We start from the raw sequence: 56609 nt of genomic DNA on the forward strand, positions 1-56609 counted from the left end.
CTCTGAGAGTGCTCCTTTTCCAGAGAATATTGATGTCGTCGCAAACATCATTATCCCTGGTCAGGAGCACTTTTCTTCTCTCTGTCCGGGACCTGGACGCCCCTAATCATGAAATCCCGAGGCTAGGGTGGAGGCGGCCGCATTTTCGACCCTCGGATTTCGACCCTCGGAGAGGACCAACGATGACCACCAGCAATCACCACGCGCGCACACGCAGGGAGACGGACCCGCAGTCTCCGACCTCGGTCTGGTACTTCATCGGCGCCGTCTTCGCCTTCACCCTCCCGAACATGCTCTTCGATGACTTCGGCGGTTGGCCGCGCATCCTGTTCCTCACCCTGGGCCTCATCGTCATGGTCGCCGGCTTCGTCCAGCTGCGGCGGGAGTTTCGCGCGAAGAGCCGGAGGGCTGAATCCCCTCGCCGAGGCGGCTGACCACCGGGGGCGAAACCACCGCCTCCCCCTGTGACGGAGGACACTCTGTTTCGTTTTGCATTCCGCGAATCGGGTGGGATAAGCTTAACGTCGTTGCCCACGGGGAATCCGAGGACAAACTAGGCCCCCATCGTCTAGAGGCCTAGGACACCGCCCTTTCACGGCGGCGACACGGGTTCGAATCCCGTTGGGGGTACGGTGTAGGATTGGAAAGTCCGACACCACAACAGATACACTGGTCACATCAGTTTGGCCCTGTAGCGCAGTTGGTTAGCGCGCCGCCCTGTCACGGCGGAGGTCGCCGGTTCGAGTCCGGTCAGGGTCGCGGAGCACAAAGGCTCTTCTTCGGAAGAGCCTTTGTTTCTCTCGACATACTTTGCGCATGTCGGCAATTCGGCTCTGTAGCTCAGTTGGTAGAGCGTTCGACTGAAAATCGAAAGGTCACCGGATCGACGCCGGTCGGAGCCACCAAGCAAAACCCCTGCTGCGGCGGGGGTTTTCGCGTATCCGAAACGCGACTCACGCTGCTCGCCACTTCTGATCGGCAACAGACCTTGTCTGATAGCGTGGCCCGGCGTGAGCCACGAACAGTCGCACCCGCCCCCGGACACGCACACCGACCGGACGCAGCAATCCGGCCCGGCTGACCGCATCGTCTCGATCGACGTCATCCGCGGCATCGCCATCGCAGGAATTCTGCTCATCAACATCCGCTACTTCCTGTCTCAGGCCGGTCAGGCAGACGAACCGGTCGGCACCGATGCGACGATCTGGCAGGTCGTCGATGATGTCGCCCTGGGCAAGTTCCATTTCGTCTTCGCCTTCCTCTTCGGCACCGGTGTCCACATATTCCTCACGCGGCTGCGAGCGAAGGGCCGATCGACGTGGGTCTACGTGCGCCGGATGCTCATCCTCATCATCGCCGGGGTGATCAACTCTGCCCTCGGCGGCATCGACGTGCTGGCTTCCTACGGGGTCCTCGCCCTCATTCTTCTGCCGCTGACCCTGCTGCCGAGGTGGTCCTTCGTGACTCTCGGCGTGGTGACCGCGATCGTCCCCGACGTGCTGCAGCTGGTCTCGAGTGCGGGCGGAGTCGATCTCCACCTTCCGCCCCTGCTGCTGCCGCTGCTGTCCTTTGCTCGGACCTTCGGACACATGGTGCTCGGATTCTGGCTGGCGGGTCTCGGCCTGTTCTCCTCACCGCCCCGAGCCTATGTCACCGGCATCTTCGCCCTCGGCCTCATCGGTTCGATTCCGCTCTGGATCTGGACCGGCAACACCGGCGTCGGATCCTCCGATGCTCACGAGATCGCCTTCCGCACCGCGATGGTCCCCGGCTTCATGTACGTCACCGGTCTGATCCTTCTCCTGCACACCCGCCTCGGCGCGAAAGGCCTGAGCTTTCTGCGCCTGTACGGACGGATGGCGTTTTCGAACTATCTGGGTCAGACCGTGATCTGCGTGCTCGTCCTCCCGCCGCTGACCTCACTCGGATACATCTCCGCCCCGGCAGGTCTCGGGATCTGGGCGGTCATCATCATCGCCCAGTGTGCGCTCTCCACCCTCTGGCTGCGTCATTTCCGCTACGGTCCCCTGGAGTGGGTGTGGCGGTGCGGCACCTACTGGGAGACCACGCCGCTGCGGTGGCCCGACGCTTCCCGACTCTGATCCCCCGTCACACGGCCCCCTTGATTTCACCGCCAACTGGAGTACGTTGAAAACACGTTCGCATCCGCGAATCACGACGCAGTGAAGCTTCGCGAAAGGAGCAGCCGATGGCCACCAACCCGAGCATCGAAGAGCTGAGCTACGAGGGGCGGAGATTCGATCCGCCGGCCGAATTCGCAGCACAGGCGAATGTCGGAGCCGAAGAGTACGACAAGGCGGCCGCCGATCGCCTCGGCTACTGGGCCGAACAGGCGAAGCGGATCACCTGGGACACCCCCTTCGACACGGTCCTCGACTGGTCGGACAAACCCTTCGCCAAGTGGTTCGTCGGCGGCAGGCTCAATGCCGCCTACAACTGCGTGGACCGCCATGTGGAGAACGGGCTCGGCGATCGCGTCGCCTACTACTTCGAAGGCGAGTCCGGAGACACCCGCACGATCACCTACTCGGATCTGCTCCGCGAAGTCTCGAAGGCCGCCAATGCGCTGACCGAGCTCGGTGTGAAGACCGGGGACCGGGTCGCCATCTATATGCCGATGATCCCCGAAACGGTGTTCGCGATGCTCGCGTGCGCCCGCCTCGGCGCCCCGCACACCGTGATCTTCGGCGGCTTCTCCTCCTCGGCGATCGCCGACCGCGTCAAGGACTGCGGCGTCGAATTCGTCATCACCTCCGACGGCGGGTATCGCAAGGGCAAGCCCTCGGCACTCAAGTCCGTCGTCGACGAGGCGATGGAGGACTGCCCCGAAGTGCGCAACGTCCTCGTCGTCCGGCGCACCGGCCAGGACGTGGCCTGGAACGACGACCGGGATCTGTGGTGGCACGAGGTCGTCGACCGGCAGTCGGAGACCCACACGCCCGAGGCCTTCGACTCCGAGCATCCGCTCTACGTCATGTACTCCTCGGGCACGACCGGTAAGCCCAAGGGAATCCTGCACACCACGGGCGGGTACCTCGTCGGAACCTCGTTCACCCATTGGGCGGTCTTCGACATCAAACCGGAATCCGACGTCTATTGGACGGCCGCGGACATCGGCTGGGTGACCGGCCATTCGTACATCGTCTACGGACCGCTGGCGAATGGGGCCACCTCGGTGCTCTATGAAGGCACCCCGGACACGCCCCATCGCGGGCGCTGGTGGGAGATCGTCGAGAAGTACAAGGTCTCCATCCTCTACTGCGCGCCGACGGCGATCCGCTCATTCATGAAGTGGGGACGCGACATCCCCGCGAAGTTCGACCTCACCAGCCTGCGGCTGCTCGGCAGCGTCGGCGAACCGATCAACCCCGAAGCCTGGATGTGGTACCGCGAGCACATCGGCGGCGACCGATGCCCGGTCGTCGACACCTGGTGGCAGACGGAGAACGGCAGCATCCTCATCAGTCCCCTGCCGGGAGTCACCGCGACGAAGCCGGGTGCAGCCATGCGTCCGCTGCCGGGCATCGTCGCCGATGTCTTCGACGATGCGGGCAATTCGGTCGAGCCCGGAAACGGCGGCTACCTCGTCATCAAGGAGCCGTGGCCGTCGATGCTGCGCACCCTGTGGGGAGACGAGGAGCGGTTCAAGAAGACCTACTGGTCGCAGTACCCGGACGTCTATTTCGCCGGCGACGGTGCGAAGATCGACCGCGACGGCGACTACTGGGTGCTCGGCCGGGTCGACGACGTCCTCAATGTCTCCGGGCACCGGATGTCGACCGCGGAGATCGAATCCGCGCTCGTCGCCCATCCGAAGGTCGCCGAGGCGGCCGTGGTCGGGGCGAGCGACGAGATGACGGGGCAGGCGATCGAAGCGTTCGTCATCCTCCGCGAGAGCGCCTCCGACGGCGGGGACGACATCGTCGCCGAGCTGCGCGGCCACGTGCGGTCCTCGATCGGTCCGATCGCGACACCGCGGTCGATCATGCTCGTGCCCGATCTGCCGAAGACCCGTTCGGGCAAGATCATGCGCCGCCTGCTCAAGGATGTGGCCGAGAAGCGTGAGGTCGGTGATGTCACCACGCTCGCGGACTCCTCGGTCATGGATCTCATCCAGAAGGGCGTCGCGGAGAGCTGAGCGTCGCCCGGCGATCGGAGATTCGACTCCCCGGACCCTTGCGGTGACCCACGTCTCACTGATTTACTGATAAGTAATATCGGGTGGGTCACCGCGGGGTCGCGGGTCCGCACCCGGAGCCGAAGAGATCGACATCGACTGCAAGGACGCACAGACATGACGCACGGAACACAGATCGCCGGAAGCCGTATCCTCATCACCGGAGCCGGCAGCGGAATCGGCAGACTCATGGCCCTCGACGCCGCCGCCCGCGGCGCCGCCGAAGTCATCATCTGGGACCTGTCGGCCGAGCACGGCGAGACCGTCCGGCAGGAGATCGAGGCGAAGGGCACCCGGGCCCGCGCCTTCACCATCAACGTCGGCGACTCCGCGCAGGTCGCCGCCACGGCCGAAGAAGTCGGACCGATCGACATCCTCATCAACTGCGCAGGCGTCGTCACCGGCAAGAGGCTGCTCGACGCCGATGCCGAGGCGATCCGGCGCACCTTCGACGTCAACACCCTGGCACTGTACTGGACGACGAAGGCATTCCTCCCCGGAATCCAGGAGCGCGACCACGGTTCCATCGTCAACATCGCCAGCGCCGCCGGCTGGACCGGCGTGGCCAAACAGACCGACTACTCGGCAAGCAAATGGGCCGCGGTCGGCTTCACCGAATCGCTGCGCGGCGAGCTGCGCGCCGAGGGCAGCCGGGTCAACACCCTCGTCGTCTGCCCCTTCTACATCAACACCGGCATGTTCGCCGGAGTCCAGACGAAGTTCCCCCGTCTGCTGCCGATCCTCGAAGAGAACACCGTCTCCACACAGGTCATCGACGCGATCGAATCCGGTCGCGAACAGCTGGTCATGCCGTCGCTCGTGCGCCTCGTCCCCGGTGTGCGACTGCTGCCGACCCGGGCCTTCGACAAGGTCATGGACTTCCTCGGCGTGAACCAGACCATGGACCACTTCACCGGCAGGAACGGTGTGAACGGACGCGACCGGCAGCGTCGATCGGCCCGGAAGCGCCAGACTGCCGGAGCCCGCTGAATCCACCGCAGATCCCCTGGCAGTTCCCGCCGCCGCGTCGCGTCCGGTCCACAATAGAGACAGTGAGGCGCGGAGAGGAGCAGCCATGGCCACGACCGATCTGGTCCTCGAAGGCGGAGGGGCGAAGCTGCCCGGGCTCGTCGGGGCCGTCGAATCGCTGGCAGATGCCGGCTACGGATTCCACCGCATCGCCGGCACCTCGGCCGGAGCGATCGTCGGTGCCCTGACCGCGGCAGGGCTGCCCCCTGACACTCTCAGACAGCGAGTCCTCGAGCAGGACTTCACCGCTTTCGAGGACATCTCCCCCGCTTTCCGACTGCTGCCCTGGCTCGGCAAGGTGCAGGGGCTGCTGCTGCACAAGGGCATGTATCTCGGTGATGCGCTCCATGATTTCCTCGCCGAGGCACTCGCCGCTCAGGGCGTGCGCACCTGGAGCGACCTGCGACTGGACGACCCGGACGGTGCGATCCCGCCCGAGCGGTCCTATCGCCTCGTCGTCATCGTCTCCGATGTCTCACGCGGTCGCATGCTGCGCCTGCCCTGGGACTACCGGGACGCGCTCGGCGTCGATGCGGACTCCCAATCCGTCGCCGAGGCGGTGTGCGCCTCGGCAGCCAGTCCGTTCTTCTTCCGCCCCCGGTCGCTGTGCGCACGGGAGGACGTGGCCGGCGGAACATCGGTGCTCGGCGCCGACGGCGGTCTGCTCTCGAACTTCCCCGTCGACGTCTTCGACCGCAAGGACTCACGCCCGGCGCGATGGCCGACCTTCGGCGTCATGCTCTCCGCCCGGCACACCGCCGCGACCCAATGGCAGCCGAACGCCACGACCTACCAGTACGCGAAGTCGCTGCTGACAACGATGCTCAATGCTCACGACCGCAGACACATCGATGACCCGTCGGTGACCGAGCGGACGGTGTTCGTCGACACCTCCGGCCACAGCACCACGGACTTCGCCCTGTCTGAGGCCGCCAAGATCGATCTCATCTCCTCGGGACGCCAGGCCGGGGAGAAGTTTCTGGCCCGGTGGGACTGGAAACGGTGGAAAGAACGTTTCGACAGGGTTTAGTGTGGAAGACCCGCATCCGGCGAAGGAGACATCATGACGGAGAACCCCGACGACGATTACATCGAGCCCGGCGCCGAAGGCCCCGTGGGTTCCGGGATCGAAGGTGCCGACGACGCCCTCATCGACGAAGCCGGCTGGGACGATGAGGCCGATGCACCAGGGCTCGACCGAGAATTCGATACGGATCCGGTCACGGCCGCCGAACAGGGCAACCGGACAGGCGATGAGATGGTCTCCGACGGCGATGACGATTTCGAGGTCGACGAACTCACCGGTGACCGGCTCGATGTCGACGCACTGGCCGATGACGGCGTCGACTCCGTCGAGGTCATCGACGATGACTTCGACGAGGACTGACCTCTCCTCTCCCCAGACCCCTGTGCGCACGAGGCATCGGGATCCGGTCAGGCACTGAGTCAGCCCAGTTCGGTGAACGCCCTGTAGGGCAGGACGGTTTCCGTGTCGGCCTGGAGGTCGTCGTTGAGGCCATCGAGCGAGCGCAGGGCCGCCGAAATCGCCGCCCGGTAGAGCAGCGATCCGGTGCTGATCCGGCTCACTCCCGCCTCGGCGAGGGCCGTGCGTGAGTGCCGCGCACTGGCGAGCACGTTGACCGGAAGCCGGCTGTAGCCGGTGATCGTCTCGATCGTGGGCAGATCGAGGTCCCCCGGAACGAAGATCCCGTCCGCTCCGGCGTCGGTGTAGGCATCGATGCGGTCGAGGACCTCGCCGAGGCGGTCCTGCCCGATCCAGAATGTGTCGATCCGTGCGTTGACGAACAGGTCCGGGAACGCGTCCCTGACGGCGCTGACCTTGGCCGCCAGGATCGCGGGTTCGCTCATGAGCCCGTGCCGCGAGTCCTGGATGTTGATGCCATCGACGATGAGCCCGGCCCCGGTCGTGCCGGCGACGGCGAAGCTGTCGCCCAGCACATCGACGACGCGTTCGGGACTGTCCCCGTAGCCGTCTTCGAAATCGCAGGTCACGAACTGATCGGGCAATGCCCGTCGGATGGCGGCGATGAGTTTCACGGTCGCATCCAGGGTCGCACGGTCCTCATCGGCGGCGCCGATTCCGGCGGCGACGCCGAGACTCGTGGTGCCGATGGCTCGGTGGCCCGCCTCGGCGAAGAGCTGCGCGCTGGCCACGTCCCAAGCGCACGGCAGGATGAACGGATCCCCGGGCCGGTGCAGGTGTTGGAAAGCCGTCGTGGCATCGTCGTGGTCAGTCATTGCTGTGCTCCGTTCTTCGACACGTCGTCACGCGCATGTCGTCGGCGTTCGCCGCTGAGATTGCGGCGATGTCGGGCGCGGTGGCCGGTGATCTGCGGGTGTTGTCTCCATCGTAGGACCGCGGCACTTCGGCATGGTCCGAAGAGTCCCGACGGCGAAGTCGAACGCAGGCTCCCTCATCCTCTGCCCATGCCCTAGGGTGGACTGCGGAGAAGTCCATACGAGACAAGGGGGAATTCGTGGCGGATATGACAGCGAGCACCGAGGCAGCCGACCGACTCGAATCCGCGCTCACGGGCCGGATCGATCCCCGAAGTCTCGATGAGATCGCCGCTCTCGCCCGGCAGGTGCCGCGTGCCGAGATCGGACGTCTCGTCCACACGTCCACGCCGCTGCAGTCGGCGATGCTCTTCCGGGTGCTGACGAAGGAGGAGGCGCTCGACGTCTTCGAGGACCTGCCTCCTGCCTACCAGGCCGAACTCATCGGCAATCTCCGTGAACCCGAGGTCGCCGACATCGTCGACGGCCTCGACCCCGATGACCGTGCCGAACTCTTCGGTGAACTGCCTGCGGGGGTCGCCAGCCGCCTGATGAAGGGGCTGACGGCGACGGAACGGGCGATGACCTCGGCGGTCCTCGGCTACCCGAAATCCGCGATCGGTCGGTACATGTCCCCCGAGGTGCTCGGCATCCACGAGGACTGGACCGCTGCCGAGGCGATGGAGGTCGTGCGCGCTCGCATCGACGGTCCCGAAACCGTCTACCTGCTGCCCGTCGTCGGCCCCGGTCGGGTGCTGCGCGGAGTGGTGTCGCTGCGCAACCTCATCGCCGCCGACGAGGACACCGTCATCGAGGACATCGTCCGCGATTCGCTGAGCACTCATGCGCTGACCGACCGTGAGGAAGCCGCTCGTGAGTTCCTCTCCCACCGGCTCATCGCAATGCCGGTGACCGACCAGGAGGACCGCCTCGTCGGCATCCTCACCATGGATGACGTCCTTGACATCATCGACGAGGAAGACGCTGAGGACTTCGCCCGCGGGTCCGGTACCGAACCGCTCGACCGCTCCTACCTGTCTTCGACGATCATGCGCCTGGTGCGCAGCCGCATCGTCTGGCTGCTCGTCCTCGCCGTGTCCGCGATCCTCACCGTCCAGGTCCTCGAGGTCTATGAGGACCGCCTCGATCAGGTCGTCGTCCTCGCCCTCTTCATCCCGCTGCTGACCGGAACCGGCGGCAACACCGGCAACCAGGCCGCGACCACGGTCACCCGCGCTTTGGCCGTCGGCGAGGTGCGCATCCGCGATCTCGGCAGGGTCATCTGGAGGGAGCTGCGGGTCGGTGCGCTGCTGGGATCGGTGCTCGGTGCACTGGGCTTCATCATCGCCGGGCTCGTCTACTGGTGGGCGATCGGTCTGGTCATCGGGCTGACGCTGCTGTCGGTGTGCATGATGGCCGCGACCGTGGGAGGTCTCATGCCGATCATCGCGAAGAAGGTCGGGGCCGACCCTGCGGTCTTCTCCAATCCCTTCATCTCCACGTTCTGCGACGCCACCGGCCTCATCATCTACTTCACGATCGCCACGACGGTCCTCGGGCTGCGCTGAGGCCCGGCGGTCCGCGCGCTCAGGCCGACCAGGCTGCCCACAGCTCGGCGTAGCGACCGCCGGCGGCGACGAGTTCGTCGTGGGAGCCCTCTTCGATGACCCGTCCGTGCTCCATGACGAGCACGCGGTCCGCGGTCTCTGCCTGGCTGAGGCGGTGAGCCACGACGAGTGCCCCGCGTGAGGCCAGCGCCGCCCGCGCCGACTGCTCGAGAACATGGGCACCGGCGGATCCGGCCTCGGCTGTCGCCTCGTCGAGGATGGCGAAATCGGGGTCCGCGAGCGCGAGTCGCGCCAACGCGATCGTCTGCTCCTGCACCGCCGTCAGCCGGGTTCCGCCGTCCCCGATCTCGGTGTCGAGGCCCGCGGGCAGTGTGCCCACCCAGCCGGCACCGACCTCCTCGAGCGCCGAGCGCACCTGGTCATCACCGGCCTCGGGCACGGGCAGAGCCACATTGTCGCGCAGGGTTCCGCTGAACGTGTGCACCTCTTGAGCGACCATTGCGATGTGCTCGCGCAGCACCGTCTCCGGCAGTGCGGTCAGGTCCGGCGAAGGCTTCCCCGCCGAGGCGACTCCGCCGAAGACGAGTGCGGCCCGTCCGCGGGTGGGAGCGGACAGTCCCGCCGCGATCCGCGCCAAGGTCGACTTCCCGGCGCCTGTCGTGCCGACCACGGCGACGACCTCTCCGGGGTCGATGCGCAGGCTCACGCCCGTAAGCACGTGGTTGCTCGAGTTCGGGTCCTCGTCGTAGGTGAACCACAGATCCTCGAGCACAAGCGCCGGGTCAGCGGTTCCGGGGTCGATGGGCCGCCTCGTCGAGGTCGTGGCTTCGTCGATGACGCCGACCATGCGGGTCAGCGAGGCACCGGCGGATTGGATCTGGTCGAAGAGTCCGACGAGAGCTCCGATGGGGTTGAACAGGCGGTGGAAGACCAGGGCCGCGGTCGTCACGGCGCCGGCGGTGGACTCGCCGAACCAGACGAGGACGAATCCGGTGATGAGGAGCAGCGAGAGCACGACGGCCTCGGCGCGGTTGTTGCGGCCGAAGGCCCGTGTGAGGAAGCGGAAGACATCGATCGACAGGTCGCGGGCCTCCCCGGAGGCGGAGTCGATGCGGCGCAGCTCCCCGGCCTCGGCACGGTAGGCACGCAGGGTCTTCGCCCCGGTGAGTCCGCCGAGGAGGCGGCCGGCACGTCGGCCGAATGCGGCACGTTCCTGCTTGTAGATGGGTTCCGATCGGGGCAGGTACCAGCGCAGGGTGAGCCAATACATGGGCAGAGCTGCGAGGCCGACAATGCCCAGGCGCCAGTCGATGGCGGCCAGGCCGGCTGCGGAGACGATGACGACGAGGAGGGATTCGACGACCAGCGGCAGCACCTGGGCGGCGGCCTCGCTGATCTTGCGGGAGTCGTCGGCGACGCGGGAGACGAGGTCGCCGGTGCCGGTCTTCTCGACCCGCTGGGATTCGAGGCTCAGAGCGGATTCGACGACCTGGGTGCGCAGTTCGGCGACGACCGGCATGGCGACGTGGGCCAGAGCCCAGGCGCCGATCCAGGTGCCCACGGCCATGACGATGCCGGCGATCGCGACGGCGATCGCGCTGGTCCAGACCACGTCGGTCCCCGCTCCGGCGGGGAGTTCGTCGACGAGGCGGCCGATCGCCCACGGTCCGACGAGTCCGGCTCCGGCGTTGGCCACGCCCGCAACGAAGAGCAGGACGATCCAGCCGCCGCGTCGGCGCAGCAGCGGGGCGAGGTGAGCGAAGGAGCGACGGCGCGTGGCGATCGACAGGGTGGTCTGCGTCGGTGCGGTCATCGGGTGACCGCCTGACGGTAGGCCTCAGCGCTGGCACCTTCGGCAGTGAGGAGGTCGGCATGGTGGCCGATGAGCACCGGTCCTGCGGCGGGTGCGAACACCACGGTGTCGGCTGCGGCGAGGAACGCCGGGGAGCTCGTGATGATGATCGTCGCTGCCGCCTCGTCCTCTCGGCGCAGCCGGGACACTCCCGCGCAGATGCGGGCCTCGGTGACGGCATCGACGGCGGTGGTCGGTTCGTGGAGGACGAGGACGCGGGGGTCGGCGTCGAGTGCCCGGGCCAGGGCCACACGCTGGCGCTGGCCGCCGGAGAGGTTTCCGCCGAGTTCCTGGATCCGGTGGTCCAGTCCCCCGTCGACGAAGCCGAGGAGCTCATCCGTCCCCGAGGCGGTGAGCACCTCCTCGGTGACCGGGTGGTCGGTCGTGCCGACGATCATCGTGATGTTCGAGCGGATCGTTCCCTCGAACAGGTCGACGGTGTGGGGCGAGACGATCATCCGATCCGGTCCGGCACCGCGGGCGTGGCCGGCCAGGGCCGCGAGGAGTTCGGACTCTGCCCGAGCATCGGGGGTGACGATGCAGGTCAGCGATCCGAACTCGGTGGTGAAGTCGATGCTGCGGCCCTCGCCGACCGCCCACCCGCTGACGCTGATCGCGGTGTCGTCGACGGTGACCGACGGGGACGGTGTGGGGGCTTCGGAGGGGTGGGCCGCCTCGGCGGAGGGATCGTCTTCGGCGAAGGGGTCCGCCTCGGTGTCGATGTCATTGAGCAGCCGGGCGATGCGGTGGGCGGCGCCGTGGGATTGAGCGAAGAGGCCGACGATGTCGGCGAGCGCGCGCATCGGTTCGGTGAGGAAGGCCGTCATTCCGAGGATGCCGATGAGTGCCCCGACGCTCATCTGTCCGTCGATGAGGCGCAGCCCTGCGACGACGAGGACGATGGCGAGCACCGTCGACATCACGAGGGCCCCGAGTCCGGCCAGGCGTCCGGTCCTCTCCCCCGTGGCGATGCCGGCAGCCGCGGCGTCATCGGAGGTCCTCCGATAGCGGCGCACCGCCCAGTCCTCCCCGCCCATGGCTTTGATCACGCGCAGGCCGTGCATGAGGTCGGAGGCCGATCGGCCCGCCCGGGCGACGGCTTCGAGCTGTGCCGCGGCCTTCGAGGACACCGATCGGCCCGGGAGGGCGACGATGAGGAGGCCGATGGGCACGGCGATGAGCACGACGAGGCCGGTCACCGGGTCGGCGATGAGGAGGAAGATGCAGGCGGTGACCATGCCGAGCACGGAGGCGATGCCGCGGCCGGCCTGGGCGAAGGATTGGGCGGCGGTGTCCGCGTCGGCCGAGGCGATGGACAGGACCTCACCGGAGGCACGGTCGGCCGGCAGCGTCGCCGAGGTGAGGGCGGCGTGCGTGATCTCGACGCGCAGTGCGTGTGCTTCGTGTTCGCGGGCGGCGTTGCAGAAGCGGGATCCGAAGCGGTAGCCGAGGCTGAGGATCGTGAAGAGCAGTCCGAGGCCGATGATTGAGAGGATGAGCGCCGGAATCGACAGGGGAATGATCGCACGGTCGACGATGATTCCGATGGCGACGGGAACGAGCGCTTCGCAGACCTGCCACATGGACAGAGTGATGGCTCCTGACACAAGCAGTCTGAGGCGGCGCCGGGCGGCTCTGCGGAGGAGGATCGAACCTGTTGAGGGAGTCTTCGGCACGAAGGCAAGCCTAACATTTTCCACCTTCACGCGGCTCGCTGAATGCGATCGGATGGCGGCGGGAGCGGACGGGCGCGGACGGGAGCGGGCGGGAGCGGGCGAGCACCATCAGACGCCGTTGGGAGCATGCGGGCCCGAACGAGCACCGTCTACGATGGCGTATATGCCGACGCCTCTCGAATACACCATCCCTTCGATGGCCGGACGCACCGTCGTCATCACCGGAGCGAACAGCGGACTCGGCAATGCCGCCGCACTCGTATTGGCGGGGATGGACGCCCGAGTCGTGCTGGCCGTGCGCAGCCTCGAGAAGGGGCGGGCGGCGGCGGAAGCCCTGGAGGGCGAGGTCGAGGTCCGAGAGCTCGACCTCGCCGATCTCGGCTCCGTGCGGTCGTTCGCAGAAGCTTTCACTGATCCGATCGACATCCTCATCAACAACGCCGGGATCATGATTCCGCCGTTCAGACGCACCGCCGACGGCTTCGAATCGCAGCTGGGGACGAACCATCTCGGTCACTTCGCGCTCACGAACCTGCTGCTTCCGCAGATCCGCGATCGCGTGGTCACGCTCTCGTCCCTGGCCCATCGGTCAGGCACGATCGATTTCGATGACCTCAATTGGGAGCGCAGACGGTACCGGCCGATGCCTGCCTATGCGCAGTCCAAACTGGCGAACCTGCTCTTCACCTCCGAACTCGACAGGCGTCTGAAGGAGAGCTCCTCTCCTCTCATCGCCGTTGCCGCCCATCCGGGTCTGGCGCGGACGAATCTGTTCGCGGCCCCGGGAAATGGGCTGCGCGGCGCGATCAGCAATGCGTTCATCGGGATGGTCGCGCAGAGTGGACAGTACGGTGTGCTGCCGACGCTCGCCGCGGCCGTCGCGGACGTCCCGGGCAACAGCTACGTGGGTCCGGGCGGCCTCTTCGGTGCTCGCGGTGCACCGTCGCTCGTCGAACGCTCCATCCAGGCCAAGAACGCCGAGGCGGCCGAACGACTGTGGACGGTGTCCGAAGAGCTGACCGGGGTCGGGTTTCCCAACCAGCTCGGAAAGAATCCGTAGCCGTGCACTGCCTCCCGCACTCAACCGGTGCATGCGGCGATGAGCAGGATCATGCGCAGTCGCCTCAGACTGCTTCTGCTCCCTCGGTCCGATGCACGCCCGAGTCGGTGACAGCTGCGAGAAATTCTCGAGCAAGTTCTTCGGCCCCGCCGAGTCCTGATGCGCCGCCGAAGACATAGGCGTCAGGGCGAATGAGAACAGCGCTGACGACCAGACCGTCGAACCAGTCGCCATAGGTTCCGGCCGAGTCTGCAAACCGAAGGACGCCTTCGGTGGTTTCGAGCTGCGGATCGAAGCACGTCACGGCGATCCCCACCTCCTGCAGGCCGTCGATGAGTTCACTGTCCAAGGATCGCACCGCCTCGGCGTCCCGAACCATGAGAGTCCCCGCGCCGAAGATATCGTCGAAACGAGTCTCCCCGTACTCTTCCGCGGCGACCCAGCCCTGGAGCGACAGAAACCCACCGAGCTCACCGCGGTGGACTCCTGCTCCGAGTCTGGGACGCGGGGGCGCTTCCGGCTCGATTTCGGATTCCATTTCGGTCTTCATCGTTCGATCCCGTTCGGCCGCCTCTTCCTCGTCGAGGATGCAGATGATGCGTCCCAAGGAGATCGAGAAGTCGATGAAGTCGGAGACATGTGCCTGCCGTTCGGGGCCGAACGAATCGAGGAGAGAGTCGGGCGCCCTGCCCTCGAGCACCAAGTCGAGCTTCCATGACAGATTCATACAGTCTCGGATTCCTGCGGCCAGCCCCTGACCGGCGAATGGCGGCATCTGGTGGGCCGCATCTCCGATGAGCATGATCCGCCCGTCACGGAATCGGGATGCCCACCCCGAAGAGAAGGTGTAGACGACTCCGCGTTCGATCGTGGCGTTGTCGGGCCGGACACCGTAGGGTTCCAGCAGCTGCCAGATGCGTTCGGGCGCGGTGAGTTCTTCGGCCGTCTCACCCTCGAGGCGCATGAATTCCCATCGCCGGCGTCCGGGGCCGCCCGGGACGACGGTCGTCGGTCTGTGCGGATCAGCGACCTGTTTCGCCAGAGTCAGAGGCTCCATGTTCTCCTGCGGCAGGATGTCGACGACGAGCCAATCGTGGAAGTAGCCCAAGTCCGTCCACGGAATCTCCAGCTGCTTCCGGACTCCGCTCTTGGCTCCATCGGCGGCCAGAAGGTACTGGGCGCGAATCGTCTCGTCACCGAAGCCGACCGTGACTCCCCTGTCATCCTGGCCCTCGACAACTGCGGTCTGACCGCGTCTGAGTTCGACGCCAGGCAGTTCGAGAAGCCGCTGTTCGAGGTGGCGTTCGAGGCCGGGCTGGTTGTAGAAGTAGGCGTTGTTCCAGCCGGAGGAGTCGTAGCCGCGCCAGTCGACGAGGTGGAGGGTTTCATCCGCACCATTGACCCACACGTAGAGGTCGTCATAGGGCTCGATGGTGTCGTCCATCGAAGTCACCGGCATGTCGATGTTCTGCAGGATGCGGGCGATCTCAGCATCGTGGGCGACCGCCCGCGGCAGAGGGCAGTTGTGGTCTTTGCGTTCGAGGACCGTGACTCGGTGCCCTTTGCGTCCGAGCATCACAGCGGCCATCTTTCCGACCGGTCCTCCGCCGATGATGGCGACGTCGACATCGGTGGCGGTTGCGTTCGTGGGTCTCATGTCTTCCTCGTCTTTCGGTTCCAGGAATCACCGCTTGCCTCGGTGATTCCTGGAGCATGGACCAGCTGCTCACTCAGCTGGTGAATACCTGGCGGATGGTGCCGATGCCTTCGATCGTCGACTCGAGTGTCTGGCCCGGCTGGATGAGCCATTCGGGCTCACGGGTGAATCCCACACCTGAGGGGGTGCCGGAGTAGATCGCGTCTCCGGGCTCAAGCGTGAGGATTTGGGAGAGCTTCTCGACCAGGGCCGGGACATCGAAGATCATCTGGCTTGTCCGACCGTTCTGGACCTCTTCGCCGTCGAGCGTGCAGGAGATCGCGAGGTCATCGCGATTGATGAACTCATCGGGGGTCACCAGCCACGGCCCCTGAGGCGAGTAGCCGGGGAAGGATTTACCCAGTCCGAACTGCGGGGCGGGCCCGTCGAGCTGCGTTGCCCGCTCGGAGAGGTCCTGTCCAACGGTGACTCCGGCGACATGGTCCCAACCGGTGCCTTGAGCAATGTGGTGTGCGCTGCGGCCGATGACGATGACGAGTTCGACCTCCCAGTCGTTCCTTCCGCCCTCGACGAGCTTGACCGTTTCGTAAGGACCCGAGATCGACGACTGGAATTTGGGGAAGACCGGAGGCAGCTTCTCCGGGCGACCGAAGCCGCTCTCTGTGACGTGTTCGTCGTAGTTGAGTCCGATGCCCAGAGACTGCAGAGGGCGTGGCGTCAAGGGTCCCAGCTTCCCTTCGTCGATCTCGAAGCTGTCTCCGGAAGCCTCGGCTGCCCAGACGAGGAATTCGTCCCAATCGTCGTAGACAGCGTGGATGTCAGGGCCGAATCGGCCGTTGCTGGCCTCGGCCACGTCGATCCCGTGTTTCTCATCGACGAGGATGACGGTGCGTGATTCGTAGTTGGCGATTCTCATGTGGTTCTCTCACTCTCGTTCTTCAGTTGCAGATGGTGTCGTCGGAGGCGTGGTTCAGACCGTGATCAGCGCTTGACCGGTGCGACTCCGTGGTCGAGGATTCCTGCGGGAACATGTCCGTCCCACTGGTTGATCCAGTACAGGTCCTCGGGATCCCAATACCGTTCCGGCCGTTCCTTGTCGCGGATCGTCTCCATGTCGCAGTAGTACTCGATGACGGTGCCGTTGGGCTCGAGGTAATAGACGGCGACATTGTCACCGGCACCGTGCCGGACCGGCCCCCATGCCAGTCGAGCCCCGCGACGGGCCAGACGATCACCGAGGCGGACGAGGTCGATGACATTGTTCGCCTGCCATGCGTGATGATGGATTGCGGTCTTGTCGGCTCCGAAGACGGCGATGCCGTGATGGTCGTTGTTGCAGCGCATGAAGAAGTTCTGGTTGCCGATGTTGTCGGAGACGACGAAGCCGAAGATTTCGTGAAGGAAGTCGCGCTGTGCCTGAGGGTCGAGTACCTGGATGTTCGTATGGCCGAGACGGTCGGGCTGGCAGCTTCCCGTCCTGATCATGCTGTAATCGAGCTTCTCGGTATAGACCTGCCATGTGAAGCCTTCGGGACCGACGAAGGCGAAACCTTCCTCGATGTGATCTTCGATGGGCTGTTCCGACACGATCGTGTATCCGCCGCGATCGACCTTTGCGCGGATGGCGTCGAGCTCATCGGAGTTCTCGACGACGAGGCCGGTGTGGTCGAGGGCGTCTTCGTCGGACTGGGTGTAGACGAGCTCGTGGTGCTTTCCCTGCGCCGCGAAGAAAGCCTTCTTCCCGTTCGATTCCGTCTCATTGAGGCCGAAGACGTCGACGGCGTTGCCGATCGACGCTGTCAGGTCTCGAGTGCGCAGAGACACATACCCGATCTCTGTGACCATCCCCTGTGCTGCCATGGCTGTCTCCTTTGTCGTCCATGTCGATCTCGATGCGAATGACCGCTGCACAGCATGCCTCCCCATCGAGCTAACCAGATATAATGATTATGATGAATTACGATAGCAGGTAATCTGGGAAGATCAAGACCCGTGGAAAGACAAGGTGGACATGGACCGGCCCAACGCTCTGACAGAGCCCGCTCCCTCGGCGAGGGGCGGGTCGCAGAGTCGCACTGAGATCGCGACTGCCGCCATCATCGCGATCGCGCAGCGCCATCCCGCCGGCACGCGGCTGGGAACGAAGGAGGCACTCCGTCGCGAATGCGGCGTCTCCGTCGGCACCTTCAACGAGGCACTGGCCCTGGCCCAGTCGCGCGGATACGTATCGATGAAGCCCGGCCCCGGTGGGGGCATATTCGTCAACGAGCAGTCCGCCTTCGCTCGTCTCGGGAATTCGATGCTCGCGCTCGACACCGCCGAACCGTCCGTCACAGATGCCATCCGCATCCGTGATGCTCTCGATCCCCTGCTCATCGATGACGCGATCGACTCGGCCAGCGCAGCCGACATCGCCGCAATGCGCGAACGGCTGGCGGGAATGAAGCAGGCGATCGAGCAGGCAGAATACCTTGAGTTCGTCCGCAACAATTGGGCGCTGCACCGCGTGATCGCAGAGGCCTCGCCGAGCTGGATTCTAAGATCAATGTACCTGGGAGTCCTCGGGATGCTCGAAAATCACGCCGTCAGTGTGGCTTCACGCGACACCGAATTGCCGGACTACATTCAGTCGCGCTTCGAACTGCACGAACAGATCGTCGACGCTCTCGACACCCGGGATCGAGAGCTGGCACGCGACCTCATCATCCGCCACAACCTCAATGGGTGATTGGAGAAGCGCGTCGGCACGGACGACGGACCATTGGCGGACCGGCCCCCAACGCGGGAGAGCTGTGGCCCATCTCTTTCGGGTCCTTTGATTCACGAGCGTACGCTGATACACCGAACGCCTCGACGAGTATCGAGTACACCGAGGGGCGACCCATCAAACAGCGTCAGCGGTTGTCATCGAATCACAATCTCGAATGCGTAGGGTCAGAGCATGACGAAAGTTCGCAATGTCCACCTCATCGATGTCGATGACTTGTCCGGCGGTCGCCTCGTCGACGTCGAATTCTCCGACACGATCACATCGATCACTCCGCCAGCTGAACCGGATACAGCAACGTCCCGATTCCTGATCGCGGGTCTCATCGACACCCATGTCCACCTCGCCGAGCGCTCGAGACTGATTGACGCGGTCAGATCCGGACTCACCACCGTAGTCGACCTCGGCACCCACCCGGATTCGCTCGTGCACGAGCTTCAAGCCGACGACGCACTGCCGGCGATTCTCAGTGCCGGTTCGGCCGCCTCGGCGCCGAGCAGCACCCAGATCGAGATGATGGGCTTTCCCACCGAATCCGGCGTCACCAGCCCCGAGGACGCGACGAGGTTCCTCGACTGGCGAGAGCAGAGCGGTGCCGATGTCATCAAGATCATCATCGAAGACCCTGCAGCCACCGAGGTGCCCGCACTCGACGTCCCGACTCTTCGCGCCCTCGTAGACGGAGCCCGTGATCGGGGCCTGCTGACCATCGCGCACGCTGTCACGACCGCAGCCTTCGAGCGCGGGCTGGAGGCCGGCGTCGATATCCTCACGCATGTCCCCTTCGACTCGCGACTGCCGGAGGTCACCATTGCACGGATGGTCGAGTCGACAACCGTCGTCTGCCCCACCGTGGTGATGATGCGCGCAATCGCCGACGCCCGCCTCGGCGAGCACGCCGATGCCGCGGTGGGAATCGCAATCGACAATGTCCGGGCAATGCACGCCGCGGGAGCCACGGTCATCGCCGGCACCGACGCGAACGAAACCCCGTTCGCCCCTGTGGCTCATGGACCCTCGCTCCACGATGAACTCGACTATCTCGTCGAGGCCGGGATGACCCCCGCCGAGGCGCTCCGCGCCGCCACGACCACGGCTGCGGAAGCACTCGGACTGGATGATCGTGGTCGGATCGAGGAGGGTTCCCGAGCCGATTTCATCCTCGTCGATGCCGATCCGAAAGCAGATCTGTCGGCGCTGCGCTCCCCCGCCGAGGTGTGGGTCGGTGGGCGTCGACTGGTGCCTTGACCGGAATCACCGGAAGGCCTGCTCGCCGGTGATGTGACGGCCGAGGATGAGGGTGTGGACCTCGTCGGTGCCTTCGTAGGTGCGCACGGATTCGAGGTTGTTGGCATGCCGCAGCGGTGAGTACTCGAGCGTGATGCCATTGCCGCCGAGCATGGCGCGGGCCTCGCGGCAGATCTGAATGGCTTCACGGCAGTTGTTGAGTTTGCCGACCGAGATCTGCACCGGGTCGAGAGTCCCGGCATCTTTGAGTCGGCCCGTCTGCACGGCGATCAGGAGGCCCTTCTGGATTTCGAGGGCCATGTTCACCAGCTTCTCCTGGGTGATCTGGTAGGCCGCGAGCGGCTTGTCGAACTGCATCCTCTGTTGTGCATAGTCCAGTGCGACCTCGAAGGAGTCACGGGCGGCACCCATGGCACCCCACATGATTCCGTACCGGGCCTCGTTGAGGCAGGAGAAGGGTCCCTTGAGTCCCGAGGTCTCGGGCAGAACCGCCTCGGCGGGGAGTTCGACGTCATCGAGTTCGATGTCGCACTGGATGGAGGCGCGCATCGACAGCTTCGCCTCGATCGGGGTCGCTGTGAACCCGGCCGTCTCGGTGGGAACGAGAAAGCCGCGGATCCCCTCATCGGTAGCTGCCCAGATCACGGCGACATCGGCGATCGAGGCCAACCCGATCCACCGCTTGGCACCGTTGAGTCTCCAGGATCCATCGTCGTTTCGTTCGGCGGTGGTGGCCATAGAGCCGGGATCGGACCCCGCGGTCGGTTCGGTCAGTCCGAAGCAGCCGATGATCTCGCCTGCGGCCATGCCCGGCAGGTAGCGATTCTTCTGCTCCTCCGAGCCGAACTTGTGGATCGCGGACATCGCCAGTGATCCCTGCACGGAGACGAAGGTGCGCAGTCCGGAGTCCCCGGCCTCGAGCTCGAGTGCCGCCAGCCCGTACTCGACGGCGGAGCGTCCCGGGCAACCGTATCCGTCGAGGTGCATGCCGAGCAGTCCGAGTTCGCCCATCTCGGCCACGATCTCGCGCGGGAAGACCGCGTTCTCGTACCAGTCGGCGATGTTCGGTCGGATCCGCTCATCGACGAAGGCCCGCACCCGGTCACGGAGTTCGAGCTCGGTCTCGCTGAAGAGTCCTGCGAGGTCGAGGAGGTCGGAGGGGTCGGCTGCAACGGTCATGGAGGTCTCCTCGGGTGTTCGGTGACTGAAAGGCGTGTTCTTCCAGCCTGCCAGTGGAATTACATCACGTCCAAGACCTAATATTGAGTGGATTGATTGATTTCGCTTATCAGTCTACAGGAGAGAAATGGTGGAGCTCAGACATTTCAACGCCTTCATCGCGGTCGCCGAAGAGCTGCACTTCGGACGCGCCGCTGAGAAGCTGCACATCGCTCAGCCAGCTCTGAGCCAGATGATCCGATCTCTGGAGAAGGAGCTCGGGGTCAAGCTCTTCGAGCGCACGACGAGACGAGTCCGGCTCACCGCCTCCGGCGAGGCGATGCTCGACCCTGCACAGTCCATCCGCACGCAGGTCGACGGTGCAGCGCGCATCGCCCGCGCGGCCCAGGATGGAGCGGTCGGACGAGTACGCATCGGCTTCGGTGGGACCAGCGGCTATTCGATCCTGTCCCGGATCGCCCGTGAGGTGGCCGCCAGACAGCCGGGCATCAGCCTCGAACTCAATCCGCAGATGTACTGCGGACAGGCCGCTCAGGCGCTGCGAGACGGAGACATGGACCTCGCCGTCGTCAGCCCTCCGGCCCCGACCGGCGTGGCAGTCCACGTCATCCGCCGGGAGACCGTGATGGCCGCAGTTCCGATCACCCACCCGCTGGCCGATGCGGATCAGGTCTCCATGGCCGATCTCGCTGATGAGCCCTTCATTTCCTATGCCCCGGCACACGGCTCCCAGGTCAGGGAGGTGATGATGCGGCTGGCCGACGAGGCCGGTTTCCTCCCGCACGTCGTGCAGGAGGCACCGGACCCCTACAGCCTGCTGGCCTTGGTCGGAGCACAGGTGGGTGTGGCTATCGTCGTCGCCTCATCGGACCACATCCGCATCGACGGCGTCCGCTATGTCGAACTCGCCGAGGGCGGAGATGCCTTCACCCTCGCCCTCGGCTGGCGCTGCAATAACCCGTCGATGGCGTTGGCCAGGACACTGGAGATCGTCCGTGAGGTCGTGCCCGCGGCAGCCGCCGCAAAGCAGTCGGTCCTCACCAGCTGATGACGTGCGGGACGCTGACCTGCTTGAGTCCTTCGAGTCCGAATTCGAGCCCGAACCCGGACTTCTTCACTCCACCGAAGGGGATCCGCGGGTCGACGGCGCCGTGCTTGTTGATCCACGTCGATCCCGCCTCAAGACGAGCCGCGACGTTCCGGCAGGCATCGAGGTCGGTGCCCCACACCGAGGAACCGAGTCCGACGTCGAGCCCGTTGGCCCATTCGATGGCCTGCTCCAGATCGGTGTATTTGATGATCGGCAGCACCGGCCCGAACTGCTCCTCGGCAACCAGCGGATTGTCGTTGTCGATGTCAGCGACCAGCGTCGTGGGGTAGAAGTAGCCGGGCTGATCGTCCACGGGGTCGCCTCCCATGAGCACCCGCGCTCCCCCGTCCTTCGCCGCCTGCACGAGCCTGGCGACGATATCGTACTGCTGCTTGTTCTGCAGGGGGCCGAGGACGTTCTCCTCTTCCAGGCCCACACCCATCGGCGACTGTCCGGCCACCTCAACGAGGGCATCGCAGACCTGGTCGTAGAGGGATTCGGGCACATAGAGACGCTTCATTGCCGCACAGGTCTGCCCGGTGTTGATGAACGCGCCCCAGAACAGGTCGCCGGCGATCGCCGCCGGATCGGCATCGGCGAGCACGATGCCCGCGTCGTTGCCGCCGAGTTCCAAAGTGATGCGCGCCAGGCTGTCTGCCGCTGAGCGCATGATCGCCTGACCGGTCTTCGTCGAGCCGGTGAACATGATCTTGTCGACATCGGCGTGATCGGTCAGCGCCGCTCCGACCTTCCCGTCGCCGGGGACGATGGAGAGCACATCGGCCGGCAGCACCTGATTGACCACGGCCACGAGCGCCTGCACGGACAGCGGAGTGTATTCCGAGGGTTTGAGCACGACGGTGTTGCCCATCTTCAGCGAGGGGGCGAACTGCCACACGGAGATCATCATCGGCCAGTTCCAGGGGCCGACGGCCCCGACGACGCCGACCGGTTCGTAATGGAGCTCCGCATGGGTCTCCTCATCGTCGACGAGGACCTCGGGCTCGAGTTCGAAGGCGGCATTGGCTCGCAGCCAGGCGGCACAGGCGCCGACCTCGAAGCGGGCGTTGGGACCGTTGAGCGGTTTGCCCTGTTCGCGGGAGAGCAGTTCGGCCAGCGCCTCGGCGGAGGATTCGATGGCATCGGCGGCCCGGTTGAGCAGGTCGCTGCGCTCCTGCGAGGACTTCGCGGCCCAGCCGGGCTGGGCGCTGCGGGCGGCTGCGACCGCGGCATCGATGTCGGCGGGGCTGCCTTCACGGGTGCGGCCGACGACCTCACCGGTGGCGGGGTCGTGGATCTCGCGTCCGCTGGGGTCGTCGATCGCGGCCAGCAGGGCGGCGGTGGTCGTGAGCTCGGTGGTCATGTTTCTCCTTATGTCAGTTGCTCGGACAGAGGGCCGAGGTGAGCAGGTCACTTCAAGAATGCTCATGTGATCCGCCTAACAGGAATGGATGTACTGCCAGCATGACTCGCGAGACCGATGTGCGTCTTGGCTTTGGGGGCACCGTTGTTGACGATCGGCGCACCGGCCCATTCACCCTCTTCGCTCAGCCTGCAGAAGAGCCCAGGGTGCTTCGTCGATATCCCGCCGGAGGCTGGCCCACGGCACCGCGGAAGAGCCTGGAGAAGTGGGCGGGATCGCCAAGCCCCCAACGAGCGCCGATCGCCGCAACCGGGACCTGACGCTGAAGCGGATCGGCAAGATCTTGGCGGCAGCGCTCGATTCGGCGCCGACGGATGTCGCCGGCGACCGTCTCCCCGCTGCCTTCGAAGATCTGATGCAGGGTCCGCACTGAGATGAAGTGCGCGGCGGCTATGGTCGAGGGCGAGAGTTGCGGGTCGGCAAGATTCGCTTCGATATAGGCAGTGATATCGGACCAGAGCCGCTGTCGTTCATCGGGTCCGTCCCCTGCCTCTGAGAGCTCATCGGCCATCACGGTCGTGAGCAGGTCGACGACATTTCCGGCCAATCGCACGCTGACCGACCGGCTCAGGGTCGGCAGCATTGCGCCGGCCTGGGTGATGAGCTGTGCGGCGAGCCCGCCGAGCTGGTGATCCGCGCCGATCGGAGTGGCGGTGAGCTGCTCGACGGTGCCTCGGGGCAGGTTGACCCGCGCTTGCGGGAACATCATCACATAGGAAGAGAAGTCGCTGTCGAAGCTGAGCGTATAGGGGCGGGAGGTGTCGTAGATCGCCAGCGATCCCGGCGACAGCGCCATCTCTCGGCCGTCCTGAATCAGCAGTCCGTAACCTTGGAGCTGAAGTGAGACCTTATAGTAGCTCGAAGCTGGCCCAGCCGTGTCCTGCGCGGAAGCCCCCTGCGAGATCAGCCCAGGCGTGCGCAGCACTGCATGAGGATTGGCATTGATATAGGACATGACGACGGAATCGTAGTCCCGCGCGCTGATGCGCCCATTGAAACCGCCTCGACGCTGGGGCTCGGTGTCCAGCGGAACGAACGAGCCCGAAACCAGGCTCTGCCAACTGTCGAAGTCAGACGCTGTGCCCTCAAGTAACATCTTCGTCCTTCACGAAAGCGAACGTTCGCCGACCTCAGCGGCGGCGACCTCTGTGCGGCCACTCTATCCCCACCGAAACGGAGAGTCACCACCATCCCGGGAATTACCGACCATTCGGTCCGCATACTGCAGAGAGCGGCGCCGTCAAATCCGTCTGGGCCCGCCGAGGAGGTTTCTTGACTTTCCACGCAGGTCCGGCCGAATTGCTTGCCTCTGCGTGCACCCAGACAGGCGGACTCTTCCCGCACCGTGACGCGCCTCACTAGCCTGAGGCCATGACTACCGACAGCACCGCAGGCAGCGCCGCCGCGACGACCGGCGAGCCCTCCGCGTTCCCGACCGAACTGCCCACCGAGCACTTCGACTACATCGTCATCGGCGCTGGATCCTCCGGGTGCGTGATCACCCGCAGGCTCATCGACGCCGGTAAGAGTGTGTGCCTGATTGAAGCAGGCGGGGATGAGACGAACCCGAACATCGATCACCTCAACAACCTCGGACTCATCTGGCACTCCGCGCAGGACTGGGACTACTACACGGTCCCGCAGCCTGGGGCGATGAACCGCAGGATCCATCTGCCGCGCGGTAAGGTCCTCGGCGGATCCAATGCCCTCAATGCCGTGATCTGGGTTCGCGGTGATGCCTGGGACTACGAGCAGTGGGTCGATTCCGGCTGCCCAGGCTGGTCCTGGGACGAGGTCTCGCCGGTGTTCCGCGCGATCGAGAACTATGACGGCGAGGTCACCGAGACCCGCGGCGCCGAGGGCCCCTTGGACGTGCGCATCGACTACGAGCGCAACCCGCTCCAGGAGGATATGGTCGTCGCCGGCGAACAGGCGGGCCTGAGCTATAACCCCGACTACAACTCCGGCAGCGTCGAAGGCATCTCCCGGATCCAGCTCAATGTCCGCGAGGGCAAACGCCTGAACACGTGGCGGGCCTACCTCAAGCCCCGCCTCGGCGACGGCAATCTCACGGTGCTCACCTCAACTCATGCCCGCAGGCTGCTCATCGACGAAACCAAGCAGGTCACCGGCGTCGAGGTGGACCTCCGCGGTCGCACGGGTGAACTCACCGCCGATGAAGTCATCCTCACCTCCGGCGCCCTGGCTTCACCGGAGCTGCTCCTGCGCTCAGGCGTCGGACCGGCCGAGGAGCTGCGCGCCGTCGAGGTCGAGCCCATCCATGACCTGCCCGGGGTCGGCAAGAACCTCCAGGACCATTGGCTGTCCCCCGTCATCTTCTCCACCGGCGAGACAGAGGTGCCGATGGGTGAGGTCGCCCCCGCCGAGGTGCATCTGTTCTGGAAGTCCCGACCCGAACTGCCCGTCCCCGACACTCAGCCGCTCTTCTTCTCCGTGCCGATGTACGCCCAGGATTCCGCCCCTCAGGTGCAGTCGGGGCCCGGGCCGGGAGGGGCCTTCACCCTCCAGGGCGGACTGGTCCGGCCCGAGAGCCGCGGCGAGGTGACGCTGAGCGGACCGAATCCGCAGGATGCGATCATCATCAACCCGAATGTGCTCTCCGCACAAGCCGATGTCGACGCGCTCGTCGCCTCGGTCAGGCAGTGCCGGCAGATCGGGCGGACCGAGGCTCTGGCACCGTGGCAGCCGACCGAGATCTACCCCGGCCCCGAGGTCGCCGATGAGGACCTCGAGGACTACGTCCGCGGCTCGGTCGTGACCTACCACCACCAGGTCGGCACGTGCCGGATGGGCCAGGATGAGTCCGCCGTCGTCGATCCGACGTCGTTCAAGGTCCGCGGGCTCGAGGGGCTGCGCATCGCGGATGCCTCGATCATGCCGCTTGTGCCCACCGGCAATACGAACGCCCCGACGATCATGATCGCCGAACGCGCCGCCGCCGTCCTCGTCGGGTCAGCGCCGGAGGGGATCACCGCTCCGGAAGAGTGAAACTCCGCTCATAGCCGCGACGCTCTTCCGGCCGCACCTGCGCAACCTGGTCGGGCACCAGCGCGCCGAAGAGGCGGTCCCTCAGCCCGGTGGGCAGGAGTCCGGCCACTCGCACGGCCGGTCCGATGAAACCGGGCAGAGTGACTTCGAAGCGGGGGCGGAAGGCTGACTTGACCACGGCCGCGGCCACCTCGGCGGGACTGAGCAGCTTCGCCGCACCGCTCGACGTGCCCGCCCCAAGGGCGGTGTCGACGACTCCGGGCATAATCGCCGTGATCTGCACACCGCGGCCGCGCAGCTCGGCACGCACGGCCTTGAGATAGCCGAGGACCCCGTGCTTCGTCGCCGCATAGCTCGCCTCACCCGGCGTCGGCAGGATCGATGCCGCCGAGGCCACGGTGATGAGATGACCGCGCCCGCGAGCGACCATGGCCGGTGCCACCGCCTTGATTCCGTTGATCACGCCGAGGAGGTTGACCTCGACCTGGGCACGTGCGGCCGAATGCGGCTCCTCGGCGAAGGGACCGACCCACATGAGTCCGGCGTTGCTGACGAAGACGTCGATGGGGCCGAGGTCGCCGCGCACCTGCCCGAGGAAGTCCTCAATGGATGCGGGGTCAGTGACGTCGAGGGAGTAGGCGTGCACATCGGATTCGCGAGCGGTCTGTTCGGCCGCCTGTCGATCGGTGTCGCCGATCGCAACCTCGGCTCCGGTCGCCCTGAAGGCGGTCGCGATCTCCGCACCGATGCCACGCGCTCCCCCGGTGACCGCAACGACTCTGATATCTGGGGTCTTCCGCCTGTTCACGCGGCCACCTTCCCTCTGCGCATCTCCCGCTTCAGGTCCCACAGGTAGTGGTCGAAGTCGACCTGCATCGTATGGCGGGGAGAGTCGTAGAACTGGCGTTTGTTCCGCTGATCGTCGTCGTGCATCGTCTTGACCATGTCCCTGCGGCTCGGCAGTTCACATTCTCCGGTGAGAACCTTCACGACGAGCTCGGACTGAGCCTGCGCCAGCGGCATCACCGCGCCGACCGGCTGGAGGAGACCGATGAAGAACAGTCCCGGCCGATCCGGGTGGACCATCCTCTTCCACAGGGGAAGATCGTTGTTCTCGGCGGAGATGAGACCGGGGTCGAAGAAGGGGAAGCTCACCCGGTAGCCCGTGGCCCAGACGATGAGATCGGCTGTGGCCGAAGAACCGTCGGTGAACACCACCCGGTCCTTCTCGAGCCGTTCGATCCCGGGCCGGACCGTGATGGCACCTGCACCGAGGCGGTCCCGGATCGCGTCCGACTGCACCGGATGCGATTGGCCCGGTGAGTGCGGCGGCTTCGGCAGCCCGTACTTCTTCAGTCCGCCCGAGAGGAGCGCGCCGAGGCGCAGCCTCGCGCTGGTCACCCACCAGGGCACCCATCCGGGCAGAGCGACCTGGTCAGTGGCGGCGCCGAACACCGTCTTCTTCATCACCCACTGTCCGCGGCGGATGGAGAGGGTGACGTTGCGCGCCCGGTGGGATCCTTCGACGGCGATGTCCATCGCCGAGTTCCCTGCCCCTACGACGACGATGTCGCGATCGTCCAGCTGGTCTCCGCTGCGATAATCGTGGGCGTGGATCTGTTCGCCGTCGAACTGCCCCGGGTAGGCCGGTTCCGGCCATCTGGCATCCCAGTGGTGGCCGTTGGCCACCATCACCGCATCATAGGTGCGCGTCTCGCGCACTCCTGCGGATTCGATGTCGACGGCCCACCGGCGGCCGTCTCGTCTGACATCGAGGACCTCGGTGTCATAGGTGATCGTATGGCCGAATCCGAAGTGGTCGACGTAGTCGCGGAAGTAGGCGTGGACCTGGTCATGGCTGGCATAGGCCGGATAGGACTCCGGCATCGGGAAATCCGAGAAGGCCATGCGCGGGCATGAGGTGTTGATCTGCAGCGTCTCGTAGCAGGCACTGACACCGTTGGGGTTGTCGAAGAGCCAGTTGCCGCCGAAGGCGCTGCCCTTCTCGAAGCAGTCGAAGGGGACTCCGGCGGTGTAGAGGGCCTTGGCCGCGGAAAGGCCCGAGGGGCCGGCGCCGATGACGCAGACCGACGGCAGCGTCGGGTCGGCCGGGATCGGTTCGGTGATCGCAGGAGCGCGATCCTTCTGTCTGACTGTGTAAGGCATGTCACACATCATGCCATTGAAAATCATAATTTTCACTACACTGGGGTAATGAACTTCGACGAGACCGCTTCCGCCCCGGCCCCTGGCCTGTGGCGCGGGACCTCTCGTGCCGAGCGCGACGAAGCTCGGCGTGACAGGCTCCTTGACGCCGCGCTCGAGCTCTACGGGACGGTCGGCTTCCGCCATACGAGTGTGCAGGCGCTGTGTCAGGAATCCGGGGTCTCGAGCCGTTCGTTCTATGAGCTCTTCTCCGCGCAGGAGCCGTTGCTCGAGCGTCTCTACATCGTGCTCAACGAGGAGATCACTGCGGCATTGGCCGCCATCTCGGTTCCACAGGGAGTCACGCTCCTCGAAGCGGGAGTGCACATCGTCTCAGCGGCGCTCATGCCCATGCTCGACGACGAGCGCAAGGCTCGAGTCCTCGAGGTCGAGGCCGTCGGCGTCAGCGAGTCTCTCGAGGAACGGAGGAGGGAGACGATGCTTCTGCTCGCCGCATCCGTGGATTCTGCCGTCGAACGCGTGCTCCCCATCTATGGTCTGCCCGCCGGTCGCGACCGGCGGGGACATGAGAACGCGCTGGACCTCACAAGCCTCGTCCTCGTCGGAGGGATCACCGAGGCGCTGGTCCAGCGCGTGCGCACACCGGCTGCGGAGCGCAGACCGACGGGCGAATTCCTCACGGAGATCGCCGAGGTGATTCTGCGCGCCCACGGGGTGAGCGAGGAGCTCTTCGACTCAGGCGAAAGTCGCTGAGGCCGCGTCGAGGCGGGAGAACTCGTCCGAGGTGAGCTCGAGGCTCGGTGCGGACATGAGAGCGTCGAGCTGTTCGGGGGTGCGGGCCGAGGCGATCGGCGCGGTGACGCCCTTGGCCAGCAGCCAGGCCAGTGCCACGGTCGCCGGGGCTGCGTCTCTGGCTTCGGCCACGGCGACGAGTTCGTCGACGGCCTTGAGGCCCTCGGCGTTGAAGTAGCCTTGGACCATTCCGCCGCGGCTGGCCCCTTCGAGGTCGGCCTCGGTGCGGTACTTGCCGGTGAGGAAGCCGGCGGCCAGGCTGAAGTAGCTGAAGACCCCGAGCTTGTGCTCGATGGCGACAGGGGCCAGCTCGGCCTCGTACTCATGCCGGAAGACGAGGCTGTACTGCGGCTGGATGGCCACGGGTTGGGCCAGCCCCTCCTCCTCGGCGACGGCAAGCCATTCGCCGAGCCGCTGCGGGGAGTAGTTCGAGACGGCGACGTAGCGTGCCTTGCCGGCGCGCACGATCTCGTCGAAGACGCGGGCGATATCGGCGATGGGGGTCACCTCATCGTCGCGGTGAGCATAGTAGAGGTCGACGTAATCGGTCTGGAGTCGTTCGAGCGAAGCGTCGATGGCGGTGCGGATGTACTCGGGATCCTGTGTCTTGTGATCCGGGTGGTCACCGACCTTCGTGGCGATGACGACCTTGTCGCGGTTGCCGCGGGCGGCCAGCCAGGTGCCGATGATGGTCTCGGATTCGCGGCCCGTGTTGCCCGGAACCCAGGCCGGGTAGGACTCGGCGGTGTCGATGAAGTTGCCGCCGGCGGCGGTGAAGGCATCGAGCACGGCATGAGACTCCGCTTCGTCAGCGGTCCAGCCGAAGGTGTTCGCTCCCAGATTGATCGGGAAGATCGAGAGGTCGGTGCCGGGAATCTGTACCTGCTGCGTCATTGTGCTCCTGTATTCGATCGGTCATGGACGACTACCCATTCAGGTCGCCCACCAGGTACAACGATGCGACCAGGAGGAATAATTCCCCTCCGACGGACACTGGCCCTCACCGGTGGAGGCTTCTCGTCACCTGAGCAGGCGATCCATCCGACGGTCGGACAGTCTCTTCCCTCCGGTCTGGCAGCCGGGACAGTACTGCAGGGACTTCTCCGCATAGGAGACCTCCGCGATCGTCGCTGCGCAGACCGGGCAGGTTTCGCCGGTGCGGCCGTGCACCCGCATGAGCTTCTTCTTGGCGGTCTTGATCTTCGTCGGCTGCAGCCCCACGAGGGCCTCTTCGGCATCGCCGAGCACCTCGCGAATCGTGTCCCGCAGCGCCGAGGCATCGACCGATTCCGCAGCGGCGAAGGGAGAGAGCTGTGCGGAGTGGAGGATCTCGTCGGAGAAGGCATTGCCGATCCCGGCGATGGCCGATTGGTCGCAGAGGATCGTCTTGATGTGTGAGCGGGACCCATCGAGAGCCTCGGCGAAGGTCTGGGAGTCGACAGTCAGAGCGTCGGGACCGGACTGCGCAAGAGCGGTCACCTCGGCGAGGTCACGGACGAGGGACACGGACGCGTTCTTCTTCGTTCCCGCCTCGGTGAGATCGAATCCGGCCCCCGAGGCGAGCGCCACGCGCAGGCCGAGGGGGCCTTTGCCCATCCGCACGGGTGCCCTCGGCACGGAATCGTGCCAGGCCAGCCAGCCGGCACGAGCGAAGCGGCAGACGAGATGGAGCCCGTCGAAATCGACGATGAGGGCTTTGCCGACTCTCCGCGCGCCGGTGATCTCGAGTCCGAGCAGGGATTCCAGCGGAGGATCGGCGGTCTTGAGCAGGCTGAGTTCTGCGACATCGGCGCGTTCGATGAAGTCGCCGATGAGTCGTGGGCGCAGGAATTCCACGAGCGCGTCGATCTCGGGCAGTTCCGGCATGACTCCAGTATGCGCTTTGAGGCGGACACGACAACAGACTCTGCCGGTCTGCGGCCCCTTGAGATCCCCTAGGGTGAGGACTAGCGTGGATTGACCGCCGGGCCGGTCTGGTCCCGGCGGATCGCATACTGCCGAAGGAGGCTGACGATGGCTGAGAACGTTGCGCAGAAGCTCATCCGATCACATCTGGAGTCCGGGGATCTTGCGCCGGGGAACGAGCTCGGGATCCGCATCGACCAGACGCTGACCCAGGATGCGACGGGCACGCTGGTCATGCTCGAACTCGAAGCGCTCGGCCTCGACCGGATCCGCACGGATCTGTCCGTGCAGTACGTCGATCACAACCTGCTGCAGACCGATGAGAAGAACCCGGAGGATCACGAGTTCCTCCACTCGGCCGCGCAGCGTTTCGGGCTGTGGTTCTCTCCGGCCGGAAACGGCGTCTCTCATCCCGTCCACCAGTCGCGCTTCGGTCGCCCCGGCACCACACTCATCGGTTCGGACTCGCACACCTGCGCCGCCGGAGCCCTGGGGATGCTGGCCATCGGCGTCGGCGGTCTCGAGATCGCCATGGCCATGGCCGGTGAGCCCCTCTACATCAGCGCGCCGCAGGTCATGGGTGTCGAACTCACCGGTGAGCTGCCCGATTGGGTGTCAGCCAAGGACGTCATCCTCGAGATGCTGCGCCGCCATGGGGTCAAGGGCGGTGCCGGCAAGATCATCGAATACCACGGTGACGGGCTGAAGAACCTCACCGCCATGGATCGGCACGTCATCGCGAATATGGGTGCCGAACTCGGTGCCACTGCCACGGTCTTCCCTGCCGACGATGCCGTCCGCGACTATCTCGAGGCCAGTGATCGCGGTGAGGACTTCACCCGAATCGTCGCCGATGCCGGGGCCGAATACGATCTCACGGACTCCATCGACCTCTCGCAGCTCGAACCGCTCATCGCCGCTCCCTCGTCGCCGGGCAATGTCACCCCGGTGCGTGAAGTTGCCGGTGAGGATGTGTTCCAGGTCGTCGTCGGCTCCTCGGCGAACCCGGGGCTCCGGGATTTCGCTGTCGTGGCTCAGACGCTGTCCGACCGGCAGATCCACTCGCAGATCTCCCTCGACATCAACCCCACTTCCCGAGAGGTCTTGGCCGACCTCATCTCCGGCGGGTGGCTGACCTCACTTGTGGGCTCCGGTGCTCGGATCCACCAATCCGGGTGCATGGGCTGCATCGGCATGGGTCAGGCTCCGGCCGTCGGGCGCAACAGTCTGCGCACCATGCCGCGGAACTTCCCCGGTCGCTCCGGCACCGACGAGGACTCGGTCTGGTTGTGTTCGCCGGAGACCGCGGCGGCAGCAGCGCTGACCGGCAAGATCACCGATCCGCGTGAGCTCGGTATGGACTATCCGCAGGTGAGGCTGCCCGAGAAGTTCTCGGCCAACCGCAAGATGCTCGTCCCACCGCTCGAGCCGGAAGAGGCGCGGAAGGTCGAGCTCGTCAAGGGTTCGAACATCTCGACCCTGCCGAACTTCGAACCGCTGCCCGACGACATCGACCTGGAGGTCCTGCTCAAGGTCGGCGACAACGTATCGACGGACGAGATCATGCCGGCCGGTTCACGGGTTCTGCCGTACCGGTCGAACATTCCGAAGATCTCCGAGTTCGTCTACATCCAAGTCGATGACACCTACGCCACTCGGGCCGCCGAGCACGACGGAGGCCATGCCATCGTCGGTGGGGAGAACTACGGGCAGGGATCCTCGCGTGAGCATGCGGTCATCGCTCCCCGCTACCTCGGCCTGCGAGTGGTGGTGGCGAAGTCGTTGGCACGGATCCACTGGCAGAATCTCGCGAACTTCGGAGTCCTCGCTCTCGAGTTCACCGACGAGTCCGATTACGAGACCCTGGCCCAAGGCGATGTCCTCGAATTCCGTCGGCTGCGTGATGAGCTGGCCGAGGGGACAACCGTCACCGCCGAGGTGGAGGGTCGGACCTTCGAATTCCGTCACGGCCTCTCGCCTCGTCAGGTCGAGATGGTCCTCGCCGGAGGCCGCATCGCCCAGCGCGCCGCCAAAGAATCCTAACCCCAATTGCTACGTGACGGCGGCCCAGCAACCTGGCGCGAGGTTGCTGGGCCGCCGTCACGTAGTAATTAGGGGGGTTGGCTGGGGACAGACAACGGCGGCCCGGATACCGCTTTCGGTATCCGGGCCGCCGTATGTTCGAGCGGTCAGGCGCTCAAGGTCTCAGGCTGTTCAGCCCTTCACCTTGGCCTCGATGGCCGCGCCGACCTCGGCATCGATGTTCTTCCAGTACTGGATGGCGTTCGACAGCACCGGCTCTTCGACTCCGTCCGAGAGTCCGCCTGCGACGGTCTCGATGAGACCCTGGCGCTCCTCTTCGGAGTAGACCTCGCGGACCAGGGTGTGTGCCTGGCCGAAGTCATCGTCCTCGGAGTGGAGGCTGTAGGCGCTGCGCACCAGTTCGCCATCGGCCTCCCAGCCGTTGTCGACCGGGCCCTGTTCGTCCTGGAAGGCACGTCCGTACGAGTTCGGGGCGTAGACCGGAGCGTTGCCAGAGTGGTGATATTCCATCTGGCCTTCCTTGTCGTACGAGTTCGTCTTCGTCACCGGGGCGTTGACCGGCAGCTGGTTGAAGTTCGTGCCGATCCGGTTGCGCTGAGCATCCGGGTAGGAGAACACGCGGCCCAGCAGCATCTTGTCCGGAGACAGACCGGTGCCCGGCACAGTGTTCGAGGGGCTGAAGGCAGCCTGCTCGATCTGTGCGAAGTGGTTCGACGGGTTCTGGTTAAGGGTGAACTTGCCGACCTTGATGAGCGGGTAGTCCTTCTTCGACCAGGTCTTCGTCAGGTCGAAGGGGTTGAACCGGTAGTCCTTGGCCTCGTCGTACGGCATGATCTGGACGTAGAAGGTCCAGGACGGGTAGTCCCCGCGCTCGATGGCCTCGAACAGATCGCGACGGTGGAAGTCAGCATCCTCACCGGCGAGCTTGCCGGCTTCCTCGTTCGACATGTTCTCCACACCCTGATCGGTGTGGAAGTGATACTGAACCCAGAACTTCTCCCCTTCGGCGTTGACCCACATGTAGGTGTGCGACGAGTAGCCGTTCATGTTCCGCCAGGTCTTGGGCAGACCACGGGGTCCCATGAGGTAGGAGACCTGGTGGGCGGATTCGGGCGAGAGCGACCAGAAGTCCCACTGCATGTTGTTGCTGCGCAGACCCGAGTCAGGCAGACGCTTCTGCGAGTGGATGAAGTCGGGGAACTTCATGGGGTCGCGGACGAAGAACACGGGGGTGTTGTTGCCCACCATGTCGAAGTTGCCCTCATCGGTGTAGAACTTCAGCGCGAATCCGCGCACATCGCGCCAGGAGTCCGGCGAGCCGAGCTCTCCGGCGACGGTGGAGAAGCGGGCGAGCATCGGGGTCTTCTTACCCGGCTGCAGGAAGTCGGCCTTCGTGTAGGCGGAGACATCCTCGGTGACTTCGAGCTCACCGAAGGCACCTGAGCCCTTGGCGTGGGGGCTGCGCTCGGGAACACGCTCACGGTCGAATCGCGCGAGCTTCTCGACCAGGGCCACATCGTGGAGCAGGAGCGGACCGTCGGCCCCCACGCTCAGCGAATGGGCGTCGGATTCCCTCGGCTTACCGGATTCGGTCGTGGACGGCTTGGTGCTGTCGTGTCCGGCGTATTCGTGATCTGTATGTTGCGTCATTACATCTCCTTCAACCGTTGGATCTCAGGCGCGGGGCGCATTCCGTCGCCGTCGGCCCACCGGATGAACCATCTTCCACCGGTGCGACGAGACGGCCGGTAGCGCGCCGCTGACCTGTTCTCGATTTCCCGACTTCGGCAGAGCACTGTCGGAGTTACTTTCAACCTAGCGATGTTCTCTACCAGGCACAACCAAGGGTGCACTGTCCAAATTCCCGTTTCCGATGTCGATCGGCTCACCCCTGCGCCGAGGTGCCCGACCCACCGCTGGAGCCGCCGGCCGACCCGCCGGTTCCCGCACCGCCCGATCCGCCGCCTGCCCCTGACGATCCGCTGCCGCTGCCGCCTCCGGTGCTCGACGAGCCGTCCGCACCGCCGCTGGAATCGCCGCCGCCACCGGTGCTTTCGGTGCCGTCGGAGCCTGTCGCACCGCTGCTCGTGTCGGTGCCCTCGGCAGTCGTCGAGCCGGTGTCGGTTCCGGTGCTTGTCGTGGAGTCTGTGCCCTGGTCGGCCTGACCGGTATCCGTGCCCTGCGAGCCGGATTCCCCCGCCGAGGTGGACTGAGCATTCTGCCCGCCCGATCCGCTGTCCGTCGAGCCTTGGCTTCCGTCCTGACCGGATCCCGAGCCGCCGGCCGAGCCCTCACCGGAGGTTCCCGAATCGGAGGTTCCGGTGCCCGGGTCTTCGCCCGTCGATGACTGTCCCGAGACCGATCGTGAGATCTGCGAGGTGCCCGGAGAGATGTCGGCGTCGGTGAAGGATTCGGCCATGACGACGCCGCCGAGTCCGATGCCGAAGGCAGCGACGCCGATGGTCAGCGGGTAGAGGACCCGCTTGCGGCGCAGCTGCTGCCACCAGCCGCGCGGCTTCTCGTCGGTTCCGGTGTTCTCCTCATATCCGACCGATTCCGCTTCCTTCGCCGAGGCGGCTGCCGGGTTCGCGTCGATACCGGCAGGTTCCGGTGGGGCGAAGGCCGAATCCTCGGCGAGAGAAGGATCGACGACGCCTTTCGCGTCCGCTGGGTTCTTCGCGATCTTCGCTTTGACGGCCGGGGCGAGCTTGGAGCTGACTTCCTGGATCTTCTCCTTGCCTTTGTCGAGGCTGCGGCCGTAGAGAGTGACGGCCAGGGCCGTGATGATGCTGGCGACTCCGGCGCCGACGACGGTTCCGGCGACTCCGAGCTGACCGCCGATGACCGATGAGGTCGCTGCAGCGCCGGCACCGGCGATGAGCTGAGTGGCTGAGATCCGGCCTTCGGACTTCTTCTCCTCTTCGGCTTCGCCCGCGCTCTCCCCTGCGGGGGCGGCAACGATCGCCGGAGCCGTGACATCATTCGGCGCCGCAGTATTCGGCGCTGCAGGCGTTTCGCGGCGGACCGGGTTGGGCGGAATCACCGGAGTGCTCACATGCTGGGTCGGAGTCTCTGCCGTCTTCGCGGGGGCGACTGCGACCTCTTCTGTGATCATCGGCAGCGTCTGAGAATGCTCCGGGACATGCGGATCGTCGTTCGTGTCGCGCTGTCTGCTCGTCTCACTGTGGCCTGCCGTCAATGTTCCTCCAAAAGCCCGTGGATCTTCATTGTCGATCAGCTACGTCCGGGCATCCTGACACCGTGCGCCCGAAGCTGGGAAAGCCCTGAGGCAGATCGGCTTCATAGCGATCACCACCTGGGATGATGTCTGGCGATGTGACCCTGGGAACAGTCGATTCTCATTGATCTGTCAGGTCAGCTCGACGCCGCGCACCATCACTGCGGTTCGTGCACTCCGCTCAGCACGACAACGGACCAGTCTTCGGGCACGAGGTCATCGGGTTCGAGCGCGAACAGACTGAAGCGTGGGTGGTCGGATGTCGGGTGCAAGGTGAGCACGAAGCGGAAGCCCTGGGTGGGAATCGGTGCGCCGACGCTCATCATCAGGGTGTCATCGCCATCGACGAGGGCGTCGTCACCGTCATCAACGTCGACATCCATGAGGGCGGCGGGGTCGGCGACCATGAGGTTGACGGCGAAGCAGTGCTCGGTCAGTTCGACGACGCTGACGCTCTGACCGCCGTGGAACGCCGCGGGCCGAGTCGGGTTCGCACGGCGCGTGCGCCCATCGATCTCGAGGACCACCTCGGCGGTGGGGAGGAACGTGCGTGCCATTCCGGGCAGAGCCGAGAACGGGCCGGTCCTGTCCAACCGGGCAATACTCAGACGCCATGGGCGCAGCCCCGGCGTCAGAGACGCGGACTCCGTGAGGGCGACGAGTTCGGTGGTCTCACCGGCCCCGTTGGCCCACGGCACGGCGGGCCGGTCGGCGAAGGCGGCGAGCGCGCGCATGACTCAGCCGTGCACGGCCGGGTAGGGCCGCCCCGGTGCCGGTGTTCTCATCCTCGGCAGAGGCAGAACGGGTGACCGGCCGGGTCGAGGAAGACGCGGAACGTCTCGCCCGGCTGTTCGGCCGCTTTGCCCGCACCGATCTCGAGCACGGCCTTCTCCGCGACGTCGAGGTCTTCGACGATGACGTCGAGATGCATCTGCTGCGGGTGGGCCTGACCGGGCCAACTGGGGGCGTGATAGTCCTCGACCTGCTGGATGCACAGCGGGGGCCAGGAATCGGAGGTGACTTCCGCCCAGGTGCCGTCCTCGTCGACCGCGACCTTCCAGTCGAGGAGCCGACCGTAGAACTCCGCGAGTTCCGCGGCGTCGGGAGCGTCGAGCACGACCACGGGCTGCTTTGCGATAGCCATGACCCGAGTCTACGCCGCGGCACGGACATGGCGAAGGACCTGACCGGCGGGTGGCATTTCCGCCAGGGCGTAGGATTGTTGAGCAGATCCGTCGATGCTTCTGCCGTTCGCAGTCGCATCGCCCTCCCCCTCCAGTGAAGGTTCGCGATGAGTTCTCATGCTCTGCCCACCGTCGTCGATCCGGCGGTCTACATCATCCATGACAATCCGGAATGGATCGTCCCGTTCACGGAGGCGCTCGACCGCCTCGGTGTCGCCCATGTCGAGTGGCTGCTGCCCGAAACCACGATCGACCTCACCGCCGAGCCTCCGCAGGGTCTGTTCTGGTCACGGCTGTCAGCCTCGGCGCACACCCGCACCGATCCGCACGTCAAGGAGTATGGGCGCGCGATCCTCGACTGGCTCGCCGCCGCCGGGCGTCGGATCATCAACGGCCGCGGCGTCTACGAGCTCGAGGTGAGCAAGGTCCGTCAGCATCGCGAGCTGACCGCACGCGGATTCGACGTCCCGCGCACCGCCGCGGCGTTCGGAGCCGAAGCACTCACCGAGGCGGCCGCGACCTCCACTCCTCCGTTCATCACGAAGCACAATCAGGGCGGCAAGGGCCTCGGTGTGCGCCGTTTCGACTCCCACGCCGAGCTCGCCGCGGCCACCGAGGAGTTCGCGCCCGGTGGAGCGAATGCGCCGATCGACGGGATCACCCTCATCCAGGAGTACGTGCAGCCGGCGCAGCCGTTCATCACTCGCGCCGAGTTCATCGGCGGCCGCTTCCACTACGCGGTGCGCGTCGATGTCTCCGGCGGGTCCTTCGAGCTGTGCCCGGCCGATGCCTGCGAGATCCCCCGCGCCGGGGCTGACGACTCCGCTCCACAGAGCCCGTTCGTCCGCCGCGAGGACATCACTGCCCAGACTCCCCTCATCGGCAGACTTGAGGCGCTCCTGACCGACCTCGGCATCGAAATCGCCGGCATCGAATTCATCGAGACCGCCGACAACCGGCAGGTCGTCTACGACATCAACACGAACACGAACTACAACCCGTCCGTTGAAAGCGGCGAACAGTCGGAGGGCCGTCAGCCCGCCGTCGACCGCATCGCCGCATACCTCGCCGAGGCCCTCGCTTCGTCCGAGAGCCCTTCACCGGCCGCATCGCTGACTCCGTAAACGAGGCAAGCCCCGTCGTTCGCCCCGCTCCCCTAGACTGGGCCCATGAGCACAGGTGTTGATGCAGTCGTCGTCGGATCCGGCCCGAACGGCATGGCCGCCGCGGTCACCTTGGCTCGCGCAGGACTCACCGTTGAGGTGGTCGAAGCCCAACCGACGATCGGCGGCGGTGCCCGGACCCTCGACCTCGGACTGGCCCCGGGCATCACCCACGACATGTGCTCGGCCGTGCACCCGCTGGCCATCGCCAGCCCCTTCTTCGTCGACTTCGACCTGCGCGCCCGCGGGATGGAGCTGACCACCCCCGAGATCTCCTACGCCCAACCGCTCGACGGCGGACCCGCCGCGCTGGCTTTCCACGATCTCGACGAAACGGTCGACCACCTCGGCGAGGCGGGGCCGGAATGGCGCCGTTTCTTCGCCCCGCTTCTCGACCGTGTCGATGACGCGATCTGGCTGTCCCTCGGCGACAAGCGGTCGGTGCCCGAAACCCTGCGCGATCTTCCCGGGCTCGCGAACATCGTGAAGTTCGGGCTGCGGCTGCTCTCGCAGGCCAGCCCCGCGTGGAACATTCCGCTCGCCCACGAATCGACCCAGGCCCTATTCACCGGGGTCGCCGCCCATGCGATCGGCGGGCTGCCTGCGATGGGCACGGCCGCCACGGCCACGATGCTCTCCACGGTCGCCCACGCCGGGGGCTGGCCCTCCCCCATCGGCGGTTCGCAGGCAATCATCGACCACCTCGTCGCCGATCTCGAAGCCCACGGCGGCCGAGTGCACGCGAACACCCGCATCGACCACGTCTCCGACCTGCCTGCGGCGCACGCCTACCTGCTCGACACCTCGGCGATGGGGGCGGCGCAGATCTTCTCCGGACTGCTGCCGGCCCACGTCGACCGTGCGCTGCGCGGGTTCAAACAGGGCAACGCCGCAGCGAAGGTCGACTTCGTCCTCGACGGTCCCGTCCCCTGGACCGACCCCGAGGTGGGCCGAGCCGGAACGATCCACGTCGGCGGAACTCGCGCCCAGATGGCCGCCGCCGAGGGGCAGGTGATGAAGGGCCGCATGCCCGCCGACCCCGTGTGCCTCGTCTCGGACCCCACCGTCTTCGACCCATCACGCGAGGTGGGCGGCCTGCGCCCGCTGTGGACGTACGCGCACGTACCCTTCGACTGCCCGCTCGATCCGACCGAGTACATCACCCGGCAGATCGAACGCTTCGCCCCCGGCTTCCGCGACCGCATCGTCGCGCACAACGCGATTCCCGCCTCCGAGATGGCCGGTCACAACCAGAACTACATCGGCGGGGACATCGCCACGGGAGCCGTGACCTTCTACCGGATGATGGCGCGCCCCCGCCTGACCTGGGACTCTTACAGCCTCGGCGTGCCCGGCGCGTTCCTGTGCTCGGCCGCGACCCCGCCGGCCCCCGGTGTCCACGGAATGAACGGTTGGTTCGCCGCCCGCCGAGCGCTGCGGACCCGCTTCGGCATCGACGAGGCCCCGAGCCTGGCGCCCTGACGTTCGGTGCGCCGGTCACGGAGCCCCCACGGGGACGTCGATCGCTCACCGAGTCGGCACTTTACGCCACGCATCCGCATCGTCGTCATAGGACCATTCGGCCACCTCGGCGATGCCGGTGACGACGTCGCCCAGCCAATACGTCGTGTCCGGGTTCCACCCGGCCATGAGACTCACCGTCCTCTCATCCGTGTCACCTGCCATCGGACGTGATGGCGTGTCCTCGATGAAGCTCGCATCGCCGACGTCAATGATGGCTCCGGCCGTGCGCAGATATCCGGCGAGGCTGACGTGCACGGCGTCGAACTCTTCGGCCACTTGTGACCAGTCAGGGATCACCCAGCGGCCCTTGCGGCCGGTCGTTTCGAACCATACGTGACGTCGTTGCGCGGTGACGTCGAGCGGATAGCGACGGCAGAGGTCCGCCCAGTCGTCCGGGGTGTGGATCTCGCAGATGCTCGCCTCGGTTCGGATCTTCAGTCGACAGGCACGGGCCCGCTCGAGTCCGACATCGTCTTCGACGAGGTCGACGCCGATGGGCGTGCCCTTCGGCCAGCTGTCCGTCGAGGTCCAGAGCCCGAACGGTGGAATCGACCACCACTCGCCGCTGACTTCCTTAAACGGGTCCTTTGCGAAGTCGTGGCGATAGTCCGTTTCGGCGGTGAGCATCCACGCCAGCCATCCCTCCAGATTCTGCGGCATCACTACGCCCGAGTCGGCATCGAAGGGCGCAACCATGTCGTCACGACTGACTTCGGCAAGATCTGCAGGATTCTCAGGATCTGCGGAGTACACAGCGGGCAGCACGCCCTTGATGCCCGAGTCGTCCCAAGCCAGAGCCCATTGGTTCTCCCGGTCGAGGGGACGCGACCAATCATCGAGGAGACCTGTGGCGAGGATCGCCTCGGCGAAGGGAATGAGTGCCTGCCGCACTTCGGGTGCGCCGGCCACGATGTCCGCTCCATGCGGAGGCTGCCAATACATGGCCCCGGAGATCACTTCGGCCATTGCGTCTTCCAGGTCGTCTTGGCTGGGCGTGACAGGTGTGATGTGCCCGAGCTTCTCGGCGACGTCGGCGGGGAGTGCAGAATTCTCCTCCGGCTCTGACGTGTCCGGCCCCTGGTACATCACCACAGCCGCGCCTTGTGCCCGATCCTGAAGGTAGGCGGCGATGAAGGCGGTTTCGTTGAACTCCGCATATGCGCGCGCAGCGTCTGTCTGGGGTCCGTCGTCCGCGCTGAGCTCACGTTCGATCTTTTCGGGCATTTGGCGAGCGATCGTGAACACCAGCGAACGTCCCCGCGGGGACGCGAGCAGTTCTTCAGCGGTGAGCAGTCGGTTCTCCGATTCGGTCATGGGCACAACCCTAAATCGGTGTGTGCTCCGCTGCAGTCATCATTGCCCCACTGCCGTCATCACGTCCCCGTGGGGACGTCGGAATGCGGCTGCTCGATGTTTGTCTCGTCAATCGGCACCGCCTCGGCGAGAATCCTTGCCCCCTTCGCCGCTTTCAGCCCGGCGCCGAGGACACCGATGATGACAAGCACGGCGCCGCACAGCTCCCCAAGGGTCACGGTCTCCCCGAGGACGAGCCAGGCCGCGCTCATGCCGACGATCGGCACGAGCATGGAGAACGGGGCGACGACACCGGCGGGATTGCGCGACATCAGCCACGACCAGATGCCGGAGCCGAGCACCGTGGCGATGACGACGGTATAGATCAGCCCCGCGACCCCGATCATGCCGGTCGCCGTGCCGAGCGTCGTCATCGATGTGCCGATCGCGGCCGGTCCTTCGACGATGAGCGAGATGAGAAGCATCGGCAGCGGCGGGATGATCGACATCCACATCGTGAACTTCACAGGTTCGACCGACTGCGCCTGCCGATTGCAGATATTGCCGATCGCCCACCCGAACGCCCCGGCGACGGTGAGGAGGAAGGGCAGGAAGCTCGCCGATGAGTCGAGGCGCTGCCAGCCGACGACGCCGAGGCCCGCCATCGCGACGAGGAGGAACACCATCTGTGAGGCGCGGACCCGCTCGCGCAGGAACGTCATCCCCAGCAACACGGTGAAGGGCCCGGAGGCTTGGAGGACGAGCGAAGCCAGCCCGGTGGGCATGCCGGTGGCCATCGCCCAGTAGAGGAACGCGAACTGCAGGACCCCGAAGCCGAGCCCGTAGCCGGCGATCCAGCGGAACTTCACATCCGGTTTCGGCACGAACAGCAGCGCCGGCAGCGCGAGGAGACCGAAGCGCAGCGCAACGAGGAAGAACGGCGGGAACTGGTCGAGCGAGAGGTCGATCGCGAGGAAGTTCAACCCCCACATCACCGCCACCGAGGCGGCCAGAAGGCAGTGTTTGAAAGACATGGCCTCATTGTCGGGCTCAGCCACACTGAAGCACAATCGCAAGATCCTTCATCGTGTGTGTAGCCTGGCTTCATGAACATCGATCCGAGGCATCTCGAACTGCTGCGCCTCTTCGACGAGTACGGCAGTGTCACTGCCGTCGCCGACGTCACGCACCGCTCCCCTTCGGCCGTCTCGCAGCAGCTGCGGCAGGCCAGCCGCGATATCGGCCGCACTCTCGTCGAACCCGCCGGACGCGGACTCACGCTCACCGCCGCGGGACGTCTGCTCGCCCACGGCGGGCGGGACGTGGCCCGCACGCTCGCCCGCGTGCAGGCGCAGTGGGAGGGCCACCTCGGCGAGGCCGTCGGAGAGATCACCCTGACCGGACTGCCGAGCGCGCTCACCTATCTCCTCCCTGACACCCTGCGACGGCTGCGCCGGGAGCACCAGGGGATCGACCTGCGCATGGACGACGTCGACCTCGCCGAACACGAATTCGCGGGCCTGACTCGGGATGTCGACATCGTCGTCGCGCACAGCCTCGTCGCCGAACGTCCCATCGGCACCGACGGACTCACCGTCGTTCCGCTCGCGCGCGAACCCATCGACGTCGCCCTCGCCGTCGACCATCGGCTCGCCGATCGAGCCGAGCTGGCCCCGGACGATGTCGTCGATTGTCGCTGGGTGGGGGTGCCCCGCGGATACCCCTTCGACACGATCCTCACCTCGATCGAGCATCTCACCGGTCACGACCTCGACGTCGTCCAACGCATCCGGGACAACCGGCTCATCGAAGCGATCGTCGCCTCCTCGGACCAGGTCGCGCTCCTCCCCCGGTTCACGACGCCGCGAGATGCGGGGTTGGCACTTGTGCCGCTGACGGGGGTGAGCACGACGCGTTGGATCGTTGCGGTGATGCGACCGGACACGGCAGAACGTGTCGCGGTGCGTGCTGTGATCGACGCGCTCAGCCGGGTCGACGGCGCCGCTGATTAGGCGGTGTGGGTGCCGGTGAAGCGCTTCGGAACAAGTTTCTCCAGCGGCAGGAACGCCGCCCAGCAGATGACGGTCGGCAGGAAGTGGATGCCCAGCGCCAGGTAGGTCATGAGGTGGAAGAGGCAGAAGAATGCGACGACCGCATAGAGCCATCGGCCTTTGAGGAACAGGGCGACCGGGGAGAGGAACTCGAAGACCAGGGTCGCCCATTGTGCGGCGATGAGGAGGCCGGGCACCTCGAGGAACGGCTTCGACCATTCGGCCCCGCGGCGCATGAGCGCCCAGATGATCACCGCACCATTGGCCCAATGGGTGATGTTGCCGGAGGCGACCCACTTCATGAGCACCGAGTAGAAATAGGTGAGCACGACCGAGATCTGAACGACCCTGAGCGCCCAACCCGCCCGCGCCGAGGTGGTCGCGACATCGCGGAAGCGTGCGGGCCCGATCGTCGGCAGGACGAAGGCGGCGATGACCAGCGCCATGTGATCGTGGGCGACGTAGCCGTAGCCCTGGGTGTAGAACATCCACGCGCCGAAGCTGATCGCCACCGCCCAACCGCTGATTCTCTGGACGATCCCGGCCGCGGCGAGGAGGGAGAAGACGATGATGGCGGCCAGCAGGAGCTGCGCGCCGAGGACGCCGACGGCGGGAATGTGGAGGACGCGAGCCAGCCACAGTGGTTGGTAGAACTCGGGCGTCCACCCGTGGGCGATGACGTCACCGGAGATGGTGAGCACATCGATGATGATGAAGACGTAGACGAACACGCGGAACACGGCCGCTCGGGCGAGGGGGACCTCGGGCATGAACCAGCGCAGGAACGGGTTGCGCGGTCCCGCCTCGGCGGGGGTGGTCGTCAATGTCGGGGTGCGACTCATCGGACCTCCCAGGTCGCCAGCGTCGTCTCTTCGGGTTCGCCGACGCTCAGGCCGTTCTTCAGCTGCGTGGTGGTCCGGCAGAGGATCATCGTCTCCGGCTTCGGCTCAAGCGGGTGCAGCCGCACGTACGAATCGGCCATCGACTGCATGAGTTCGGGGTGGGCGATGACCCGGTCGAGTTGGGATTCGACGTCACCGCGCTCGATGCCGACGGTCGCCGCGTTGAAGCCGAGGCGACGCGGCTCGTCCTCGCCGGGGAACTGGGCGGCGATGCAGGTGGAGCCGACGGTGCCGTTGAGGTCTTTGGCAGTGGCGTACCGGGTGAGCGATCCGAGTGGGAAGAAGTCGTTCGTGTTGAGGAACTGACCGCACGTGAGGACGACGAGGGCCGCAGCCGGGACGACGACGCGCCAGCCGATGCCGAGCTTCGACAGCGGTTTCACCCGAGTTGGCGGCTTGGGGCTGCCCGCGCCCGTGTTCTCGGAGTGCGCCCGGCCGCCCACGAACCGGCCCGCCGTCGATCTCTCGGCGGCCGGGTCCTGTCTCGTCAGGAGACGACGCTTCTTATCGTCCATACGCTTCGGGCTCGTCCTCTCGGGTGCGGATCATTCGCAGACAATCCTATCCGCCCAGAACTACCTCACGGCGGCCCAGCAACTTGGCGCGAGGTTGCTGGGCCGCCGTGAGGTAGTAAGGGAGGTCAGGAGCTGCGGGCGTAGAGGTTGAGCTGCTCCCAGCTGGCCGCGTACTTCTGGAAGGCGGTGACAGCGGACTCGTGATCGTCGTTGCTCAGCGCGGTGACCCAGGAGTCGACGAGTTCGGGGGCCTCGGTCGGCCACAGCACATCGGACATTCCGCCGAGATCGAGCTCGAGGATCGAGTTCATGTCGAAGGTGTCGACCCACTCGGCCAGGGCCGAGGTCTGTTCGACCATGTCGACGACCTTCGAATTGTCCGCAATCGTCTCCGCGGCCCATTCCATGCGCGCCGAGGCGGCCAGGATGTCCGTGCGGATGTACACACGCAGTCCTGCTTCGGTTTCATCGGCGATGATCTGGTCTTCGCTCAGGGAGAAGAACAGCCACCAGGCCGGGGGCACATCCCACGCCGAGACGCGGGTGAAGATGCGGGTGTCCTTCGCGTCCTGCAGCCATTCGGCACGGCGACTGGCCGCCCGCCGCCGCACCGACTTCGGGGCGATGATATCCAGGGTCGCCTTCGAGGTGTGTTCGGCCAGCGATTCGAGGGCCTCCCACCCGCGGATGTCCTCCTGCGCGGGGCAGAAGCGATCGACTCCGTCCGATGACTGAGACGCCGGGAGGAAGACGGGAGTGCGGCGGAAAGAATCGGCCACGGGGCTCGGCGGCAGGGAGATCAGGCGCTTGTCGGCGTCTCGGGAGATCTGTTCTTCGACCCGCTGCCGATTGCTTTCTACCTGCCTGTCTTGCAATTCGGAATGCACGACAAGAGGTTCGAAGATCCGCAGGGTGACGACATAATCGCGACGGTAGGCCATGGACTCAGCCTATCCAAGGTCGGTTCGCAAAATGGAACTTCCCAGTACGAACAGGTAGGATTTAAGCGCATAGCAGAGATCTAGTCCGGGGCCAGAGCCCCAATGACGACGGAGGGGGTCACGCCAGTGGGTCGCGGCCGCGCAAAGGCAAAGCAGATCAAGGTAGCTCGGAAGCTGAAGTACTACAGCCCGGATACCGACCTTAATAGACTCCAGCAGGAGCTGGGCGCCGACTCGCGCAAGTCTGGGTCGTCCGATCCGTACGACGACGAACCCGACTACTCCGCTTACGCCGATAAGTACAACGTCGACGATGATGACGAGTACGAAGACGATGACGACTGAGTGCGGATGACTCCAGTCGCGAGCGGCTGAAACGACTTCGTTGAGGGCGGGGACTTCGGTTCCCGCCCTCTGTCGTACGCGCACGCACTTCCGCGCTGGGGCAGTCCCTCGCCGAGGAGGCGGCCCGCCCCGTCATCGCCCGCCGAATCCGGCAGACGCCCGTCGAGGCATCCTTCACCGTTGCCCTCATCGCCTACAGTTCCGGCCACCACCCACCGTTGGCCTCACACCGGCGTGGAGGAACACGCGGGTGTGAGGCCACCGGTGAGGGATGCTCCGTACAGGCGGCCGGCGGCGCCGCACCAGTCGGCCGCGACAGTCGGCGGACCACCGACGGCTGCGTCGACCTACTGCAGGATCGCGGCGCCGCCGTCGACGCCCTTCGCACCCTGGACGTAGTCGGGCTCGGAGGCCAGTGCGCCGTCATCGGCGGTGACATCACCGAGCACCCAGGCACCGGGACTTGCGGCCAGCACACCATCGACCGCGGACGGGTCGACGACGAGGACCATGCCGACGCCGAGGTTCCACGTGCGTTCGCGATCGGCCTGCGGCACTCCGCCCAGGTCCCCGAGCACGGAGAACACGGCTGGGAACTCCCACGAGGCACGCGACATCTTCGCCACCAGTCCCTGCGGGAGCACACGGGCGACATTGGCAGACAGTCCCCCGCCGGTGACGTGGGAGACCGAGTGCACGGCACCGGGCAGAGCGTCGAAGAGGGCGGCGAGTTCACCAGTGTAGACATGGGTGGGAACGAGCAGTTCCTCACCGAGGCTGCGGCCGAATTCCTCGACCTGTCGGTCCAGTCCCCAGCCCGCCTCGGCGATGATGTGGCGCACGAGGGAGTAGCCGTTGGAGTGGATGCCCGAGGACGGCAGTCCGATGAGGACATCCCCGTCACGGACCTTCTCGGGCCCCAGCAGGTCGGCGGCTTCGACGACGCCGGTGGCGGCACCGGCGACATCGTATTCGTCGACGCCGAGCAGACCCGGGTGTTCGGCGGTCTCGCCGCCGACGAGGGCGACTCCGGCCGAAGCGCAGGCATCGGCGATTCCGCGGACGATGTCGGCGATGCGTTCGGCCACGACCTTGCCGCAGGCGATGTAGTCGGTCATGAACAGCGGCCGTGCCCCGCAGACGATGATGTCGTCGACAACCATGCCCACGAGGTCATAGCCGATGGTGTCGTGCTTATCGAGGGCCTGTGCGATGGCGACCTTCGTTCCGACTCCGTCGGTCGACGAGGCCATGAGCGGACGGTCGAAGTCTTTGAGCACGGAGACGTCGAAGAGGCCGGCGAATCCGCCCATTCCGCCCACGACATTGGCATTGTGGGTCGCCGAGACGGCGGCTTTCATGAGTTCGACGGCGCGGTCTCCGGCCTCGACGTCGACGCCGGCGGCGGCATAGGTGGTGGACTTCGGCGCGGTGGCCTGCGGGTTCGCGTCGGAACTCAACTCAGCATCCTTTGTCGGCAGTGGTGTTGTTGACGGGAATCGGGTATTCGCCCGAGAAGCACGCGGTGCACAGCTGGCTGCGCTCCTGCTGGGTGGCGGCGATCATGCCGTCCAAGGAGATGTAGCCCAGTGAGTCCGCGCCGAGGTTCTCGCAGATCTCATTCGTCGTCAGCCCGTTGGCGATGAGCTCGGCCCGGGTGGCGAAGTCGATGCCGTAGAAGCACGGCCACTTCACCGGCGGGGAGGAGATGCGGACGTGGATCTCCTTCGCACCGGCCTCCCGCAGCATCCGCACCAGCGCCCGCTGGGTGTTGCCGCGCACGATCGAATCGTCGACGACGACGAGGCGTCTGCCTTCGATGTTCTCCCGCAGCGGGTTGAGCTTGAGCCGGATGCCCAGCTGCCGCAGGGTCTGCGAGGGCTGGATGAAGGTGCGTCCGACATAGGCGTTCTTCATCAGCCCCTGACCGAACGGAATGCCCGAGGCTTCGGCATAGCCGACGGCCGCGGGCGTGCCCGATTCGGGGGTGGCGATGACGAGGTCGGCATCGACCGGGTACTCCTCGGCCAGCTGCCGGCCCATCTGGGTCCGAGCGGCGTGGACGTTCTTGCCGGCCAGGAGGCTGTCCGGACGGGCGAGGTAGACGTATTCGAAGACGCAGCGTGCCTGATCGGGTTCGGCGAAGCGGTGGGAGCGCAGCCCGTCCTCGTCGATGGCGATGAGTTCACCGGGTTCGACGTCGCGGACGAACTTCGCCCCGACGATGTCGAGTGCCGCGGTCTCCGAGGCCACGACCCACCCGTTCTCCAGCCGGCCCAACGACAGGGGCCTGACCCCGTGCCGGTCGCGGGCGGCGTAGAGGGTGTGCTCGTCCATGTAGACCAGCGAGAACGCTCCTTCGACGTGCGGCAGCAGACTCAGCGCCGCCTCGGTGAGGTTCTCTCCCTGCTCGGTCGCAAAGAGTTCGGTGACCAGGGAGGTGTCGTTCGAGGAGTCGCGGAAGGGACGAGTGCGCGAGGTCTTCTTCGTCGCCTCTTCGACGACCTTCGTCGCGTGGTCGCGACGGGAATCGGCCATGGCTTCGAGGGTGTCGAAGTTCGTCAGATTGCCGTTGTGGGCCAGCGCCACGGTGCCGAACGGGGTCGGTCCCAGCGTGGGCTGAGCATTCTCGAATGAGGGCGCTCCGGTCGTCGAGTACCGGGTGTGCCCGACGGCGATGTGTCCCTGCAGGAGTTCGAGATCGCGTTCGTGGAACACCTGCGAGACCAGACCCATATCGCGGTAGATGAGGATCTGCTTGCCGTTGCTGGCAGCGATGCCGGCGGACTCCTGTCCGCGGTGCTGCAGGGCGTAGAGCCCGAAGTAGGTGAGTTTGGCGGTTTCCTCGCCGGGGGCCCAGACTCCGAACACACCGCATTCGTCCTGCGGTCCGCGGTCCTGGGGGTCGATTTCGTGTGTCAGCTGCCCGTCTCGTCTTGCCACGAGTGAAATTGTCTCACACCCGCGACCGAGCTCCGCCTCCGACTCAGACTGTGGAATCGGGGGCGGGTCCGCGCCCGGCTCCCCCGTTGTCGGTCGTGTCCTCGACCTCGAGTGCGCCATCCGCATTCGCCGAGGCGGCTCCGCCCTCGACCGCGACCGTGCCGTCCGCATCCGCTGCGGCTTCGACCGCCGGTGCGGCTGCGGCATCCGGATCCTCACCGCGGGCTTCGGCGATGCGACGGCGAGCGATCTCCTTCGGGTCATCGACCATGTCGATCTGCGCGTCGACCCGGAACTCCTTCGCCCGCTTCCTGCCGGCCCAGTCGAGGATGAGAGCGATGAGCCCGCCGATGAACAGCCCGCCCACGCCGAGGACGAGCAGCAGGAGTCCCACCCCCTTGGCCACGGTGTAGCCCATCGGCATGTCCGCCGGGTCGACGAACATCGCGAGGACTCCCGCGACGATGACGCCGAGCACCGCACCGATGCCCATGAACACCGAATACTTGGGGCTGCGGCGGACGGCGACGTCGATCTGGTCCTTCATGATCTCCTTGGGCGAGGGGGCCGCTCACGGCCGATGGTTCACCGGAGAGGGCCCCGGCACAACAGGTCGCGAACATTCTAGTCGAGTCACCCTGAGCCTCCTCCCAGGCAGTCTCATGCCGGTTCCCATAAACTGAACACATCCAGTTGGACGGTCACAGCAGACAGGGGTTCAGACATGGCACACACGATCATCGTCGGCATCGACGGTTCCGATAATGCGGACTGCGCACTGCAGTGGGCAATCGCTCACGCGCAGAAGACCTCCGCCGAGATCCGACTCGTCTCCGCCTACGCCGTCCCCGGCGTCAACATGAGCCAGGCCGATATCGTCTATCCCGCCGACTTCGATGCGGCCGTGAAGAAGACCGTTGAGACCATCGCCGAGGCGGCCGCCTCCACGGTCACCGAATCCGGAGTCCCCGTGTCGACGACGATCGTTCCCGGCGACGCCTCAGGGGTCATGGTCGAGCATTCGAAGAACGCCGACCTCGCCGTCGTCGGCGCCCGCGGTCGCGGCGGGTTCGCCGGGCGCCTGCTCGGGTCCGTGGCACTGGCGATGCCCGCGCATTCGCACTGCCCCACCGTCGTCGTCCCGAGCACTTGGCCGACTCGGGTCATGCCGTCGACTCCCCTGCCGGTCGACGATCCCGTCCGGGTGAAGAATCATCGAACCGCCGCGGAGGACATCCGTGCGCGGCCGGACTTCTCCGGTGAGATCGTCGCCGCCGTCGACCCCTTCGAAACCGACACTCCGGTGCTGCGGGCGGCCGCTTCGCAGGCGGCGGTCTACCAGCTTCCGCTGCGGCTCGTCGGCGTCACGGCCACGCACATCCTCTCGCCCGAATGGATGCCGAGCGAGAAGCACCTGATCAGGATGTACGACGAGGCGGCGAAGGCCTACGAAGCCGCCGCCGAGTCCCTTCGGGGAGACTTCCCCGACCTCGAGGTCCGCTATTCGATCTTCGACGCCCCCGCCACCGAGGTGCTCGTGTCCGCCACGTACACCGCCGAACTCGTGGTCATCGGTTCCCGTGGTCGCGGCGGATTCGTCTCGACCGTCCTGGGCTCGACCTCGCAGGGAGTGCTCTCGCACGCCGTGTGCCCGGTTCGGGTTGTGCGGGTGACGAGACGACAGCCCGCCCGCCGCCGCTGAACGGCACTGTGCAGGACGCTCCGGCGCTCCGCCGTCCCGCCCACCTGCCGGGGAGGTGGGTGCCGCCGGTGGCTGCCGAGTCAGCGGAGGCGGGACCCGGTGAGCGCCGGGGACGTGGGTGCCGGGTCGTCAGCCGAGGGCGATGAGCCCGATGCCGGAGACGACGATGAGCGCTCCGAGGAGCTTGAGGACGACGTTCTTCTCGCCGAAGAACCACCAGGCCAGCAGCGTGCCGACGATGATCGAGGTCTCTCGCACGGGAGCCACGAGCGCCACAGGGGCCTGCTGCATCGCGTAGAGGACGAGCACATACGCCAGCGGTGAGAGGATCGCGACGGTCACCAGGGCACGCTTGTGCTCACGGAGGATGCTGCGGAAGTCGGCACGTCGGCTCGCACCTCCCGGCAGGCCGACGATGCCGGCGGTCATGAGGAGCCCGACGCAGGCTTCGGAGACGGCGAAGTAGAGCAGCGGGGAGTCGCTGATGTGATTGACCGCGAAGTCATCCCACAGCGTGTAGGACGCGATGAACACCCCGATCAGCCCGCCCCAGGCGAGCCCGCGGCGCAGCCCGGATCCGCTCGTGGGGGCCTTGCCTCCGCCGCGGGGACGGATGGTCACCACAGCGATGCCGGCGATGACGGTGAAGGCTCCGAGCGCCTCGGCGAGGGTGGGACGTTCGCCGAGGAAGGCCACGGCGATGATGATCGTCACCACCGGCCCGGTGCCCCTGGCCGTCGGGTAGACGACGCCCAAGGGCGCGTGATCGTAGCCGGACTGCAGGGCCACCGAATAGGCGATGTGGAACACCGCGCTCAGCCCGGCAGCGCCCACCAGCGTCCAGTTCAGCGGCTGACTCCCGGAGGCGATGATGATGATCGCGATCGGGACGAGGAGGATCGCCGAGAGCCCATGGTAGGCGAGCACGAAAGCGTAGCCCTTGCCGGTGACGGACTTCGCCGCGAGGTTCCACAGGGCGTGGGCGACCGAGGCGAGGAGGACGAGGCCGAGCACGGGGAAGGTCATCGACGCACCCCGTTCCCGCCCCGGTCGGCCGGCGGTCTCCGGTCAGCGGGCACCCACACCGTCACAGCTTGATGGCGACGGTCTTCGTCTGCGTGTATTCGTCAAGGGCTTCGATGGACTTCTCGCGCCCGTACCCGGACTTCTTGAACCCGCCGAAGGGAAGCTCCACTCCCCCGCCGGCTCCGTAGGTGTTGACGAAGATCTGTCCGGCGTCGACCTCGGCGGCCACACGGTGGGCGCGGGAGATGTTCTGCGTCCACAGTGCGGTGACGAGGCCGTAGTCGGTGCCGTTGGCCAACTGCACGGCTTCGTCCTCGTCGGAGAACGGCATCGTCACGACGACGGGGCCGAAGACCTCTTCTTGAGCGATCCGCGACTGCGGGTCGACGGAATCGATGAGGGTCGGGGTGATGAACGCCCCCTCGGCGAGGTCATCGGCCAGGCCCTCGGGACGAACACCGCCGGTGACGATCTCACCCGACCCCGCAGACCCGGCACCTGCCGTCCCGGATCCGGTACCCACCTCGGCGAGGAATCCGAGGACCCGCTCGTGCTGGTCGGCCGAGATCAGGGGCCCGAGCATCGGGTCGTCGAGGCCGTAGCCGATGGTCACCGACGACATGGTCGCAGTCATCTTCTCCACCACCTCGGCGTGGACGTCGCGGTGGACGAGAAGTCGGGAGCCGGCCGAGCAGGTCTGCCCGGCGTTCTGGATGATCGAGCGCAGCAGGGACGGGACGGCCGCGTCGATGTCGGCGTCGGGGAAGACGATGTTCGCGGATTTCCCGCCGAGTTCGAGCACAGTCGGCACAACCCGATCTGCCGCGGCGTGGGCGATCGCCGATCCGGTCTGCGTCGATCCGACGAAGCCGAGGTGCGCCACGTCCGGGTGCGAGCTCAGGGCCGCCCCGGCCTCGGCACCGAGGCCGGTGACGACGTTGAAGGCTCCGGCCGGGAAGCCGACGGAGTGGATGAGTTCGGCCAGCCGGACCGTCGACCGCGGTGTCTCATCGGCGGGTTTGGCCACGGCGGCATTGCCTGTGGCCAACGAGGTTGCGGCGGCTCGGCCGATGAGCTGCAGCGGGTAGTTCCAGGCGACGATGTGCCCGGTGACGCCGAAGGGTTCGCGCCTGGTGTAGACGTGCATGTCATCGGCCATGGGGATCTGGCGCCCGTAGTAGGACTCGATCGTGTGGCCGTAGAACTCGAAGTAGCGGGCGCAGACGTCGACGTCGGCGTAGGCCTGGGTGAGCGGTTTGCCGGTGTCTTCGGACTCGAGGCGCGCGAGTTCGTCGCGGTGGTCCCCGATCACGGCCGCGGTCGCCACGAGCAGCCGGGACCGCTGCCCCGGACTCGACTTCTTCCATTCCTTCTGCGCCTTCGCCGCCGCTCGGACGGCCCGGTCGACTTCGTCGGCACCGGCGCGGGAGACATCGCCCAGGTGCCCGCCGGTGGCCGGATCGCTGTTCGGATACGTGATCAGCGAGGGCACGTGCCGTCCGCCGATGAAGGAGGTCGTCTGGGTGATCTGCGCGCTCATCGTCGATCCTCGAGATCTGCCGGAGTGAAGAGGGGAAGGTGATCGCCGAGATCCGCTCGTGTGCCGGAGGCGTCGATGCCGCCGGCGGCGAGCGCGGACGCGAAGTCCGTGCGACCGGTCACAAGGTCCAGCCACACCTCGGCGGAGGTTTCGACGACGTTCGGCGGGGTCCCGCGAGTGTGACGGGGCCCGGCGATGCATTGGGTGACCCCGAACGGCGGAACCCGGACTTCGACGCTGTTGCCTTCGGCGCGGGCGGCGAGCTCCTCGAGCGCGAATCGCACGGCGGTCGCCAGGGTCGTCCTGTCCACCGTGCCGGCGTCGAGCGTCGTCTGCTTCGACCACATCTCCAGTGCGCTGCGCCCCTGATCCGGGTCGATCCTTCTGCGAATCGCCATCAGTCCCTCTTCCTCTCACCGATCTCGGCAACATCTTCCCCGAGCTCCAGCCGTCCGACAACGCTCGTCCGCCCCTCGGAATCCGTTCCGCCCGTGACCGGGTCCGTGATCGCGGCGACCGTCGCAGCGATCTCCTCTTCGCTGACCGAGGCGGCGCCGTCGTCCCCGTCGAATGCGCCGGCCCGCTGCAGCAGGGTGAGAGCGACGAGGCCGGTGGCGCGGGAGGACCCGTCGAGGCACTTCACCGCCACCGAGTGCCCGGACTTCGCGGCCATGACGATCACGCCTTCGGCTCCGCCCTTGGCGAAGACTCCGAGACGCTCGATGACCGTGGTGTTCGGTCGTCCGTGGCCTTCGATGGCCCACGGGTCGGCGAAGACCGCGCCCATGAGGGTGCGCGCTTCGCGTTCGTAGGCGGTCCAGTCCTCCTCCCTCGCCGAGGCGGCGCCTTCGTCGGCACGCGCGTGGCCGGTGCGCACCGCTCGGCCGACGGCCCGGGCCAGGCCGGTGAGGCTGAGCGCGAATACGGGTGCCCCGCAGCCGTCGACGCCGACGGCGGCCGGCGTCTCCGAAGCGAAGGCGTCGACGACCTCGGCGACTCTCTGCTGCACCGGATGGTCGGGGTGCAGGTAGGTGGACGTATCGGCACCGATGGCGCGGGCTGCGGCGAGGAACGCCGTGTGCTTGCCCGAGCAGTTGAAGTACAGCGGCGAGCGCGGATCGGTGTCCGCGGCCCCGGCGGCCCGAGCGTCGTCCTGGAGCTGACGCCGAAAGGCACCGTCTGCGGGATGGGCGGAAGGGCACTGCAGGTCGGCGACGCTCAGCCCGGCAGCCGTGAGCATGTTCGACACCACCTCGACATGCCCGGCTTCGGACTTGTGCGAGGCCGCGGCCAGGGCCGCCGCGGGCCCGGGCAGTTCGGCCCCGAGGCTCATCGCCGCGATCGCCTGCAGCGGTTTGAGGCTCGAGCGGGTGAACACGGGGACCTCGGGGGCGCCGACCCCGAGCACCGGCGATCCGTGCGGGTCGACGACCACGGCGGAGCCGATGTGCCGGGATTCGATGAAATCGGAACGGATGACGACGGCGAGCTCGGCCGCCTCGGTGGGGGTGAAAGTCGAACTGGTCACGCACTCCAGCCTACGACCCTTTAGGCTGGTGGCGTGAAGGTTCTTGTCATCGGTTCGGGCGCCCGTGAACACGCCCTCGTCCTCGCTCTCTCGCGCGACCCCCAGGTCGACGCCGTCATCGCTGCGCCCGGCAATCCCGGGATCGCGCAGATCGCCCACACCGAGGCGGTCGATGCCTCGGATTCCGCGGCCGTGACCGCCCTGGCCGAGTCCCTCGACGTCGATCTCGTCGTCATCGGCCCCGAGGCTCCGCTGGTCGCCGGTGTCGCCGATGCCCTGCGCGAAGCCTCGTTCCCGGTCTTCGGCCCCAGTGCCGAAGCCGCCGTGCTCGAAGGCTCGAAGGCGTTCGCGAAGGAGATCATGGAGTCCGCGAACGTGCCGACGGCGCGCACCGTGGTCGCGTACTCGACCGCTGAGGCCTCTGCGGCGCTGCGCGAGTTCGGCGCCCCGCACGTGGTCAAGGCCGATGGGCTGGCCGCCGGCAAGGGCGTCGTCGTCACCGACGACTTCGATGCGGCGATCGCTCACGCCTCGTCGTGTCTCGAGGTCTCCGACCGGGTCGTCATCGAGGACTTCCTTGACGGCCCCGAGGTCTCCCTCTTCGTCCTCTGCGACGGTCAGCGCACCGTTCCGCTGGCACCGGCGCAGGACTTCAAACGCATCGGCAACGGCGACACCGGCCCGAACACCGGCGGCATGGGCGCCTATTCGCCGCTGCCGTGGCTGCCTGCCGGCACCGTCGAGGAGATCATCGACACCGTCGCCCAGCCCGTCGTCGACGAAATGGCCCGCCGCGGCACCCCGTTCACCGGCCTCCTCTACTGCGGACTGGCGATGACGTCGAAGGGTCTGCGCGTCGTCGAGTTCAACGTCCGCTTCGGCGACCCGGAGACCCAGTCCGTACTCGCCCGCCTGCGCAGCCCCCTGGGCCAGACCCTGCTCGCCGCCGCAGAGGGCCGCCTCGACGAGGTCGGTGATCTCGAATGGGATCCGCGCGCCTCGGTGACCGTGGTCATGGCCGCGGAGAACTACCCGGGCGCCCCGAGCACCGGTGACATCATCCGCGGACTCGACACCGCGGAAACGCTCGAGGACATCAGCGTGCAGCACGCGGGCACGAAGATTGCGACCGGCTCCAGCGGCGGTTTCGCTCCCGAAGACGCTGTGATCACGAAGGACATCGCCGAGGCCGGTGACATCGTCACCGCCGGCGGACGCGTGCTCTCCGTCGTCTCGCTCGGGTCCGATCTCGACGATGCCCGGGCGCGGGCGTACTCAGCGATCGAGGAGATCAAATGGCCCGGTGAGCAGCACCGCACCGATATCGCCGAGGCGGCCGCCGCCGGCCGCATCTCCCTCGCCGACATCTACCCCGCTCCCGAGCAGCCCGCCCCCTCCTCGGCCCCGCAGCTGCCGGGCTGGACGCACGTGTATTCGGGCAAGGTCCGTGACCTCTACATTCCTGCAGATGCCGCCGATGCGGCCACCGCCGAATCGCTGCTCATGGTCGCTTCGGACCGGATCTCCGCCTATGACTGGGTGCTCGATTCGGAGATCCCGGACAAGGGCAAGGTGCTCACGGGCCTGAGCCTGTGGTGGTTCGATCAGCTGGCCGAGATCATCGGCAACCATGTCATCAGCTCCGATGTGCCTGAGCCCGTGCGAGGTCGCGGCCTCATCGTGAAGAACCTGTCGATGTTCCCCGTCGAATGCGTCGCCCGCGGCTATCTCACCGGTTCGGGCATGGCCGACTA

The 56609-nt window shown here is 66.3% G+C and carries 49 protein-coding genes and 3 tRNA genes (1 of these 52 running past the window's edge); 23 read left to right on the top strand and 29 right to left on the bottom strand.

Annotation, left to right across the window (positions count from 1 at the left end; translation table 11 throughout):
- Positions 1-182 precede the first annotated feature (182 nt).
- The 9 genes from ACPUD7_RS13095 to ACPUD7_RS13135 all read left to right on the top strand — a co-directional run bounded on the left by ACPUD7_RS13095 (position 183) and on the right by ACPUD7_RS13135 (position 6614).
- Positions 183-434: a hypothetical protein gene (locus tag ACPUD7_RS13095; protein WP_135537418.1), complete on the top strand. Its 252-nt coding sequence runs from the start codon at positions 183-185 to the stop codon at positions 432-434.
- 123 nt (positions 435-557) lie between these two features.
- A tRNA-Glu gene (locus ACPUD7_RS13100) sits at positions 558-630 on the top strand.
- 55 nt (positions 631-685) lie between these two features.
- A tRNA-Asp gene (locus ACPUD7_RS13105) sits at positions 686-759 on the top strand.
- Between the two features lie 70 nt (positions 760-829).
- Positions 830-905: transfer RNA gene (locus ACPUD7_RS13110), tRNA-Phe, on the top strand.
- Positions 906-1010: 105 nt separating this feature from the next.
- On the top strand, positions 1011-2102 hold the full coding sequence (locus tag ACPUD7_RS13115) for a DUF418 domain-containing protein (RefSeq protein ID WP_135537419.1): 1092 nt from the start codon (positions 1011-1013) through the stop codon (positions 2100-2102).
- A 107-nt stretch (positions 2103-2209) separates the two neighbouring features.
- Positions 2210-4159 (top strand): acetate--CoA ligase, encoded by a 1950-nt coding sequence (acs, locus tag ACPUD7_RS13120; protein WP_135537420.1) that lies wholly within the window; start codon positions 2210-2212, stop codon positions 4157-4159.
- 156 nt (positions 4160-4315) lie between these two features.
- Positions 4316-5188, top strand: a complete 873-nt coding sequence (locus ACPUD7_RS13125; RefSeq protein WP_135537421.1) for an SDR family oxidoreductase — start codon at positions 4316-4318, stop codon at positions 5186-5188.
- A gap of 85 nt (positions 5189-5273) precedes the next feature.
- Positions 5274-6257 (top strand): patatin-like phospholipase family protein, encoded by a 984-nt coding sequence (locus tag ACPUD7_RS13130; protein WP_135537422.1) that lies wholly within the window; start codon positions 5274-5276, stop codon positions 6255-6257.
- 33 nt (positions 6258-6290) lie between these two features.
- Complete coding sequence (locus ACPUD7_RS13135; RefSeq protein ID WP_135537423.1) at positions 6291-6614, top strand: hypothetical protein; 324 nt, start codon at positions 6291-6293, stop codon at positions 6612-6614.
- Between the two features lie 59 nt (positions 6615-6673).
- On the opposite strand, the gene ACPUD7_RS13140 is transcribed toward ACPUD7_RS13135, so the two are convergent.
- Positions 6674-7486, bottom strand: a complete 813-nt coding sequence (locus ACPUD7_RS13140) for an isocitrate lyase/PEP mutase family protein (protein WP_135537424.1) — start codon at positions 7484-7486, stop codon at positions 6674-6676.
- A 248-nt stretch (positions 7487-7734) separates the two neighbouring features.
- Between ACPUD7_RS13140 and mgtE the strand changes: the two genes are divergently transcribed.
- The gene (gene mgtE / locus ACPUD7_RS13145; RefSeq protein WP_425120194.1) at positions 7735-9093 is read left to right on the top strand and encodes a magnesium transporter; all 1359 of its coding nucleotides are present in this window, start codon (positions 7735-7737) and stop codon (positions 9091-9093) included.
- Positions 9094-9112: 19 nt separating this feature from the next.
- Here mgtE and ACPUD7_RS13150 read toward each other — a convergent pair whose 3' ends face one another.
- Positions 9113-10906: an ABC transporter ATP-binding protein gene (locus ACPUD7_RS13150; RefSeq protein ID WP_425120159.1), complete on the bottom strand. Its 1794-nt coding sequence runs from the start codon at positions 10904-10906 to the stop codon at positions 9113-9115.
- Entirely contained in the window at positions 10903-12621 is a 1719-nt protein-coding gene (locus ACPUD7_RS13155) for an ABC transporter transmembrane domain-containing protein (RefSeq protein WP_425120160.1), read from the bottom strand. The genes ACPUD7_RS13150 and ACPUD7_RS13155 overlap by 4 nt, the downstream gene beginning before the upstream one ends.
- A gap of 163 nt (positions 12622-12784) precedes the next feature.
- On the opposite strand from ACPUD7_RS13155, the gene ACPUD7_RS13160 reads away from it, so the two are divergent.
- Complete coding sequence (locus tag ACPUD7_RS13160) at positions 12785-13681, top strand: oxidoreductase (RefSeq protein WP_425120162.1); 897 nt, start codon at positions 12785-12787, stop codon at positions 13679-13681.
- Positions 13682-13745: 64 nt separating this feature from the next.
- Here the strand turns inward: ACPUD7_RS13160 and ACPUD7_RS13165 are convergent, their stop codons facing one another.
- From ACPUD7_RS13165 to ACPUD7_RS13175, 3 genes are all read right to left on the bottom strand, one after another.
- Positions 13746-15338, bottom strand: coding sequence for a bifunctional 3-(3-hydroxy-phenyl)propionate/3-hydroxycinnamic acid hydroxylase (locus ACPUD7_RS13165; RefSeq protein ID WP_425120163.1), 1593 nt, complete (start codon positions 15336-15338; stop codon positions 13746-13748).
- Positions 15339-15411: 73 nt separating this feature from the next.
- The gene (locus ACPUD7_RS13170) at positions 15412-16254 is read right to left on the bottom strand and encodes a fumarylacetoacetate hydrolase family protein (RefSeq protein ID WP_425120164.1); all 843 of its coding nucleotides are present in this window, start codon (positions 16252-16254) and stop codon (positions 15412-15414) included.
- A 65-nt stretch (positions 16255-16319) separates the two neighbouring features.
- A complete protein-coding gene (locus ACPUD7_RS13175) occupies positions 16320-17198 on the bottom strand; it encodes a VOC family protein (protein ID WP_425120165.1) in 879 nt (292 codons plus the stop codon).
- 151 nt (positions 17199-17349) lie between these two features.
- Here ACPUD7_RS13175 and ACPUD7_RS13180 point away from each other — a divergent pair, with 151 nt between their 5' ends.
- Positions 17350-18066, top strand: a complete 717-nt coding sequence (locus ACPUD7_RS13180) for a FadR/GntR family transcriptional regulator (RefSeq protein WP_425120166.1) — start codon at positions 17350-17352, stop codon at positions 18064-18066.
- 213 nt (positions 18067-18279) lie between these two features.
- Positions 18280-19353, top strand: a complete 1074-nt coding sequence (locus tag ACPUD7_RS13185; RefSeq protein WP_425120167.1) for an amidohydrolase family protein — start codon at positions 18280-18282, stop codon at positions 19351-19353.
- A 6-nt stretch (positions 19354-19359) separates the two neighbouring features.
- Here the strand turns inward: ACPUD7_RS13185 and ACPUD7_RS13190 are convergent, their stop codons facing one another.
- The gene (locus ACPUD7_RS13190; protein ID WP_425120168.1) at positions 19360-20532 is read right to left on the bottom strand and encodes an acyl-CoA dehydrogenase family protein; all 1173 of its coding nucleotides are present in this window, start codon (positions 20530-20532) and stop codon (positions 19360-19362) included.
- Between the two features lie 127 nt (positions 20533-20659).
- Between ACPUD7_RS13190 and ACPUD7_RS13195 the strand changes: the two genes are divergently transcribed.
- A complete protein-coding gene (locus ACPUD7_RS13195; protein WP_240689542.1) occupies positions 20660-21580 on the top strand; it encodes a LysR family transcriptional regulator in 921 nt (306 codons plus the stop codon).
- On the opposite strand, the gene ACPUD7_RS13200 is transcribed toward ACPUD7_RS13195, so the two are convergent.
- Both ACPUD7_RS13200 and ACPUD7_RS13205 read right to left on the bottom strand, forming a co-directional pair.
- A complete protein-coding gene (locus ACPUD7_RS13200; protein ID WP_425120169.1) occupies positions 21570-22985 on the bottom strand; it encodes an aldehyde dehydrogenase family protein in 1416 nt (471 codons plus the stop codon). The genes ACPUD7_RS13195 and ACPUD7_RS13200 overlap by 11 nt on opposite strands.
- A 184-nt stretch (positions 22986-23169) precedes the next feature.
- Positions 23170-24141, bottom strand: a complete 972-nt coding sequence (locus tag ACPUD7_RS13205; protein ID WP_425120170.1) for a helix-turn-helix domain-containing protein — start codon at positions 24139-24141, stop codon at positions 23170-23172.
- A 275-nt stretch (positions 24142-24416) separates the two neighbouring features.
- Between ACPUD7_RS13205 and ACPUD7_RS13210 the strand changes: the two genes are divergently transcribed.
- On the top strand, positions 24417-26054 hold the full coding sequence (locus tag ACPUD7_RS13210; RefSeq protein ID WP_135537430.1) for a GMC family oxidoreductase: 1638 nt from the start codon (positions 24417-24419) through the stop codon (positions 26052-26054).
- On the opposite strand, the gene ACPUD7_RS13215 is transcribed toward ACPUD7_RS13210, so the two are convergent.
- Both ACPUD7_RS13215 and ACPUD7_RS13220 read right to left on the bottom strand, forming a co-directional pair.
- Complete coding sequence (locus ACPUD7_RS13215) at positions 26035-26862, bottom strand: SDR family oxidoreductase (protein ID WP_135537431.1); 828 nt, start codon at positions 26860-26862, stop codon at positions 26035-26037. The two genes, ACPUD7_RS13210 and ACPUD7_RS13215, sit on opposite strands and share 20 nt — an antisense overlap.
- Positions 26859-28220, bottom strand: coding sequence for a flavin-containing monooxygenase (locus tag ACPUD7_RS13220; RefSeq protein WP_425120171.1), 1362 nt, complete (start codon positions 28218-28220; stop codon positions 26859-26861). The genes ACPUD7_RS13215 and ACPUD7_RS13220 overlap by 4 nt, the downstream gene beginning before the upstream one ends.
- 48 nt (positions 28221-28268) lie before the next feature.
- Between ACPUD7_RS13220 and ACPUD7_RS13225 the strand changes: the two genes are divergently transcribed.
- A complete protein-coding gene (locus tag ACPUD7_RS13225) occupies positions 28269-28973 on the top strand; it encodes a TetR/AcrR family transcriptional regulator (protein WP_135537432.1) in 705 nt (234 codons plus the stop codon).
- Here the strand turns inward: ACPUD7_RS13225 and ACPUD7_RS13230 are convergent.
- Positions 28956-29906, bottom strand: a complete 951-nt coding sequence (locus ACPUD7_RS13230) for an aldo/keto reductase (protein WP_135537433.1) — start codon at positions 29904-29906, stop codon at positions 28956-28958. The genes ACPUD7_RS13225 and ACPUD7_RS13230 overlap by 18 nt on opposite strands.
- Before the next feature lie 126 nt (positions 29907-30032).
- Positions 30033-30878, bottom strand: a complete 846-nt coding sequence (locus tag ACPUD7_RS13235) for a DNA-formamidopyrimidine glycosylase family protein (protein WP_135537434.1) — start codon at positions 30876-30878, stop codon at positions 30033-30035.
- 147 nt (positions 30879-31025) lie between these two features.
- Here ACPUD7_RS13235 and ACPUD7_RS13240 point away from each other — a divergent pair, with 147 nt between their 5' ends.
- Positions 31026-32960 (top strand): aconitate hydratase, encoded by a 1935-nt coding sequence (locus ACPUD7_RS13240; protein ID WP_425120173.1) that lies wholly within the window; start codon positions 31026-31028, stop codon positions 32958-32960.
- Positions 32961-33131: 171 nt separating this feature from the next.
- Here the strand turns inward: ACPUD7_RS13240 and ACPUD7_RS13245 are convergent, their stop codons facing one another.
- The 4 genes from ACPUD7_RS13245 to ACPUD7_RS13260 form a co-directional block, all read right to left on the bottom strand.
- Complete coding sequence (locus ACPUD7_RS13245; protein ID WP_135537441.1) at positions 33132-34610, bottom strand: catalase; 1479 nt, start codon at positions 34608-34610, stop codon at positions 33132-33134.
- Between the two features lie 235 nt (positions 34611-34845).
- Complete coding sequence (locus tag ACPUD7_RS13250) at positions 34846-36075, bottom strand: hypothetical protein (protein ID WP_135537442.1); 1230 nt, start codon at positions 36073-36075, stop codon at positions 34846-34848.
- A 281-nt stretch (positions 36076-36356) separates the two neighbouring features.
- Positions 36357-36932 (bottom strand): HutD family protein, encoded by a 576-nt coding sequence (locus ACPUD7_RS13255; protein WP_425120174.1) that lies wholly within the window; start codon positions 36930-36932, stop codon positions 36357-36359.
- A 47-nt stretch (positions 36933-36979) separates the two neighbouring features.
- Positions 36980-37342 carry a VOC family protein gene (locus ACPUD7_RS13260; RefSeq protein ID WP_425120175.1) on the bottom strand — a complete coding sequence of 121 codons (363 nt, stop codon included), beginning with the start codon at positions 37340-37342 and terminating at the stop codon, positions 36980-36982.
- Positions 37343-37489: 147 nt separating this feature from the next.
- Between ACPUD7_RS13260 and ACPUD7_RS13265 the strand changes: the two genes are divergently transcribed.
- Entirely contained in the window at positions 37490-38506 is a 1017-nt protein-coding gene (locus ACPUD7_RS13265) for an ATP-grasp domain-containing protein (RefSeq protein ID WP_425120177.1), read from the top strand.
- A gap of 45 nt (positions 38507-38551) precedes the next feature.
- Positions 38552-40027 carry a phytoene desaturase family protein gene (locus ACPUD7_RS13270; RefSeq protein ID WP_425120178.1) on the top strand — a complete coding sequence of 492 codons (1476 nt, stop codon included), beginning with the start codon at positions 38552-38554 and terminating at the stop codon, positions 40025-40027.
- A gap of 45 nt (positions 40028-40072) precedes the next feature.
- On the opposite strand, the gene ACPUD7_RS13275 is transcribed toward ACPUD7_RS13270, so the two are convergent.
- A complete protein-coding gene (locus ACPUD7_RS13275) occupies positions 40073-41383 on the bottom strand; it encodes a hypothetical protein (protein ID WP_425120179.1) in 1311 nt (436 codons plus the stop codon).
- Between the two features lie 59 nt (positions 41384-41442).
- Positions 41443-42396 carry an EamA family transporter gene (locus ACPUD7_RS13280; protein WP_135537449.1) on the bottom strand — a complete coding sequence of 318 codons (954 nt, stop codon included), beginning with the start codon at positions 42394-42396 and terminating at the stop codon, positions 41443-41445.
- A gap of 72 nt (positions 42397-42468) precedes the next feature.
- Here ACPUD7_RS13280 and ACPUD7_RS13285 point away from each other — a divergent pair, with 72 nt between their 5' ends.
- A complete protein-coding gene (locus tag ACPUD7_RS13285) occupies positions 42469-43374 on the top strand; it encodes a LysR family transcriptional regulator (protein WP_425120180.1) in 906 nt (301 codons plus the stop codon).
- Here the strand turns inward: ACPUD7_RS13285 and ACPUD7_RS13290 are convergent.
- From ACPUD7_RS13290 to ACPUD7_RS13300, 3 genes are all read right to left on the bottom strand, one after another.
- The gene (locus ACPUD7_RS13290; RefSeq protein ID WP_425120181.1) at positions 43371-44255 is read right to left on the bottom strand and encodes a hypothetical protein; all 885 of its coding nucleotides are present in this window, start codon (positions 44253-44255) and stop codon (positions 43371-43373) included. The two genes, ACPUD7_RS13285 and ACPUD7_RS13290, sit on opposite strands and share 4 nt — an antisense overlap.
- Positions 44252-44830, bottom strand: a complete 579-nt coding sequence (locus tag ACPUD7_RS13295) for a hypothetical protein (RefSeq protein WP_425120182.1) — start codon at positions 44828-44830, stop codon at positions 44252-44254. The genes ACPUD7_RS13290 and ACPUD7_RS13295 overlap by 4 nt, the downstream gene beginning before the upstream one ends.
- Positions 44831-44955: 125 nt before the next feature.
- Positions 44956-45771 carry a hypothetical protein gene (locus ACPUD7_RS13300; RefSeq protein ID WP_135537452.1) on the bottom strand — a complete coding sequence of 272 codons (816 nt, stop codon included), beginning with the start codon at positions 45769-45771 and terminating at the stop codon, positions 44956-44958.
- Between the two features lie 126 nt (positions 45772-45897).
- Here ACPUD7_RS13300 and ACPUD7_RS13305 point away from each other — a divergent pair, with 126 nt between their 5' ends.
- The gene (locus ACPUD7_RS13305; protein WP_135537453.1) at positions 45898-46116 is read left to right on the top strand and encodes a DUF3073 domain-containing protein; all 219 of its coding nucleotides are present in this window, start codon (positions 45898-45900) and stop codon (positions 46114-46116) included.
- Positions 46117-46463: 347 nt separating this feature from the next.
- Here ACPUD7_RS13305 and purM read toward each other — a convergent pair whose 3' ends face one another.
- From purM to ACPUD7_RS13320, 3 genes are read right to left on the bottom strand one after another with little or no spacing between them, the layout of a single operon-like run.
- On the bottom strand, positions 46464-47576 hold the full coding sequence (purM, locus tag ACPUD7_RS13310; RefSeq protein WP_425120183.1) for a phosphoribosylformylglycinamidine cyclo-ligase: 1113 nt from the start codon (positions 47574-47576) through the stop codon (positions 46464-46466).
- Position 47577: 1 nt separating this feature from the next.
- Positions 47578-49059 (bottom strand): amidophosphoribosyltransferase, encoded by a 1482-nt coding sequence (gene purF, locus ACPUD7_RS13315; protein ID WP_425120184.1) that lies wholly within the window; start codon positions 49057-49059, stop codon positions 47578-47580.
- A 43-nt stretch (positions 49060-49102) separates the two neighbouring features.
- Entirely contained in the window at positions 49103-49606 is a 504-nt protein-coding gene (locus tag ACPUD7_RS13320; RefSeq protein WP_425120185.1) for a hypothetical protein, read from the bottom strand.
- Positions 49607-49783: 177 nt separating this feature from the next.
- Here ACPUD7_RS13320 and ACPUD7_RS13325 point away from each other — a divergent pair, with 177 nt between their 5' ends.
- On the top strand, positions 49784-50761 hold the full coding sequence (locus tag ACPUD7_RS13325; RefSeq protein WP_135537456.1) for a universal stress protein: 978 nt from the start codon (positions 49784-49786) through the stop codon (positions 50759-50761).
- Positions 50762-50890: 129 nt separating this feature from the next.
- On the opposite strand, the gene ACPUD7_RS13330 is transcribed toward ACPUD7_RS13325, so the two are convergent.
- The 4 genes from ACPUD7_RS13330 to ACPUD7_RS13345 form a co-directional block, all read right to left on the bottom strand.
- On the bottom strand, positions 50891-51787 hold the full coding sequence (locus ACPUD7_RS13330; protein WP_425120186.1) for an EamA family transporter: 897 nt from the start codon (positions 51785-51787) through the stop codon (positions 50891-50893).
- A 61-nt stretch (positions 51788-51848) separates the two neighbouring features.
- Entirely contained in the window at positions 51849-53327 is a 1479-nt protein-coding gene (locus ACPUD7_RS13335; protein WP_425120187.1) for an aldehyde dehydrogenase family protein, read from the bottom strand.
- The gene (locus ACPUD7_RS13340) at positions 53324-53725 is read right to left on the bottom strand and encodes a sterol carrier family protein (RefSeq protein WP_135537459.1); all 402 of its coding nucleotides are present in this window, start codon (positions 53723-53725) and stop codon (positions 53324-53326) included. Before ACPUD7_RS13340 ends, ACPUD7_RS13335 begins: the two co-directional genes overlap by 4 nt.
- On the bottom strand, positions 53725-54855 hold the full coding sequence (locus ACPUD7_RS13345; protein WP_425120188.1) for an asparaginase: 1131 nt from the start codon (positions 54853-54855) through the stop codon (positions 53725-53727). The genes ACPUD7_RS13340 and ACPUD7_RS13345 overlap by 1 nt, the downstream gene beginning before the upstream one ends.
- 33 nt (positions 54856-54888) lie before the next feature.
- On the opposite strand from ACPUD7_RS13345, the gene purD reads away from it, so the two are divergent.
- Positions 54889-56609, top strand: the 5' portion of a protein-coding gene (purD, locus tag ACPUD7_RS13350) for a phosphoribosylamine--glycine ligase (protein WP_425120189.1). 532 nt of this gene lie beyond the right edge of the window; the window shows 1721 of its 2253 coding nt (coding positions 1-1721); the start codon lies at positions 54889-54891; its stop codon lies off the right edge, out of view.

This window comes from Brevibacterium sp. FAM 24630, from assembly GCF_049804075.1.
Taxonomy (GTDB): domain Bacteria; phylum Actinomycetota; class Actinomycetes; order Actinomycetales; family Brevibacteriaceae; genus Brevibacterium.

Bases quoted from the DNA above. Each gene is read 5' to 3' on its own strand.
- ACPUD7_RS13260 (WP_425120175.1), bottom strand. From the start codon at position 37,342: ATGGCTATCGCAAAGCAGCCCGTGGTCGTGCTCGACGCTCCCGACGCC.
- mgtE (WP_425120194.1), top strand. From the start codon at position 7,735: ATGACAGCGAGCACCGAGGCAGCCGACCGACTCGAATCCGCGCTCACG.
- ACPUD7_RS13325 (WP_135537456.1), top strand. From the start codon at position 49,784: ATGGCACACACGATCATCGTCGGCATCGACGGTTCCGATAATGCGGAC.
- ACPUD7_RS13330 (WP_425120186.1), bottom strand. From the start codon at position 51,787: ATGACCTTCCCCGTGCTCGGCCTCGTCCTCCTCGCCTCGGTCGCCCAC.
- ACPUD7_RS13175 (WP_425120165.1), bottom strand. From the start codon at position 17,198: ATGGCAGCACAGGGGATGGTCACAGAGATCGGGTATGTGTCTCTGCGC.
- ACPUD7_RS13275 (WP_425120179.1), bottom strand. From the start codon at position 41,383: ATGACCGAATCGGAGAACCGACTGCTCACCGCTGAAGAACTGCTCGCG.
- ACPUD7_RS13135 (WP_135537423.1), top strand. From the start codon at position 6,291: ATGACGGAGAACCCCGACGACGATTACATCGAGCCCGGCGCCGAAGGC.
- ACPUD7_RS13220 (WP_425120171.1), bottom strand. From the start codon at position 28,220: ATGCCTTACACAGTCAGACAGAAGGATCGCGCTCCTGCGATCACCGAA.
- ACPUD7_RS13245 (WP_135537441.1), bottom strand. From the start codon at position 34,610: ATGACGCAACATACAGATCACGAATACGCCGGACACGACAGCACCAAG.
- ACPUD7_RS13130 (WP_135537422.1), top strand. From the start codon at position 5,274: ATGGCCACGACCGATCTGGTCCTCGAAGGCGGAGGGGCGAAGCTGCCC.
- ACPUD7_RS13240 (WP_425120173.1), top strand. From the start codon at position 31,026: ATGGCTGAGAACGTTGCGCAGAAGCTCATCCGATCACATCTGGAGTCC.
- ACPUD7_RS13160 (WP_425120162.1), top strand. From the start codon at position 12,785: ATGCCGACGCCTCTCGAATACACCATCCCTTCGATGGCCGGACGCACC.
- ACPUD7_RS13150 (WP_425120159.1), bottom strand. From the start codon at position 10,906: ATGACCGCACCGACGCAGACCACCCTGTCGATCGCCACGCGCCGTCGC.
- ACPUD7_RS13180 (WP_425120166.1), top strand. From the start codon at position 17,350: ATGGACCGGCCCAACGCTCTGACAGAGCCCGCTCCCTCGGCGAGGGGC.
- ACPUD7_RS13095 (WP_135537418.1), top strand. From the start codon at position 183: ATGACCACCAGCAATCACCACGCGCGCACACGCAGGGAGACGGACCCG.
- ACPUD7_RS13280 (WP_135537449.1), bottom strand. From the start codon at position 42,396: ATGTCTTTCAAACACTGCCTTCTGGCCGCCTCGGTGGCGGTGATGTGG.
- ACPUD7_RS13335 (WP_425120187.1), bottom strand. From the start codon at position 53,327: ATGAGCGCGCAGATCACCCAGACGACCTCCTTCATCGGCGGACGGCAC.
- ACPUD7_RS13320 (WP_425120185.1), bottom strand. From the start codon at position 49,606: ATGAAGGACCAGATCGACGTCGCCGTCCGCCGCAGCCCCAAGTATTCG.
- ACPUD7_RS13210 (WP_135537430.1), top strand. From the start codon at position 24,417: ATGACTACCGACAGCACCGCAGGCAGCGCCGCCGCGACGACCGGCGAG.
- ACPUD7_RS13165 (WP_425120163.1), bottom strand. From the start codon at position 15,338: ATGAGACCCACGAACGCAACCGCCACCGATGTCGACGTCGCCATCATC.
- ACPUD7_RS13140 (WP_135537424.1), bottom strand. From the start codon at position 7,486: ATGACTGACCACGACGATGCCACGACGGCTTTCCAACACCTGCACCGG.
- ACPUD7_RS13235 (WP_135537434.1), bottom strand. From the start codon at position 30,878: ATGCCGGAACTGCCCGAGATCGACGCGCTCGTGGAATTCCTGCGCCCA.
- ACPUD7_RS13270 (WP_425120178.1), top strand. From the start codon at position 38,552: ATGAGCACAGGTGTTGATGCAGTCGTCGTCGGATCCGGCCCGAACGGC.
- ACPUD7_RS13125 (WP_135537421.1), top strand. From the start codon at position 4,316: ATGACGCACGGAACACAGATCGCCGGAAGCCGTATCCTCATCACCGGA.
- ACPUD7_RS13340 (WP_135537459.1), bottom strand. From the start codon at position 53,725: ATGGCGATTCGCAGAAGGATCGACCCGGATCAGGGGCGCAGCGCACTG.
- ACPUD7_RS13265 (WP_425120177.1), top strand. From the start codon at position 37,490: ATGAGTTCTCATGCTCTGCCCACCGTCGTCGATCCGGCGGTCTACATC.
- ACPUD7_RS13170 (WP_425120164.1), bottom strand. From the start codon at position 16,254: ATGAGAATCGCCAACTACGAATCACGCACCGTCATCCTCGTCGATGAG.
- ACPUD7_RS13200 (WP_425120169.1), bottom strand. From the start codon at position 22,985: ATGACCACCGAGCTCACGACCACCGCCGCCCTGCTGGCCGCGATCGAC.
- ACPUD7_RS13250 (WP_135537442.1), bottom strand. From the start codon at position 36,075: ATGATCACAGAAGAGGTCGCAGTCGCCCCCGCGAAGACGGCAGAGACT.
- ACPUD7_RS13255 (WP_425120174.1), bottom strand. From the start codon at position 36,932: ATGCGCGCGCTCGCCGCCTTCGCCGACCGGCCCGCCGTGCCGTGGGCC.
- ACPUD7_RS13290 (WP_425120181.1), bottom strand. From the start codon at position 44,255: ATGAGTCGCACCCCGACATTGACGACCACCCCCGCCGAGGCGGGACCG.
- ACPUD7_RS13230 (WP_135537433.1), bottom strand. From the start codon at position 29,906: ATGACGCAGCAGGTACAGATTCCCGGCACCGACCTCTCGATCTTCCCG.
- ACPUD7_RS13190 (WP_425120168.1), bottom strand. From the start codon at position 20,532: ATGACCGTTGCAGCCGACCCCTCCGACCTCCTCGACCTCGCAGGACTC.
- ACPUD7_RS13295 (WP_425120182.1), bottom strand. From the start codon at position 44,830: ATGGACGATAAGAAGCGTCGTCTCCTGACGAGACAGGACCCGGCCGCC.
- ACPUD7_RS13285 (WP_425120180.1), top strand. From the start codon at position 42,469: ATGAACATCGATCCGAGGCATCTCGAACTGCTGCGCCTCTTCGACGAG.
- ACPUD7_RS13185 (WP_425120167.1), top strand. From the start codon at position 18,280: ATGACGAAAGTTCGCAATGTCCACCTCATCGATGTCGATGACTTGTCC.
- ACPUD7_RS13300 (WP_135537452.1), bottom strand. From the start codon at position 45,771: ATGGCCTACCGTCGCGATTATGTCGTCACCCTGCGGATCTTCGAACCT.
- ACPUD7_RS13205 (WP_425120170.1), bottom strand. From the start codon at position 24,141: ATGTTACTTGAGGGCACAGCGTCTGACTTCGACAGTTGGCAGAGCCTG.
- ACPUD7_RS13225 (WP_135537432.1), top strand. From the start codon at position 28,269: ATGAACTTCGACGAGACCGCTTCCGCCCCGGCCCCTGGCCTGTGGCGC.
- acs (WP_135537420.1), top strand. From the start codon at position 2,210: ATGGCCACCAACCCGAGCATCGAAGAGCTGAGCTACGAGGGGCGGAGA.
- ACPUD7_RS13195 (WP_240689542.1), top strand. From the start codon at position 20,660: ATGGTGGAGCTCAGACATTTCAACGCCTTCATCGCGGTCGCCGAAGAG.